The following is a 56,390-nucleotide window of genomic DNA, read 5'->3' as shown; positions in this document are numbered from 1 at the left end:
CACGGCGCCATGATGATCAACGCCGTCTCCAACTCCCGCGTCCCGCACCTGTCCGTCCTGCTGGGCGCCTCCTACGGCGCCGGGCACTACGGCATGTGCGGCCGCGCCTTCGACCCCCGCTTCCTCTTCGCCTGGCCCAGCGCCAAGTCCGCCGTCATGGGCCCGCAGCAGCTCGCCGGCGTGCTGTCCATCGTCGCCCGCCAGTCCGCCGCCGCCAAGGGGCAGCCGTACGACGACGAGGGCGACGCCGCCCTGCGCGCCATGGTGGAGCAGCAGATCGAGTCCGAGTCGCTGCCCATGTTCCTGTCCGGGCGGCTCTACGACGACGGCGTCATCGACCCGCGCGACACCCGCACCGTCCTCGGCCTGTGCCTGTCCGCCCTCCACACCGCTCCCTACGAGGGCGCGCGCGGCGGCTTCGGCGTCTTCCGGATGTGAGGATCCACATGATTGCTTCCGTACTGGTCGCCAACCGGGGCGAGATCGCCTGCCGCGTCTTCCGCACCTGCGGTGAGTGGGGGATCCGGACCGTCGCCGTGCACTCGGACGCCGACGAGCACGCCCTCCACGCGCGCGTGGCCGACGCGGCCGTACGCCTGCCGGGCGCGTCCCCCGCCGACACCTATCTGCGCGGCGACCTGATCGTGAAGGCCGCCGTCGCCGCCGGGGCCGACGCCGTCCACCCCGGCTACGGCTTCCTCTCCGAGAACGCCGACTTCGCGCGCGCCGTGCGGGACGCGGGCCTGGTGTGGATCGGACCGCCGCCCGAGGCCATCGAGGCGATGGCGTCCAAGACCCGCGCCAAGGAACTCATGGGCATCGCGCCCCTCACCGAGGTCACCGAGGCCGACCTGCCGGTCCTGGTGAAGGCGGCGGCGGGCGGCGGCGGACGCGGCATGCGCGTCGTACGCGACCTCGCCGACCTCGACGCCGAACTGGCCGCCGCCCGCGCGGAGGCCACCAGCGCCTTCGGCGACGGCGAGGTCTTCGTCGAGCCGTACCTGGAGCACGGCCGCCACGTCGAGGTGCAGATCCTCGCCGACACCCACGGCACCGTCTGGGCGCTCGGCACCCGCGACTGCTCGCTCCAGCGCCGCCACCAGAAGGTGATCGAGGAGGCCCCGGCACCCGGCCTGACCCCCGCACTCACCGCCGAACTCCACGACCTCGCCGTCCGCGCCGCCCGCGCCGTCGACTACGTCGGAGCGGGCACCGTGGAGTTCCTCGTCGCCGACGGCAGGGCGCACTTCCTGGAGATGAACACCCGCCTCCAGGTCGAACACCCCGTCACCGAGGCGGTCTTCGGCATCGACCTCGTCGCCCTGCAGCTCCGGATCGCCGAAGGCCACGCCCTGGAGAACGATCCCCCGCGCGCGCGGGGACACGCCGTCGAGGCCCGCCTGTACGCCGAGGACCCCGCGAGCGGCTGGGCCCCCCAGACCGGCCGCCTGCACCGCCTCGCCGTCCCGGACGGCATCCGCCTGGACACCGGCTACACCGACGGCGACGACATCGGCGTCCACTACGACCCGATGCTCGCCAAGGCGGTCGCCCACGCACCCACGCGCGCGGAGGCCGTCCGCCGCCTCGCCGGCGCCCTGGAACGGGCGGCGATCCACGGCCCGGCCACCAACCGCGAGCTGCTCGTGCGCTCGCTGCGCCACGAGGAGTTCACCTCCGGCCGCATGGACACCGGCTTCTACGACCGCCACCTGGCCGCCCTCACCGAGCCGGCCCCCGACCCCCTCGCCCCGCTCGCCGCCGCCCTCGCCGACGCGAGCACCCGCATGGGACGCTTCGGCGGCTGGCGCAACCTGCCCTCGCAACCGCAGGTCAAGCGCTACGCCATGGCGGGCGGGGAGCACGAGGTCCGCTACCGCCACACCCGCACCGGCCTCACCGCCGACGGCGTCCGCGTCGTGCGGGCCGACGCCGAACAGGTCGTCCTCGAAACGGACGGTGTCCGACGCCGCTTCGACATCGCCCGCTACGGCGACGACGTCCACGTCAACGCCACGCGCCTCACCGCCCTGCCCCGCTTCCCCGACCCCACCGCCCAGCACGCCCCCGGCTCCCTGCTGGCCCCCATGCCGGGCACTGTCGTCCGCGTCGCGGAGGGCCTGACGGAGGGCAGCGCCGTCCGGGTGGGCCAGCCGTTGCTGTGGCTGGAGGCCATGAAGATGGAGCACAGGATCACGGCCCCGGTCACCGGCGTACTGACCGCCCTGAACGCCCTTCCCGGCCACCAGGTCGCGGTCGGCTCCCTCCTGGCGGTAGTGCGGGAGACCTAGAGGCGCGGGGCCGCACGGAACCCGCGGCTCCGCCGCGTGGGCGCGAGCAACGACAACGAACCCGCACCCGAAGGAGCACAGTGACCACCCTCATCGAGTCCGACGAGCACACGTCCCTCCGCGCAGCGGTATCAGCCTTCGCCCGGACCCACCCCCACACCCTCGACCCCGAGGACGGCAAACGCCTCTGGCAGGACGCGGCCAAGCTCGGCTACATAGGCGTCAACCTGCCGGAGGCATACGGCGGAGGCGGCGCCGGCATCACCGAACTCTCCCTGGTCCTCGAAGAACTCGGCGCCGCCGGCAGCCCGCTCCTCATGATGATCGTCTCCCCGGCGATCTGCGGCACCGTCATCGCCCGCTTCGGCACCGAGGAGCAGAAGCGCGAGTGGCTCCCCCCTCTCGCCGACGGCACCCGCCTCATGGCCTTCGGCATCACCGAACCCGACGCCGGCTCCAACAGCCACCGCATCACCACCACGGCCCGCCGCGACCCGGCCACCGGGGACTGGCTCCTCACCGGACGCAAGGTCTTCGTCTCCGGCGTCGACATCGCCGACGCCACCCTGATCGTCGGCCGCACCGAAGACGCCCGCACCGGCAGGCTCAAGCCCTGCCTGTTCATCGTCCCGCGCGACGCCCCCGGCTTCGAGCGCCGCCCGATCGCCATGGAACTGAACGCCGTGGAGCGGCAGTTCGAGCTGACCCTCGACGACGTGCGCCTCCCCGCCGACGCGCTGGTCGGCGACGAGGACGCGGGGCTCCTCCAGCTCTTCGCGGGTCTGAACCCCGAGCGCGTGATGACGGCCGCCTTCGCGATCGGCATGGGCCGCCACGCCCTCGCGAAAGCCGTCGAGTACGCCCGCGAACGCGCCGTCTGGAACACCCCCATCGGCGCCCACCAGGCCATCGCGCACCCCCTCGCTCAGGCGCACATCGACCTCGAACTCGCCCGCCTGATGATGCAGAAGGCGGCCCACCTCTACGACGCGGGCGACGACGTGGCAGCGGGCGAGGCCGCCAACATGGCCAAGTACGCGGCCGGGGAGGCCTGTGTGAAGACCGTCGACCAGGCCGTGCACACCCTCGGCGGCAACGGCCTCACCCGCGAGTTCGGGCTCGCCCGGCTGATCACGGCGTCGCGCGTCGCCCGTATCGCCCCGGTGAGCCGGGAGATGATCCTCAACTACGTCTCCCACCAGACCCTGGGCCTGCCCAAGTCGTACTAGCCGTACTAGGCCGTGTCCGAGCGGCGTTGGAGGAACCGTGTTCCGCAGCGAGTACGCAGACGTCCCGCCCGTCGACCTGCCCATCCACGACGCGGTCCTCGGCGGTGCCGCCGCGTTCGGGAGCGCCCCGGCGCTGATCGACGGCACCGACGGCACCACCCTCACCTACGAGCAGGTGGACCGGTTCCACCGGCGCGTCGCCGCCGCCCTCGCCGCCACCGGCGTGCGCAAGGGCGACGTCCTCGCCCTGCACAGCCCCAACACCGTCGCCTTCCCCCTGGCCTTCTACGCCGCCACCCGCGCGGGCGCCTCCGTCACCACGGTGCATCCGCTCGCCACCGCCGAGGAGTTCGCCAAACAGCTGGGGGACTGCGCGGCCCGCTGGATCGTCACCGTCTCGCCCCTCCTGGCCACCGCCCGCCGCGCTGCCGAACTCGCGGGCGGCGTCCGGGAGATCCTGGTCTGCGACACCGCGCCCGGCCACCGCTCGCTCGTCGACATGCTGGCCTCGACGGCGCCCGAACCCTCCGTCGCGATCGACCCCGCCGAGGACGTCGCCGCCCTGCCGTACTCCTCGGGCACCACCGGCACCCCCAAGGGCGTCATGCTCACCCACCGGCAGATCGCCACCAACCTCGCCCAGCTCGAACCGGCGATGCCCGCGGCCCCCGGCGACCGCGTCCTCGCCGTGCTCCCGTTCTTCCACATCTACGGCCTGACCGCCCTGATGAACGCCCCGCTCCGCCTCGGCGCCACCGTCGTCGTCCTGCCCCGCTTCGACCTGGAGCAGTTCCTCGCCGCCATCCAGAACCACCGCATCACCAGCCTCTACGTCGCCCCGCCCCTCGTGCTCGCCCTCGCCAAGCACCCCCTGGTCGCCGACTACGACCTCTCCTCGCTGAAGTACGTCGTCAGTGCCGCCGCACCCCTGGACGCCCGCCTCGCCGCCGCCTGCTCGCAGCGGCTCGGCCTGCCCCCCGTCGGCCAGGCCTACGGCATGACGGAACTCTCCCCGGGCACCCACGTCGTCCCCCTGGACGCCATGACCGACGCGCCGCCCGGCACCGTCGGGAAACTCATCGCCGGCACCGAGATGCGCATCGTCTCCCTCACCGACCCCGGCAAGGACCTCCCCGCGGGCGAGTCCGGGGAGATCCTCATCCGCGGCCCCCAGATCATGAAGGGCTACCTCGGCCGCCCCGACGCCACCGCCGCCATGATCGACACCGACGGCTGGCTGCACACCGGCGACGTCGGCCACGCCGACAGCGACGGCTGGCTGTACGTCGTCGACCGCGTCAAGGAGCTCATCAAGTACAAGGGCTTCCAGGTGGCCCCCGCCGAACTGGAGGCCCTCCTGCTCACCCACCCCGGCATCGCCGACACGGCCGTCGTCGGCGCCTACAACGACGACGGCAACGAAGTACCCCACGCCTTCGTCGTACGCCAGCCGGCCGCACCCGACCTCGCGGAGGGCGAGATCATGATGTACGTCGCCGAACGCGTCGCCCCCTACAAACGCGTCCGCAAGGTCACCTTCGTCGACGCCGTCCCCCGCGCCGCCTCCGGCAAGATCCTCCGCCGCGAGCTGAGGGAGCGGCGGTGACCCCGACCGCCCACGTCGGCCGTACGCGCGCGCGGGGCGTCGAGACCCTCACCCTCGACTCCCCGCACAACCGCAACGCCCTGTCCGCCGCCCTCGTCGCCGCCCTGTCCGCCGCCCTCACCGAAGCGGCCGAGGACCCCGGCGTCCGCGCCGTCCTCCTCACCCACACCGGCACCACCTTCAGCGCCGGCGCCGACCTGCGCGACCCGCCCGACCCGGACGCCCTCGTCGGCCTGCTCCGGCAGCTCGCCGAGGTGCCGAAACCGGTGATCGCCCGCGTCGCCGGGCACGTCCGCGCGGGCGGCCTCGGGCTGGTCGCCGCCTGCGACGTCGCGGCCGCCTCCACGGAGTCGACCTTCGCCTTCACCGAGGTCCGCATCGGCGTCGCGCCCGCCGTCATCTCCCTGACCGTGCTGCCCCGCGCCGACCCCCGCGCCCTGGCCCGCTACTACCTCACCGGCGAGCGCTTCGACGCCGCCGAGGCCGCCCGCATCGGCCTGGTCACCGCGGCGGGCGACGACGTGGACGCCGTACTCGCACCCGTCCTCGACGGGGTGCGCCGTGCCTCTCCGCAGGGCCTGGCCGAGACGAAACGGCTGCTCACGGCTAGGGTGCTGGAGGCCTTCGACCGGGACGCGGCCGACCTGACCGCGCTCTCGGCCCGGCTGTTCGCCTCTCCGCAGGCCCGCGAGGGGATGACGGCCTTCCTCGAACGACGGGATCCGCAATGGGTGGTGTGAGCGGCGCCGTGAACCCGGCCGACCGGGCGGAGCGCGTTCCCAAGCAGGACCGCAGCCGGGCCACCCGGCAACGGCTCCTGGAAGCCGCCGTGGCCTGCCTCGCCGACCGCGGCTGGGCCGGATCCACCGTCTCCGTCGTCGCCGAACACGCCGGGGTCTCCCGCGGCGCCGCCCAGCACCACTTCCCCACCCGCGAGGACCTCTTCACGGCCGCCGTGGAGTACGTCGCCGAGGAACGCTCCACGGCCCTGCGCGCCCTGTTCCCCGAGGGCGCCGCCGCCGACGACCGGCGCGCGGTGGTCGCCGCCCTCGTCGACCTCTACACCGGCCCGCTCTTCCGCGCCGCCCTGCACCTGTGGGTGGCCGCCTCCAACGAGGAGCAGCTGCGCGGCCGGGTCACCGAACTGGAGGCCCGCGTCGGCCGCGAGAGCCACCGCATCGCCGTCGACCTCCTGGGCGCCGACGAGACCCGGCCCGGCACCCGCGAAACCGTCCAGGGCCTGTTGGACATGGCCCGCGGCCTGGGTCTGGCCACCCTCCTCACCGACGACCGCGCCCGGCGGGAACGGGTGGTGGAGCAGTGGGCGCGCCTGCTGGACGCGGCGCTGCGCTGAGGGAGCCGGTCAGGCGGTGCGGAGGTTGCTCAGCCCGCAGCGGATGTGCGGAGCTCCGGCGAACTTCGCGTCCACGGTGACGAGTTCGGCGTCCAGCGTTTCGGCGAGGGCCACGCACGAGGCGTCATTGAGCCAGCACTCCGCCGGCGGATCACGGACTCAGCCGCTCCACCCGCCAGCCCCCGCCGCCCTCCGCCACGTACCGCAGCCGGTCGTGCAGCCGGTTCTCCCGGCCCTGCCAGAACTCCACCGCCTCCGGCACCACCCGGAACCCGCCCCAGTGCGGCGGCACCGGCACCTGCTCGCCCTCCGGGTACCGCGCCGCCAGCTCGGCGTACGCCGCGTCCAGCGCACGGCGATCCGCCACCACCGAGGACTGGACGCTCGCCCAGGCACCCAGCTGCGAGCCGTGCGGCCGGGTCCGGAAGTACGCGGCGGTCTCGTCCCGCCCGGTGCGGCGCGCGACGCCCGTGACCACGACCTGCCGGGCCATCGGGTGCCAGGGGAACAGCAACGAGACATACCGGTTCGCGTCCAGCTCGCGCGCCTTGCGGGAGTCGTAGTTGGTGTAGAAGACGAACCCCTGCTCGTCGAAGTGCTTCAGCAGCACCGCGCGGGAGCTCGGCCGTCCCCGCTCGTCCGCCGTGGAGACGACCATGGCGTTCGGCTCGAACAGCCCCCCGTCCGTCGCCGCCTGCTGGAACCAGCGCGCGAACTGCTCGACCGGCGTCGCCGCCAGCTCGGTCTCGGACAGCCCCTCGGCCCGGTACTGCTTGCGCATCGAGGCGAGATCGAAGGGCACTGCGGCGGCGGGAACGCCGGAATCGGCTTCGCGATCGGTCACGCCGCCCATCCTGCCGTATCCGCCCGCCACCCCACCGGGGTGGCACCGAGTGCCGCACCACTCCCCAAACCTGACACCCGGGGATATCGTGCTTGGTCCCGCTCCGGCCGGATGACCGACGGCCGTACGGGGCATCACAGGGGTGACCGCCGGGACCGCGAGTCGCACACGACCGTGGATCCATGGAGGCGCCGCACCGTCTCCGCCCAGGTCGCCGTACACCACTGATCACGAGGAGCCGCCTGATGTCCGACTTCGTACCCGGGCTAGAGGGAGTCGTCGCCTTCGAGACGGAGATCGCCGAACCCGACAAGGAGGGCGGCGCCCTGCGCTACCGCGGCGTCGACATCGAGGACCTGGTCGGGCACGTCTCCTACGGCAACGTCTGGGGCCTGCTCGTCGACGGAGCCTTCAACCCCGGCCTGCCGCCCGCCGAGCCCTTCCCCATCCCCGTGCACTCCGGCGACATCAGGGTCGACGTCCAGTCCGCCCTCGCGATGCTCGCCCCCGCCTGGGGCCTCAAACCCCTCCTGGACATCGACGCCGCGCAGGCCCGCGACGACCTCGCCCGCGCCGCCGTCATGGCCCTGTCCTACGTCGCCCAGTCCGCGCGCGGCCAGAGCCTGCCCATGGTCCCGCAGCGCGAGATCGACAAGGCCCGGTCGGTCGTCGAACGCTTCATGATCCGCTGGCGCGGCGAGCCCGACCCCAAGCACGTCGCCGCCGTCGACGCCTACTGGACCTCCGCCGCCGAGCACGGCATGAACGCCTCCACCTTCACCGCCCGCGTCATCGCCTCCACCGGCGCGGACGTCGCCGCCGCCCTCTCCGGGGCCGTGGGCGCCATGTCGGGACCGCTGCACGGCGGCGCCCCGTCCCGCGTCCTGCACATGATCGAGGAGATCGAGCGCACCGGGGACGCCGAGGCCTACGTCAAGAAGACCCTCGACGCGGGCGAACGCCTCATGGGCTTCGGCCACCGCGTCTACCGCGCCGAGGACCCCCGCGCCCGTGTCCTGCGCCGCACCGCCCGCGAACTGGGCGCCCCGCGCTACGAGGTCGCCGAGGCACTGGAGAAGGCCGCCCTGGCCGAGCTGCACGCCCGCCGCCCCGACCGGGTCCTGGCCACCAACGTCGAGTTCTGGGCCGCCATCATGCTGGACTTCGCCGAGGTCCCGGCCCCCATGTTCACCTCGATGTTCACCTGCGCCCGCACGGCCGGCTGGTCCGCCCACATCCTGGAGCAGAAGCGCACCGGCCGCCTGGTCCGCCCCTCCGCCCGCTACGTGGGCCCGGGCACCCGCGACCCGCGCGAGATCGAGGGCTACGCCGACATCGCGGACTGAGGGTCCCGGCCCTGAACGCAGGCGACCCGCGAGTCTGGTTCCTCCGTGGAGGAGCCGGCCGGACGTACCGGCGACTCGCGGGTCGGGTGACTGCTTGGGATGGGGCCGACTGCGCGCTTCTGTCACGCGCTGGTCCGGCGCCGCACTCCGTGTGGTGCCGGGCCGCTAGCCCGCAGCCACCTCACGCGTCCGGTTGTCATACATCTGCCGAACCACCTCCCTTCTCGTGTACGGCCCACCCTAGGAACCGGTCGGCCGCCGGGCAATCGAATTTACGGACCGATTCGTCGTCGATCTCCCATGGACGCGTCTTCGCTGGTCACCTACGGTTTCGCCCATGACGAGACGCCAGGGGGGCCCGCCGGTCAGGCGGGCGACAGTCAGCGGGTCGACGTTCGAGGAGCGCATCGGGTACGCCCGGGCCGTCGTCGACGGCGACCGGGTACACGTGTCGGGGACGACCGGGTTCGACTACGCGTCGATGACGATCTCCGAGGACGTGGTGGAGCAGGCCGAGCAGTGCCTGCGGAACATCGGGGCCGCGCTGGCCGAGGCGGGATGCGCGTTCGCGGACGTGGTGCGGGTGCGCTACCTGCTGCCCGCGCGGGAGGACTTCGAGCCGTGCTGGCCGGTGCTGCGGCGGGCGTTCGGGCAGGTGCGGCCGGCCGCGACGATGATGGTGTGCGGGCTCGCGGACGAACGGATGCGCATCGAGATCGAGGTGGACGCGCGTCGCGGGACGGTCGCGGCCGGCGCGGGCTCGGCGCTGCGGATCGAGCCGGTGGACGGGGACGCCATGGTGGAGGAGTGGCGGCACGTGCACAACGTGATCGTTCCTCCGGCCGCCATGACCCTCGACGAGGCGCGGGAGCGCGCCGGGCGCAACCGGCTGGCCAACGCCTACCTCGGGGACGTGCTCGTCGGCTGCTCCACCGTGCGGCCGCCCGGGGGCGAGGAGCGGGCGGCGACCGTGATCGCGCGGGTGCTGCCGGCGTACCGGGGGCGCGGGATCGGCACCGCGCTCTACGAGGCGGGGCTGGCCCACGCGCGCGAGCTGGACGCCGGGGCGGTGGAGACCGTGGTGCTGGCGGCCAACGCCGACGGGTTGCGGTTCGCCGGCGCACGTGGGTTCGTGGAGAAGGAGCGGTACGTGCTCGACGGCGAGCGCGAGGAGTGGGTCGACCTGAGACTCGCCGAGGCCCGCCCGGCATGATCCGCGGCGCCCCCGTCATGACGGGGGCTTATGCCGAGTTTCCGCAGTACAACGATTTCCGCCAACTTGCGGGAACCCCGTGTGTGCTGCATCACGTTCGAGTTGAATGAAGGCCAGTGAACGAACCGACGTACGGTACGGCGGACGCAGCCTGCAGGGGGCCCAGGTGAGTGCTTCGCGGCGTAGTGGGACCACCGACGAGCTGGGGCCGGACGAGCCGGAGCAGCCCGAGCGGGACGGCGCGGACCTGTTGGCCGCGCTCCTCGACGGCATGGACGCGGCCCTGTGCGCCTTCGACGCGGACGGCGTCGTGACCCATTGGAACCGCGAGGCGGAGCGCATCCTGGGCTGGAGCGCGGCGGAGGCCGTGGGACGGCGGGGCTTCGCCGGATGGGCCGTGCGCAGCGCGGACGCCGGCGAGGTGGAGGAGCGGCTGCTGTCCGCCATGCGCGCACCGGGCCGTCAGGTGCACGAGTTCGCCCTGCTGACCAAGGACGGCGGCCGGGTGCTGGTGCGCACCCAGTCCGCGGCGGTGCGCGGTCCCGACGGCAGGCCCGCGGGGGTGTACTGCGCCTTCAGCGAGGTGCACGCGCAGATCGACCTGGAGCGGTCCATCGCGCTCAGCGAGGCCCTGCTGGAGGACGCGAGCTGGGGTGTCGTCCTGGTGGACGTGGACCTGCGCCCCGCCGTGGTCAACGCGCACGCCGCGCGGGCGCTCGGGGCCGGGCGCACGTCCGTGCTGGGACGGCCGCTCGGTGATCTGCTCGCCCAGGGCGTCGAGGAGCTGGAGAACGCGCTGACGCACGTCCTGGCCGAGGGCGCGCCGCCCGGGCCCGCCGAGGTGTGGGTGAGCCTGCGCACGCCGGAGGGCGAGCGGCGCCGGTGCTGGCGCAGCGGGTTCGTGCGGCTGGCCTCGCCGCTGGCGGAGGAGCCGGTCCCGCTGGGCGTCGGCTGGCTGTTCCAGGACGTCACGGAGTCGAAGCAGGGCGAGCAGGAGGCGGCGCTGCTGCGCTTCAGGGCCAACCAGCTGCACCGGGCGGCGCGGGCCGCGGCGGAGTGCGAGGACCCGGCGGAGGCCGCGGTCGTCCACCTGGACTTCGCGTTGGCCGGGTTCGCCGACCACGCCCTGATCGACCGCGTGGTGGGCGGGGCGGAGGTGGACACCGACGCGAGCGAGCCGGTGCGGCTGGTGCGGGTCGCGGTCACCCCGTCGGGCGCGCCGGGCCCGAGCGTGCCGTCCGGGACCTCCGGGATGCCGGTGCGCTACGGCGAGGGGCACCCCGCCGTGCAGTGCGTGGAGCGGTCGGGCTCGGTGCGGGCCAGCGCCGGTGTGCGGGCGGTCCCGGCCGAGCAGGTGCGCCGGTGGGCCACGGCCCGCCAGTGGCCGGAGGACACGGTGCACGGCCTGTGCGCCGTCCTGCGCAGCCGCGGCCGGACACTGGGCGTCGTCACGTTCCTGCGCGGCGCGGGACGCAGCGCCTTCGAGCGACCGGACGCGACGTACGCCGAGGACGTGGCGGTGCGGATCGCGACCGCGCTGGACCTGGCCGGCGTGCTGGAGCGGCCGTAGCCGGAGCGGGCGCCGGATGCGCTCAGCGGCGGTAGAAGATGCGGTCCCGGTACTGCTCCAGCACCCGGCCGTTCCATTCGTGGCCGCCGTCCACGTTGCCCGAGCGCAGCAGCGGGGGTTCGACGCCGCGGTCGGCGAGGGTCGCGGCCGCCGTGGCCGTCATGGACTGCACGAGGGCGCTGGTGACCACCGTGGAGGCGGGGGCGAAGGGCGCCGGGACGGTGTCGAGGGTGAGCTCCGCGTCGCCGACGGCGATCTTGGAGTCCAGTACGACGTCGCAGTGGTCCTTGAGGAAGGTGCCGGAGGCGTGCCGCGACGTCGTCTCGGAGGCGTAGGCCACCGAGGTCACGCCGATGACCCGGACGCCGAGGGCGCGCGCGTTCATGGCCATCTCCACGGGCAGGGCGTTGCGCCCGGAGAGGGAGATGATCACCAGGGCGTCGCCCGCGCGCAGCGGGGAGGAGTCCAGTACGGCGCTCGCGAGGCCGTCGACCCGCTCCAGGGCGGAGCCGAGCGTGGCGGGCATCACGTCGACGCCGACGACGCCGGGCACGGCGAGCAGGTTCATCAGGGCGAGTCCGCCGGCGCGGTACACGACGTCCTGGGCGGCGAGGGAGGAGTGACCGGCGCCGAAGGCGAAGAGCCGGCCACCGCTCAGCACGGTGTCGGCGAGCAGCGTGCCGGCCGCCTCGATGCTCTCCGCCTCCTCGTCGCGGACCCGTCGCAGGAGGTCGATCGCCGCGTCGAGGAACTGGCCGGCCGGCTTGTGGTCACTCATGCGGGACCCCTTCGGAGTGGCTGCGTCGCGGATCACGGTGCGGTCTGGACCAGCGCGGTGTCAATACGGCGTCGGAGCGGCGGCGAGGGCCCGGCCCGGGCCCGGCCGGGCCCGGCTTCACGCGGCGAGGCACGGTTGTCGGTGGTATGCGTCAGAATTGGTGGCAGGGCCAGCGCACACGCCGGCGGGCCGCAGCCTCCGGCAATCTCATCGAGGGGCACGTATGTCCGGACTGATCGACACCACGGAGATGTACCTCCGCACCATCCTGGAGCTGGAGGAGGAAGGTGTGGTCCCGATGCGCGCCCGGATCGCCGAGCGGCTCGACCAGAGCGGTCCCACGGTCAGCCAGACGGTGGCGCGGATGGAGCGGGACGGGCTGGTGTCCGTGGCGGCGGACCGGCATCTGGAGCTGACCGACGAGGGCAGGCGGCTGGCCACGCGCGTGATGCGCAAGCACCGGCTCGCCGAGTGCCTGCTCGTCGACGTGATCGGCCTGGAGTGGGAGCAGGTGCACGCGGAGGCGTGCCGCTGGGAGCACGTGATGAGCGAGGCGGTCGAGCGCCGCGTCCTCGAGCTGCTGCGGCACCCGACCGAGTCGCCGTACGGGAACCCGATCCCGGGCCTGGAGGAGCTGGGCGAGACGGACGGGGCCGATCCGTTCCTGGACGAGGGCATGGTGTCCCTCGCCGACCTCGACCCGGGGGCCGAGGGCAAGACGGTCGTGGTGCGCCGGATCGGCGAGCCGATCCAGACGGACGCGCAGCTGATGTACACGCTGCGCCGGGCCGGGGTGCAGCCCGGGTCGGTGGTGAGCGTGACCGAGTCGGCGGGTGGCGTGCTGGTGGGCAGCGGCGGCGAGGCCGCCGAGCTGGAGGCGGACACCGCCTCCCACGTGTTCGTCGCCAAGCGCTGACCGCGCTCCGGAGGGGGCCGTCGGCAGGGGCCCGGCGATTCGGGGTCCCAGTGCACCGAATCGCAGCGGGCGGGCGCTTCGCGTGCGAGGCTGTCGCGTGAGGCATGAGGATGCGAGGGGCTCTTGGCCCGTGGCCGACAGCGATGTCGCCCGGCCGGAGGGGGGATGGGCATGCCGGAGAGACGGAGAGGGCCCCGGCGCCGTGTGGCGCCGGGGCCTGTCCTCCCCTGTGCTGACCTGGAGCCCCGAGCTCTCAAGGTCAATCCCCTCGGACCGATTTCCCCGAGCGGTCCGCCTCCCGTTGAAGATCTCCCCTGGGCGGCGGCGATCAATCCCTGAGCGGTGTCACTCGAATGAGGGGTGTTGCTCGTCGAAACGGCTCTTTCGAATGCGTATTCGATAGATTCGCTACTCTGCACGGCAGGCAGGACACGGTTCACAGGGCGGCCGGCCCGCGAGGGCGGGCGGGTCCGAGCGGAGCTTGGGGGTGCCAGGACCTATGGCGCGGCGCATCGACGTGACCGGCGCGGGCGGCGTACGCCTCGCGGCCTGGGAGTTCGGCGACCCACTCAAGACGGATCGGGAGCACGACCCGTCGGGGCCCGTGTCCGCCCCCGCGTCCGGTGCCGGGGACCTGCCCGCGGTGCTGTTACTGCACGGCCTGATGGGCCGCGCCTCGCACTGGGCCCCCACCGCCCGCTGGCTCTCCGCCCGCCACCGGGCCGTCGCCCTCGACCAGCGCGGCCACGGCCGCAGCGACAAGCCCCCGCGGGCCGCCTACACCCGGGAGGCGTACGTCGAGGACGTCGAGGCCGCCCTGGAGCAGCTCGGCCTCGGCCCGGCCGTCCTCATCGGCCACGCCATGGGCGCGCTGACCGCCTGGCAGCTCGCCGCGAAACGCCCCGACCTGGTCCGCGGCCTGATCATCTGCGACATGCGGGCCTCCGCCCTCGGCGCCGCCTCCCAGCACACCTGGACCGAGTGGTTCCGCGCCTGGCCGGTCCCCTTCGCCACGCTCGCCGACGTGCGCAAGTGGTTCGGCGAGGACGACCCCTGGGTGGAGCGGCCGAATCCGGCCCGCGGCGAGTTCTACGCCGAGGTGATGGCCGAGTCCCCGGACGGCTGGCGCCCCGTCTTCGAACCCGAGCAGATGCTGCGCTCCCGCGAGACGTGGATCTACGACGCCCACTGGGAGGAGCTGGCCCAGGTGCGCTGCCCCACCCTGGTCGTGCGCGGCCTCGACGGCGAGCTGGGCCGCGCCGAGGCCCAGGAGATGGTCCGCGTCCTGCCGAACGGCCAGTACGCGGAGGTCGCCGACGCCGGCCACCTCGTCCACTACGACCAGCCGGAGGCGTGGCGCGCGGCCATCGAGCCGTTCCTGAACACCCTCGGGGACACCTGACCGCCCTTCCGGCCCGTGCACCGCCCGTGCGCACCCGCCGCCCGCTGCGCGCCGCCCGCCGCCCGTGCACTGCCTGTCGCCCGCTTCCGGTCCGTGCGCGGCCTGGCGGCCTGTGCGCTGTCTGCCGTCTGCTGTCCCCCGTCGGCCTGCGGTCCGTCTGCCGCGTACCTTCGGTCCGTGCGCGGCCTGGCGGCCTGTGCGCTGTCTGCCGCTTGCTGTCCATCGTCCGCCTGCGGCTCCCCCTGCCGCCCGCTTCCGTCCGGCGGCCCGTGCGCGCCTGCGGTCCCCTGCCGCCCCTGCGCCCGCCCGCCGCTCGTGGACCGTGGGCGGCCACTCACCGGGTGCCGCCCGCTCACTGCCCCGCCCCGCCCCGCCCCGCCCCGCCCCCGCCCGCTCGCCGTGTGCCCAGCGTGCCCCGGCTCCCCTCACCGTGTGCCGCCCGCGTCAGGGAGCCCGGTCCGTCACCCCTTGCTGACCGCCGCGAGGATCTCCGGCAGTCGGCCCGCCGTCCGCGGCGCGGCCAGTCGCAGGCCCAGCAGGGTCAGCGTGGCGCCGTACACCGCGCCGACCGGCAGCAGTACCCAGCCCATGCCCTCGGGGCCCTCGCTCACGTTCAGCCAGATCGTGAGCGCGATCACGGGCGCGCACAGCAGGGCCGCGCCGATCATGCCGCCGAAGATCGAGACCCAGGCCAGCCCGACCTGACCCGGGGCGACGTTCTTGTACCCCTCCTGCGGGATGGAGTACGGGAAGCGCGCCGAGGTCCACGCACCGGTCGCCAGCATCGCGCCGAGCAGTGCGAAGGACAGGCCGAGCGCCTCGGGCAGGGCCCGCCAGTCGTCGAGCATCGCGGTGGTCAGGACCGTGACGAGGGTGGCGTACGGCAGCGTGATCAGCAGCAGCGCCAGCGCGCGGGCCCGCAGCTCGACGTAGGCGTCCCGGGTCGAGGAGATCGTCGTCGCGACCATCCAGAACGCGGATGTGTCCTGCCCGAACTGGTTGTACATCTGGATGCCGAGCATCCCGGCGGCGAAGCAGGCGAAGTAGACCGAGCCGGTGCCCTGCCAGGCGTTGAACACCGGCACGATCAGGCCGATGGCCAGCGAGGTCACCCACGCCGCCTTGGTCTTCGGGTCGCGCCACACATAGCGCAGGGTGCGCTCCATGGTGGTGCCGGTACGGCCCGCCGGGAGCCACCGGGCGAGTCCGGCCGAGCCGCGTTCGCGCGCCGCGCCGGTGTCGCTCCGGACGGTGGAGCCGTCGGGCAGGTCATCAGCCGCGTCAGGTGCCCCGCCCAAACCCGCAGCAGCAGCACCAGCGCGGCGGCGGTCAGCGCCAGCTGGGCCAGCGCGGTGCCGTACGACCCGTGGCTCGCCGCGTCCATCGCGTCGACCGCCGACGCGGGCGGTACCCAGCGCACCACGTCCGCCACCGGGTCCAGCTCGCCGAGCCCCGAGGAACCCAGCCGCTGCGCGCCGAAGTTGACGAGCTGCGCGCCCACCGCGACGACCAGCCCGCTCAGCACCGCGAGATCGCGCCCCTTGCGGCTGGTCAGCAGCCGTACGTTGGCGGCGGCGACGGCCCGCGCCAGGGTGACGCACACCAGCAGCGCGAGGACCGCGCCGACGACCCCCACGGCGTATGCCGCCCCGCCGTGCGCGACCGCGACCACCGAACCGGCGAACACGCACAGGGTGAACAGCGGTCCGATGCCCACCAGCGAGGAGACGAGCAGGGCCCGCACCAGGGGGCCGGGCCGCAGCGGCAGCATCACCAGCCGGGTGGGGTCGAGCGTCTCGTCGCCGCCGGGGAAGAACAGCGGCATCACCGCCCAGCCCAGCGCGAGCACCGCCGCGAGCAGCACGACCAGCGAGTCCACGTGGGCGTACCCGCGCAGGGCGATCAGACCGATCAGCTGGAGCGCGGTGAAGAGCAGCACGAGGGCGGCGGAGGCGACATAGGCGGCCCGCCGTCCGCCGGACTGCCGCAGTCCGTTGCGCAGGAGCGACAGCTTCAGCCGTACGAAGACGATGTGACGGATGTGACGGACGTGACGGACATGACCGGTGTGGCCGAGGGGACAGGTGTGACCGGCGCCCCCGGCGGGGTGGGCGTGCTCATCGGGCGCCGCCGCCCAGCCAGTCCAGGTCCGATCCGGCGTCCCGGCCCCCCGCACCGACGAGTTCGAGGAACGCCTCCTGCAAGGAGTCCGCCTCGCCGCGCACCTCCGCGAGCGTTCCGGTGGCCCGGATCCGGCCGGCGGCCATGACGGCCACCCAGTCGCACAGCGACTCGACCAGCTCCATGACGTGGGAGGAGAAGACGACGGTGGCGCCGGAGGCGGTGTAGCGCTCCAGAACGCCCCGGATGATCTGCGCGGACACCGGGTCGACGCCCTCGAACGGCTCGTCCAGGAACAGCACTTCCGGATTGTGCAGCAGGGCGGCGGCGAGACCGATCTTCTTCCGCATGCCGGTCGAGTAGTCGACGACCAGCTTGTGCTGGGCCCCCGCGAGGTCCAGCACGTCGAGGAGCTGCGTGGCCCGCCTGTCGACCTCCTCGCCGGGCAGTCCGCGCAACCGGCCGGTGTAGCCGAGCAGTTCCCGCCCCGACAGCCGCTCGAACAGCCGCAGCCCCTCGGGCAGCACCCCGATCCTGGCCTTCACCTCGACGGGATCGCGCCACACGTCGTGTCCCACGACCTCGACCGTCCCCCGGTCCGGCCGCAGCAGCCCGGTCACCATGGAGAGCGTGGTGGTCTTCCCGGCCCCGTTGGGCCCGACGAGCCCGATGAACCTCCCCGCCGGCAACTCCAGATCGATCCCGCCCACGGCGACCTGCTGCCCGAACCGCTTCCAGAGCCCCTCAACCCGCACGGCGCTGCTACTCACCACGTCTCCCTCCGTCGCTTCGCACCCTACGGGGGAGCAGCGCCCCGAAGGGGGTGCGGGGAACCGCGCGAGCGACCGTGCGAGCGACCACGCGACCGGCCGGCCGCCGCCGCCGAAGCCGAGCAACCCGGCGGACGAGCAGGCGTCCCTAACGATCCCGGCCGCACGCATACGCCAACGGCGAGATCAACTCCTCCACATCCGGCAGCCACCGATTCGCCGGCGTGGGCCGGCAGGCCCACTGCACCGCGCCCCACGACCCGAACCGCGTCGGCGGCGCCGCCACGTACGCCCCCTCACCGAGCACGCCCAGATCGAGCACTCGGGGCGCCCACCCCAACCGCCGCACGAGGTCCGGCACTTTGGCCCCGGCACCCGGAAGGACGAAGAACCGCATCCGGCGGTCGGGCGCCAGCGTCACCGGTCCCAGCGTCAGTTCCATCCGCTGCATCCGGGCCAGCGCCAGGAACCCGGCGGTCTCGGGCACGTCGATCGCGTCGAAGGTCCGCCCCGTGGGCAGCAGGATCGAGGCCGACTGCTGCTTCTGCCACATCCGCCGCACGACGGTCGCGCTGCCCGTGGCCTGCGCCGCCCAGTCCTCGCGCGCCGGGTGCGCGCCCGGGGCGGCGCACGCCGGGTCGCCGCAGGAGCAGCGCTGCGCCCCGCCGGCGGGCACCAGCCAGGTGCCGGGAAACACGTCCCAGTGGCGCTCCTCGGTGTAGCGAACGGCGGTCTCCAGCAGCGAGGTGCCGCGCTGCTGCGGGATCTGGGCGGCTTCGGTGCCGGGGATGGTCTCTTCCACGTGGGACTCAACTCCCGTGCCCACCGGGGGTTACGGGCGCCGCGCGCGCGGGGGAGGTGCATCGGCGCCGCTTTCGGGGCGCATGGGTGCACAGGCGGGGGCGCGCAGGAGGATTCACCGCGGGAGCTGGGTAGCCAGCACTGGGGCCGGCACCGGCCGTCACCCCGGCAATCCTCGCAAAGTTCGCAAGTCTCGCATTGTCGGCACATCGACTGGGCATTGATCTTCACGGCCGGATCCGTCGCATCCACCTCACCGATCCGCCGGGACAGCTTCGAGACCGCATGAGACCGCATGGGGGTTACGCCATGGCCGCAAGGCCTCTCGTCGCGCGGCAGCCGAACGAACGACTGCAGGCGCTCATTCAGGAAGCGGGCTGCTCGAACGCGGGCCTCGCCCGCCGGGTCAACGTGTGCGGGGTCGAGCACGGTCTCGACCTGCGGTACGACAAGACCTCCGTGGCCCGCTGGCTGCGCGGACAGCAACCGCGGGGCCGGGCACCGGCGATCATCGCCGAGGCGCTCGGACGCAAGCTCGGCCGCACGGTCACGATCGACGAGATCGGCATGGCCAACGGCAAGAACCTCGCGTCCGGCATCGGCCTCCAGTTCTCGCCGACGGTACTGGGAGCCATCGAGCAGGTCTGCGAGCTGTGGCGCAGCGACGTGGGGCGCCGGGACTTCCTGTCGGGTTCCTCCGTCGCCGCCTCGGCGCTCGTCGAACCCAGCCGGGACTGGCTGATTTCCGCCCCCGATCCGCAGGTGTCGCGTTCGGCGGGGCCGCGGGTGGGCCAGTCCGACGTGGCGGCCGTACGGGCGATGACCCAGGCCCTGGTGGACCTGGACCACCAGTACGGCAGCGGGCACGTGCGCCCGGTCCTCGTGCACTATCTGAACAGCGTCGTCTCGGGGCTGCTGGCCGGCTCCTACCGGGAGGCGGTCGGACGGGACCTGTTCGCCACCGTCGCCCGCCTGACCGAACTGGCCGGATACATGGCCGTGGACACCGGCCAACCCGGCCTCGCCCAGCGGTACTACATCCAGTCGCTGCGGCTCGCCCAGGCCGCCGGGGACCGCGGCTACGGCGGGTACGTCCTCGCCGCCTCCATGAGCCACCTCGCGGCGCAGCTCGGGAACCCGCGCGAGATCGCCCAGTTGGCGCGGGCGGCGCAGGAGGGCGCACGCGGGCGGGTGACGCCGCGCGCGGAGTCGATGTTCCACGCGGCCGAGGCCCGCGGCCACGCGCTCCTGGGCGACGTACGGGCGGCCCACGAGGCGGCCGGGCGGGCGGTCGGCGCGATGGAGTCGGCCGATCCGGCCGCCGGGGACGACCCGGTGTGGATCGCGCACTTCGACGAGGCCTATCTCGCCGACGAGTTGGCCCACTGCCACCGGGACCTGGGCCAGGCGGACGCGGCCGCCCGCTACGCACGGCAGTCCCTGGAGGGGCACCCCGAGTCACGGGCGCGCAGGCGGGCCATCGGCCATGTGCTGTTGGCCACGGCGCAGGTGCAGCAGCGCGAGATCGAACAGGCCTGCAACACGGCGACGAAGGCGGTGGAACTGCTGGAGACGCTGCGCTCGAACCGGGGCGCGGAGTACCTGGACGACTTCCAGGCCCGGCTGGAGCCGTACCGGGAAGAAGCCGTGGTCAGGGAGTTCGGCGCCCGGCTCGACCTGCAGGCCGCCGCGTGAACGGGCGGGGCGCGCAGGGGTGAACAGGGGTGAACGGGGGTGAAACTCCGCCGCGGTGGGCGGAAGGGGACATCAACAGCGCGCCGCGGCCCGGTTTTGTTACTGCTGTCACAGGGAAGGAGTTGACGCCCCGGGCGGCGTGGCAGTGGGCTCGGGGGACCCGGTAGCGTGAGCCGACGATTCCGAAGGTCCCCCATTCGTAGGAGTCCCGGTGACGCAGAGTGGACAGGGCGAGGAGCCCTCGCCGCGGCAAGCGCGCGAAGGCATCGTGCTGCCCTCGGACGGTGGCGAGCCCTTGCTGCCCGGTCTGGCCGGCACTCCCGTCGGCCCGCAGGCCGGTGGCCCGGCGCCCGCCTCCGCACCGCCCGGTGGCCAGGCCTGGGACCGGCCGTGGGGGCCCGGGCAGCAGCAGGACCCGTCCCCCGGCCAGGGCTGGCCCACCCCGGCCGACGCCCAGCCGTGGGGCGCGCCGCAGACACCGCAGCAGTCCGCGCCTCCGCAGGCCTGGCCGCCCGCGCAGGGCGCCCCGGCACAGACCCCCGGGGCCCTGCCGCCGCAGGCCGGACCCGGCCCGCTGCCGCCGGAGGGTGCGCAGCCGCCGTCGTACGGGACACCGGCGGGCGACCCGTCCTACGGCGCACAGCCGCCGTACGGGCAGCAGCACCGGCAGCACGAGCAGCACCAGCCGTACCAGCAGCACGGTGGGGGCCTCGCGCCGCTGCCGCCCGCCGACGAGGGCGCGACGCAGTACCTGCCGCCGGTCGTGCCGTCCGCCGACGAGGGCGCCACCCAGTTCCTGCCGCCGGTCCCGCCCGCGGGGCCGGGGGCGCTGCCCCCGGAGATGCCCGCGCAGCCGCACGCCGGTGACGCGACGCAGTACCTCGGCCAGGCGCCGGGGTACCCCGCGGCGCCCGCGGCCGGGCACCAGCCCGCGCCCCCGGCACCCGCGCCCCATCCCGACGCCGAGGCCACGCAGTTCATCGCGCCCGTGCCCGGCGGCCCCGCCGGCGCCCCGTTCGGCGCCGGGCCGGGCGCCGACGAGGGGCGTCAGCCGCCCGCCGAGTTCGACAACCTCTTCCGCGGCGCCCCCGGTGCCGACGGCCCGGCCTCGGCCACGCAGCAGATGCCCCGCTTCGACGCGCCGCAGGCGCCGTACCCCGGCGGTCAGCCCGGGTACGCCCCGCAGGGCGCGGTCGGCGGTGGCGGCGGCAGGCGGCGCGGGAACGACGACGGCGGCGGCCGGAGCGGCCGCGGTGGGCGCAGCGGTTCGCGGCTGCCGCTCCTGGCCGCCGTCGGTGTGGGCATCGCCGTCGTCGGGATCGGCGCCGGCGCGATGATGGCCGGCGGGGGAGAGGACGAGGACAAGGGCGGCAACCAGACGGTGTCCGCCACCGCCCCCGTCTCCGAGTCCGCGTCCGCCCCGGCCTCGCCCTCCGCCGACCCGGTCCGGCAGCAGGCCGTCGAGCTGGACAAGCTGCTCGCCGACAGCGGCACCGGCCGCACCACGGTGATCAACGCCGTGGCGGACGTGAAGACCTGCGACAACCTCTCCCAGGCGGCCAAGGACCTGCGTGAGGCCGCCAAGCAGCGCAGCGGGCTGGTCGACAGCCTCTCCAAGCTGTCGGTGGACCGGCTGCCCCGGCACACCGAGCTGACCGCCGCGCTCACCAAGGCGTGGCAGGCCTCGGCGTCGGCCGACAACCACTACGCCGCCTGGGCCGACCGGACGGCCGGCAAGAAGGGCTGCAAGAAGGGCAGGGCCGCCACCCAGCCCTCGGAGGCCAACCGGGCGAGCGGCACGGCCAGCAAGGAGAAGGCCAAGGCCGCGGCGCTCTGGAACGCCATCGCCAAGGAGTACGGCCTGACCGAACGCGGCCCGACCCAGCTGTGAACCGGCCGGCTCCCTTGCGGGGGCCGGCCGGCGGGGCGGGCTAGGCCACGTCCGCGTTGCGCAGGGTGCGGGTGGTGTCCACGGCGCCCTGGCGGGCCGAGACCAGGCGGCCGTCCCGGACGAGCTGGAGGGTGACGTCGGCGTTGACCAGGCGGGGGAAGCCGACCGAGGCCAGCTTGTCGGCGAACGTCCACCGGAGGTCGGGAGTGAGCCCGCCCGTGCCGACCTCCAGGCCGTCGTCGAGGGCCCGCCGTACGGTGTCGGCGCTCACCTCGCCGTCGCCGAGCGACTCGACGACCTCCTTGAAGACGGTGTACGCGATCCAGGTGGTCTGCACTCCGGCGTCCGCCGCGTCGACGTTGTTGTCGCCGAACGCCTGCTCCTTGGTCAGCTTCTTCATCGGGTCCCAGGCCGGGTCGCCCACCGCCGGGTACCAGCCGGTGACGTACGCCCCCTCGTAGGGCCCGGACGCCCCGCCGCTCGCGTTGATCGTCGTCTGGTCGACGCTGCCGAGCACGGTCGCCGTCCGCACGTCGGGACGGCCCTCGCGGGCCCGCCGGAAGGAGTCCATGAAGGTGCCGGTGCGGTCCCCGAGGACGGGCACCACGCACCCCGGCTTCCCCTGGCCGGCGCCCTCCCGGGCCAGTGCCCGGCCGGCCTGGTCGTCGTAGGCGGTGGCGTCCTCGGCGGCCCGCTGGTCGTGCGAGCGCTCGTGTCCGCCCGAGACCAGCCCCGAGTCCAGCAGCGCGGGCAGCTGGTCGCCCGCGATCGTGTCGGGGCGGACGAGCGTGACCGGCCCGCAGGAGTGGGCGAGCGCGCCGCCCAGCCCCGCGAGCAGCGCCGGCTGGCCCCCGTTGACCGGGTACGACAGCGGACTGGTGAACTCCGTGTTGGTGAGGCCGTACCCGCCGATGTAGGGGATGCGGGCGCCCTCCAGGACGGGGAAGAAGGAGTCGGCGTACTGGCTGTAGGAGCCCACGACGGCGACCGCGTCCTCCTTGACCGCGCGGCGGGCGCACTTCGCGGCGGCCACGCTGTCGTTGTGGTCGTTGCAGGTCAGGACGTTGAGCTTGCGGCCGCCGAGGCCGCCCTGGCCGTTGACCCAGCGGGCGTAGGCCTGGGCGAGGGCGGGCATGCCGGGCTTGTTGGTCGCGCCGGTGTCCTGCGGGGCCCAGGTCATGACGGTGATCGGGCCGTCCCCGGAGCCCCCCGTGGCACCGGGGACGACCCCGCAGCCGGCGGCGAGTGACGCGCACGCCACCAGCGCGCCCGCGGTCAGGGCGCCGGTGCGGGTGGCCCGGGAGCGGCCGCGGAGGCCGCCGGGACATGTGCTGCGATGGGGTCGCCTGCCGGTCATGTACCGGCACGATTCCGTCACCCGGCCAACCCGGGAGTGACCCGTGGTCAACGCGCGGTGACGCGGAGGTGAATTGCGGGGGCCGGCGGGGCGCGGGGAAGAGGAACGTAGGATCGATGACCGTGCAAGGTTCGGAGAACTCTTCCCGTCGCGGCCGTCGCTCCACCACCATGGGCGGCATGCCACTCAACGACATGCCGTGGTGGCGCTGGCGCAGTCAGGTGCGCTCCGCGCTGCACATGCTCTCCGCCCCCGCCTTCCAACGGGACGTCTGGCTGGCCGGCGTCGACGGCTACGGAGACGTCACCGACGCCGTGTACCGGCTGGTGGAGGACACCTGGCTGGACCACTGGTCGGCCGAGAAGTACGTGGGCACGGTCTTCCGCGACTCGCAGGAGGCGGCGCTGGTCGACACCGCCGTGCTGCGGGTCCTGCGGATCATGCACCAGGTGGGGCCGGACGCGCCGGTCACCGCGTACCTGGAGCACACCGACTGGCCGGAGGCGGTGCGGGCGGCGCGCGACGCGCACGTACGGCTGGCCAGCAGCGACGGGGAGGACCCGGAGGCCGAGCCGCGCACCCTTGAGGTGCTGCGGATCCTGACCCGGTCCGCCTGACGGACGGCACGCGGCCCGGAGGGCCGGATATGGGACCCTGTGCTGCATGAATCCGCAGTCCTCCGCCGCCGTCCCCCCGGCCGACGTCCCGGCCGACCAGTACGTCCTCACGCTGTCCTGCCCGGACAAGCAGGGCATCGTGCACGCCGTGTCGAGCTACCTCTTCATGACCGGCTGCAACATCGAGGACAGTCAGCAGTTCGGGGACCACGACACGGGTCTGTTCTTCATGCGGGTCCACTTCTCGGCCGGCGAACCGGTGACCGTGGACAAGCTGCGCGCCAGCTTCACCGCGATCGGCGACGCCTTCCACATGGACTGGCAGATCAACCGGGCCGACGCGAAGATGCGCATCGTGCTCATGGTGAGCAGGTTCGGGCACTGCCTGAACGACCTGCTCTTCCGCGCCCGGATCGGCGCGCTGCCCGTGGAGATCGCCGCGGTGGTGTCCAACCACACCGACTTCGCGGAGCTGGTGGGGTCCTACGACATCCCCTTCCACCACATCCCCGTGACCAGGGACACCAAGCCGGAGGCCGAGGCCCGGGTCCTGGAGATCGTGCGCGAGGAGAACGTCGAACTCGTCGTGCTGGCCCGCTACATGCAGGTCCTCTCGGACGACCTGTGCAAGGCGCTCAGCGGCCGGATCATCAACATCCACCACTCCTTCCTGCCGAGCTTCAAGGGCGCGAAGCCCTACCACCAGGCGCACGCGCGGGGCGTGAAGCTGATCGGCGCGACCGCGCACTACGTGACGGCCGACCTCGACGAGGGGCCGATCATCGAGCAGGAGGTCGAGCGCGTCGGCCACGACGTCACGCCGGACCAGCTGGTGGCGATCGGGCGGGACGTGGAGTGCCAAGCGCTGGCGCGGGCCGTGAAGTGGCACGCCGAGCGGCGGATTCTGCTCAACGGTCGCCGGACGGTGGTGTTCGCCTAGCGGGACGGGGCCTTCTCTCTCGTCGGCGGCCGCGGGTGGTGGGTGGTTCTCGCGCAGTTCCCCGCGCCCCTCGAGGGGCGTTCACCGCACGCCCTCAAGGGGCGCGGGGAACTGCGCGACCAGCCACGACGCACCCGCGGCCGGACGAAACAGTGACCGCTCCCTACAACCGGCTCAAGCTCGCGGCAGCGAACAGCACGTCCCGGATCGCCTCCCGGTCGCCCACCTGACCCGCCGCGGCCTCCACCGGAGACACATGGCCCGCGGCCAGCCGGCAGAACTCCACGCCGTCCAGGGCGACATGGGCCACCTCGTGGTCGGTGGAGCCCACCGCGCCGGGGGAGTCCAGCGGGATGAGCCACTCGCCGCCGCCCGAGCCCTCGATCTCCAGCCGTAGACTGCGTCCCGGCTCGCCCGCGGCGACCAGGTGCGGACGGTGGGCGGGCGCGGCCAGACCGGCCCGGCGGCGGGCCGCGAGGGCGCCCGGCAGCATCCGGGCGGCGAGGTCGATCATGCCGTTCAGATGCCGTGCGGACGGCGGCTCGTAGGGATAGTCCACCGCCTCCGCGATGTCCTCCGCGTGCACCCAGCACTCGAAAGCCCGGTCCAGCATCGCGTCCCGCAACGGCAGCTCGAAGTCGCCGTACGAGACCGGCAGCCCGCCCGCGTCGCCGGTGAACGCCACCGTCCGGACGATGCTGTGACTCTGCTCACGCCAGGGCGCCCGCACCGCGCGGGTGGGCGGGTAGTGCGAGGCCCGCCAGTACGCCTCCGTGCGCGCGGCCGGTGCGCGGGTGGGCGCGGTGATGTCGCCCAGCGGGTCGTCCAGGCCCAGGGCGACGGCGACCGTCCCGTCGACCGTCAGCAGGTGGGCGATGACCCCGGCGACGGTGGTGCGGCGGCTCGCGGTGTCGTCGCCCTCGAACCAGCGCAGCCGGACCGGGGCGTGCCACTCCGCGTCCCCGAAGTCCTGGAGCAGCGCGTCGAGGCGCGCGGTCTCGGCGTCGTAGGAGGTGGCCCACCCGGGCACCGGGATGCGGGGTGGGCGCCGCTCCAGGCAGCCGTCCAGGACCCGGGTGCGCAGGGCGGGGTCCAGATCGAGGCTCTCCGGCCGCTGGAGCAGCGTGACGGCCTCGCGCAGGCGCAGGGCTTCGTCGGCACAGGCCTCGCACTGCCCGAGGTGCTCGTCGACGGCCGCCGCCTCCTGCGCCGAGCAGGCGGCCAGCGCCCAGGCACCGAGCAGCGACGTCAGCACCTGGTGCTCCAGCGCGACCGGCGCCGGGTCGGGCAGCACCCGCCCGCCGTCCTCGACGGAGGCACGGGGCAGCGGGATACGCGCCCCGGTGCCGGTGCTCTCGGCTGCCCCGTGCTCGCCGTGCTCGCCGTGCTCGTCGTGCTTGCCGTGGTCGTCGTGCTTGCCGTACTCGCCGTACTCGTCGTGCTTGCCGTACTCGCCGTTCCCGTCGTCCTCGTCGTACGCCTTCATGCCGCACCCCCGTATTCGGGCGGAGCCCCGGGCGGGTGCGGGGCGGTGCCGGCGTCGCGGGCGGTGGCCAGCAGCTGGAGGCCGAGGCGGAGGCGGCGGCGGGCCTCGTCCTCCGTGACGCCGAGGTCGGCGGCGGTCTGGCGGTAGTCGCGGCGCTGGAAGTAGGCCAGCTCCAGCGCGGCGCGCAGCGGAGCCGGCATGGACTGGACGATGTAGTCGGCGCGGGCGGCGACCGAGGCGTGCCGCACCTTGGTCTCCAGCTCCTCCGCGGTGCCCGGCCCGCCCCGGACGAGAGCGGCCGTCTCGGTCGCCCGCAGCCGCTGGACGGCGAAACGGTGGGTGAGCGTGGCGATCCAGGTGCGCAGGGGGCCCTGCCGGGGGTCGTAGGCGTCGGGGTGCTCCCAGACGTGCGCGAAGACGTCACGCGTGAGGTGGTCGGCGGCCCGCTCGTCGTCGAGCACCCGGTGCGCCAGGCCGTGCACCAGCGAGGCGAACCGGTCGTACAGCTCGCCCAGGGCGGCGGCCTCGCCGCGTGCGAGCCGCTGCTGCATCTTGCGGTCCCAGCGCAGTGGCACGTCCCTCTTCGCCATGCGGTCCCCCCACCCCCTCCTCGGTCCCAGCCTGCGGCGGCCCTCTCTCCGAATGTAGTCGGCACCTCCGACAGCGCACGCCCCTTTGTTCCAATGCGCGCCCCCGACGGCCCGGTGGTGATATGCACCTCCACTACCCTCTATCGTGCGACCGAATTCGATCGAACAGGATCGAAACCGTCTGAAACAAGCCACTTCCGACCGGTCTCCGTTTTCGTCGCGGCGTTTGCGGGAACGGCCGGTGGGCAGGCGCGCCGCCAAGAAACGTAAGCACGGCTTCCGTTTTCGGGTGTATCCCGAAGTTCCAGACGTTCCGACGAGGGAAGGGCATGGTGGTGACGTTCAACGTGACCGGCGGTGAGCGGGGCCAGTGGGCCGTGCTCCAGGTGTCGGGCGAACTGGACCTGGTGACGTCACCGGTGCTGCGGCAGCGCGTGCACGACGAGGTGGCGGAGGGGCGGCACAGCCTCGTCCTGGACCTCTCCGACGTCCTGTTCTGCGATTCCAGCGGCGTCGGCGTCCTCATCGCGTCCCGGCGGCTCATCCGCTCCTGCCAGGGCAGGCTGCGCCTGATACTGCCCGCCCAGGGCGCCGTCGACGGCTCCCACGTCAACCGCGTCCTCGGCGCGCTGGGAGTGCGCCGGCTCTTCGACTGCCACCCCGACCTCGCCTCGGCGACCGGCGACGAGCCGCGGCCCCTGTCCGCCTAGGCCGCGCGGCGGCGGCGGCGACGACGGCGACGGCAACGGCGAGGGCAGGGCGCGACGGCGCGGCGCTCGGCGCCCCCATCGCGGCAAGTCCCGTCCGTGGCGGCGTCCGGCGACGTACGCTCCCGGCGGGACGTACCCCCCGAACACCGACGTGAGGCGGCCGGAGAGAACCATGGTCAACAGCGAGTACGAGCGCAGGATCGCCGCGCGGTTCACCACCTTCGACCAGGACGGCAACGGCCACATCGACCGTTCCGACTTCAGCGGCGCGGCCAAGGCCCTGCTCGCCGAGTTCGGCGTCGCCGCCCGCTCCGACAAGGGGCAGGCCCTGTACGGCGGTGCCGAGGCGCTCTGGCAGGGCCTGGCCGGCATCGCGGACCGGGACGGCGACCAGCGCATCACCCGCGAGGAGTTCGTCACCGGAGCGGTCAAGCGGCTGCGGGACAAGCCGGACCGGTTCGCCGAGATCGCCCGCCCCTTCCTGCACGCCGCACTCGACGTCGCCGACACCGACGGTGACGGAGCGGCCACCGTCGCGGACACGGTGCGGGCGCTGACCGCGTTCGGGGTGCCGGAGGAGCTCGCGGGGCCGGTCGCCGCCGCGCTCGACACGGACGGCGACGGCAGGATCGGGGAGGCGGAGATCGTCCCGGCCTTCGCCCGCTACTTCACCGTGCCCGAGTAGCGCGTACCGCGGGAGCACACGCGCGGGGCGCCCGGGTGTCGCGGATCGTGGCAGGCGGCGTCACGGAGCGTTGTTGACCGCTCAGGTCGGCCGAGTGGCCCGTTACGGCCCGGAGTCGGTGCCACACTCCGGTACCTTGTGGCAGATGCGAGTGGTCGCGAGCGCCAGCCGTGCCGGAATCGCCCCCGGGGCGGCTGAGGAACCGGCGGTGTGCGCCTTGCCCCGCAGGGGGCAACGGCCGTCGCCCGCCGCCTGTTCGACTCTCCGGAACGAGCGTCGCACAGTATGCCGCACACGTACTCCTTCGCGCTGGAATATGCCCGAAGCGCTTGTTGACGTGACTGTACGTCAACCATGCTGTCCCACAGGGGATTCACGGTCCGTGATCCCTGCCCCGGCCGTTGTTCTGGCCATGCTGGAAATGGCTACGATCGTGGCCCTCATGAGGCGCGAGCCTTTGTGTCCGCCGGTTCGGATGGTGTGAGCGGTGCAGGTGCTTCAAGTGCAGCTGGAGGTCCGTCCAGACCCCTCGGAAGTGGGGCGCGCCCGGCGCTGGGCGCGCTCACGGCTCGCCGGTTCGGGGATACGTGCCGACGAACCCCTCGCCGAGACGCTGGTCCTGCTCGTCTCCGAACTCGTCACCAACGCAGTGGTGCACACCGGGCGTTCGGCGGTGCTGCGGCTGGTGCTGCCGGGTGCGGTGACCGAGGAGGGCGGGAAGGCCACCGTCCGCCTCGAAGTGGAGGACGCCAGCGACCGTGCCCCCGTGCCCCGTTGTGCGGGCGGCGAGGCGACGGGCGGCCGGGGCCTCGCCCTCGTGGACGGCCTCGCCGACCGCTGGGGCTGGAGCCGGGAAGGCACGGGCAAGCGCATCTGGTGCGAACTGGACCGGTGTGCCGTCGGCGAGGAGGCCCCGCCCGCCCGCGGGAGCGGCGGCGGCGCGGTGGCGTACGAGGGATTCGCGTACGAGGTGGTGTAACGGCCGTGCGCCGGGGTGTGCTTCCGTGCGCTTCCCCGGCGAAACGGGACGCACCCGAGGAAACCACCCTTGCCGGTTGACGGATCGTGACCGTTTCCTCACGCTTGTAGACAGCGATTCGCCGCGAGGGGACGACGAGGCCTCGGTGACGGAGCCCTCGACGAGCGTGGGTCGTGTCGGCGGCGGTTCCCTCGGGGGCGACGGGAGCCGGGCGGGAGCGCCGGAGTCGGGTGGCGGCGCGCGATGCCGTGCTCGGGGCGGACAACGCCGCGCCGCCGGCCGACGAGTCCGGGGCGGATCCCCGCTCATCCTCCACAGGCTGTGGACAACTCCGCGCGGAACGTCCGCCGGTACCCGGTCGGTGTGACCCCGAGAGCCGCCTGGAGGTGCTGCCGCATCGACTGGGCCGTGCCGAACCCCGCGTCCCGGGCGACCTGGTCGATCGAGAGCGCGGTGGACTCCAGCAGGTGCCGGGCCCGTTCGACGCGCTGCCGGGTGATCCACTGGCCCGGACTGACGCCGACCTCCTCGCGGAAGCGGCGGGTGAAGGTGCGGACCGACATCGACTCCTGGGCGGCCATGTCCCGCAGCCGGATCGGCTCGTGCAGGCGGCCCAGCGCCCAGGCGCGGGCACCCGTCGTGGACGCCTGCTGCGGATCGGGCACCGGCCGGTCGATGTACTGCGCCTGACCGCCGTCCCGGTGCGGCGGTACGACGGTGCGGCGGGCCACCTCGTTGGCGACGGCGGTGCCGTGGTCCCGGCGCACGATGTGCACGCACAGGTCGATCCCGGCCGCGACCCCGGCCGAGGTGAGCACGTCCCCGTCGTCGACGAACAGGACGTCGGCGTCCACCCGCACCTTCGGGAACAGCCGCTGGAAGTGCTCGGCGGAGGCCCAGTGCGTGGTCGCCGGGCGGCCGTCCAGATACCCGGCGGCGGCCAGTACGAACCCGCCCGTGCAGATCGCGACGAGTCGGGTGCCGGGGCGCACGAGGGCCAGCGCGGCGGCCAGTTCACCCGTCAGCACGCCCTCCTCGTGGACGGGGCCCAGCTCGTAGGAGGCGGGGACCACCACCGTGTCGGCGGTGGCCAGGGCCTCGGGGCCGTTCGCGACCAGGATCTCGCCGTCACCTTCGTGACGATCACCGGGGCCGCCGCCTTCCGCTCGCTGCCCGGCATCCTTATCGACCCGCTCCGACAGGAGTTCACGTGGTGACGCTTTGGGGAATCCAAGAATCGGTCGATCTTGCGCACCCGCCGGCTTGAGCAGTCGGGGCGGACTCGGCGCCAGGCGCCCGCACGGGGCGGCTCCCGCTGTTTCCACGCAAGGGAGCGCCCTGATCCCTCACTGCGGTGTGGTCGCGTACCGCTCGATGCTCGCGCGGCCTGTCGATCGGTCGAGTAGGCGCAGCTCCCACGGGCCCGTGTTCACACCGAAGTCCTTGCCAAACCCGACCCACTTACCTGCCATGCGTCGGCCTGTCGGCTCGATGAGCAACTGAATCGCACCGTGGTACCGGGCGCCCTGGTAGTACCCGTCAGCCGCCGTCTGCTCGGTCCACGTACCGGTGACGACGTTCCGATCAACGGTGAGATCCAGGGACAACGGGCTGTCCGGGTTGGTCGACGCTCCGGGCAGGCTCTGGGCTGTCAGCCGGTTGCCGTGCTGGACGATCACGACGTGATGCCTGCAGTCGAACGTGTCGTCTCGGCTGGACGAGTAGAACTCGTACCGGGACAGCCAGATGCCCGCGTACTCGCTCTGCGGCTCCGGCTCCGGGCTTGCGGCAGCCTCAGCCGTGCCGACTTCCCCAGCCTCCATGTCGTGGCCTCCTGCCCCGTCGGAGTGGACGCGTGCCATCGGGATCGCGAACCCCAGCGACTCAGGGGTACGGCCGGTGAACCGCTTCAGTGCCCGCGCATACAGCGGGCGGCATGTCCTGGTCTCCCCGGACTCCCAGCGTTGCACGAGTCGCTTGGAGGCGTCGTTCGGTTCCCCCAGCTCCTCGCCTGCGCCGCGTAGGCCCCGGGCGAACTCGTCTTGGCTGAGGTTCATCGACTTGCGTACGGAGGTCAGCACGTCGTTGGGGATTCGCTCGCTCTCGCCGGTAGTCGTCATGATCCGAGCGTAGCCACGTCATGCCTCCAATGACACCGGTTTGACGCCCTCGGGGTGACGCCGACATGACGCCCAAGGGACGCCCTGAACGTCGCCGCAATGGTCATGACTGGTCCGGAACATGGACGCCATGTCCATCCGCATCAGCGCTTACACGGTGAGAGCCGACGGCACGCAGGCCGAGCCACGAACCCTGTACGGGGGTGAGGGCGGGGGACCCCCCGTTACTGGCCTGATGCCACCGTGCGTGTGCCCCAGGTGCAGGGGTGGGCGACATGACCGGAGCACCACGGAACCCCACCTACGTGGAGGCAAGCCAGCATGAGCACGGCAGTAGTGATCCGCGACCCGAAGGCGTACGTCACGCCGGACGTGTGGGAGCGGGAAGTAGCCCTCCTCCTCCGCAACCCGGAGAACACGCGCGAACTGGCCGATGCCAAGTTCGGACAGGCCATCGCCTACCTGGTCACGTGCGGCGAGAACCCGGATCTTCTCATGGGCCCGTCTGAGCAGGTGGACGAGGCATGGCACTCGTTCATGCTCGACTCGATCCCGTACCACCACTTCACCAGCCGGCACTTCGGCCGGTACATCCACCACGTTCCGGAACTTCCGGGCACGACGGCCGGGGTCCAGTGCGTCAGCGACGACAAGGCGAAGCAGGACGGCCACGACCGCAAGAGCGGCGGCCCGCTCGTTCTGGAGCAGACGATCAAGGCCATCAAGGCGGCCGGGTTCGAGATCGACGCCGACTCGGTGGAGAGTAAGCCGCGCAGGACCGTGAACGCCAAGGGTGAGACGACCTGGCTGAACTGGACCCAGTACGCCGATCACGGGCCGAACGAGAGCGTTCTGGGCCCTGTGGCCGGACGCCGGGTGCTGGAACTCGGCTCGGGGAGCGGTGGCAACCTCGCGCACCTCGTGACGCTTGGCGCGACCGGTCAAGGAGTGGACATCGCCCCCGCTCGCGAGACGGTCGCGCGGGAGCGGTGGGGCAATTTGCCGGGCCTTGAGTTCCGTACGGCGGAGGCGACGGCGTTCCTGAAAGAGACGGACGAGACATTCGATGTCGTGCTCTCGATCTTCGGTGCCGTGTGGTTCGTCGATCCGGACACCCTGCTCCCGCTGATCCGCTCGCGTATGGCGCCGGGCGGCATCCTGGCCTTCTCGCATTTGCCCCCAGGCAGCCAGGGGCCCAAGCCTGCCAAAGCCGGACTGCGGCACGACCGCACCCCGGATGAGTGGGCGCGCATTCTGACGGGGCACGGCTTCTCTGACGTGTGCGTGTCTCTGATCGACCCGCCCGAGGGCAGGTACGCGGGCACGATGCTTGTCTGCGCCTTGGCGGCCTGACCGCTCGGCTGTGCGCCTGTCTCAGGCGCTCTCTCCGAGGTGGCGGTACAAGGTGGCACGGGAGATCCCGAGAGCCTTGGCGATGGCGCTCACACTCTCGCCCCTCGCCTTCCGGGCACGGGCCACAGTCAGTACGTCGTCATCGACTACGGTCGGCCGTCCGCCGGTACGCCCCTGCGCCTTGGCTGCGTCGAGTCCTGCGCGGGTGCGCTCCTTGGTGAGGCTGCGCTCAAACTCCGCCATGGCTGCGACCACCTGAAGCATGAGACGGCCGTCGGCCGTACCGGGGTCGATGTTGGCCAGCGCACCCGTGAGCACCTTGAACCCGATGCCCCGCTCTCGAAGGCTGTCGACCATGGTCACCAGGTCGATGAGCGACCGGGCGAACCGGTCGAGCTTCCACACGCACAGCGTGTCGCCGGGTCTGGCGTAGTCCAGTGCGGCCGTGAGCTCGGGCCGGTTGATGTTCTTCCCGCTGGCCTTGTCCTCGAAGATGCGGGCGCAGCCCGCGGCCGTCAGTGCGTCGCGCTGGAGCTGTGCTTCCTGGTCATCGGTCGAGACGCGGGCGTAACCGATGAGCTGGCCTGCGATCGTGTTCGTCGTCACGGCCGGGACTGTCTCAGAACTCGTCTCCATACGTCAACCCTGAGGCGGGGGTTTCGAGACGGGTTTTGAACAGCGCTGCGCTCCCTTCGGGGGTGCTTGTCGTCTCGTCTCACAAACCTTGGTTTACGAGACCCATTGCCGTGATCGCTGTTCACTACAGCTGTCGGCCTGCCGACAGCTTGCGAATCCGTCACTTTCGGTCGGCGCCTCTCAACACATCAATCAGGTCCATCGGATGCGTCAGCCTGTGCCTGAAGAACCAGGAGCCGGCCAGCAACAGGGCCAGGCCGACCAGGAGACCGTTGGCTTCCTCCGGCAGGTTGACCAGCGACGCCGCAACCAGGGCCCCGACGCCGAACGCACCGACGCCCAGGAGGCGCAGCCACTCGTAATCGGTGGCGGCCTCCACGGTGTCGACGTCATCCAGGAGTTGTCCGATGCGCCCTTCCGCGTACCGCTCGGCGATGGTGAGTAACATGTCGGCCAGTTCTTGGAGGACCATGCCGATGTCGGGATCGGTGTACTGGCGAGCTTCGACCGTGCGAAGAGCCCCGATCACCTTTGAGGCGTGGGTCTTGAGAGCGTGACGCTGTCGCGCGCGTTCTGACCAGGAGTTGTATGCGCTTCCGGTTCGCCAGGCATTCCGGATGACGTATTCGGCACGGCGAACAGACACTCGCGGCGTGTTCAGCGGGGAGCCTTGGCCCCATGCGCGCCAGGTGCGAGCGCAGTCGGCGGCGGTGAGCAGTAGCACCACAACGGGCCTGTAGCGGGCCTCGTCATCGACGGTGGCGGGATGCCGGGCGCGACGTGGTGGGCGCTGTCGACCTGAGTTCTCCGGCGGGATCTGTCGTGCCCCGTTCGTCACGGCGATTGCGAACGGGTAGAGCGCCTTGAGTGCCAGGAGGATCGTGAGGATCAATACGAGGTAGGTCAGCGGCGTGAAGATCCCCCAGGAGGGGGCAAGGGACCAGAGTTGTTCGATAGCAGACACTCCGTCCGTCACTTTGTGAATGATCCATGCGGTGGCGTCCTTCATGCCTCTGAAGAGTGCGCTCAGAGGGTCTGGCGGCGGAGCGTCTGGCCTGTGGCTGTGCCCGGAGCCGCTGGTGGCATCGCGTGGCAGGTCATCGTCGTACTTCGGCGGGTTGCGGATGAAGTCGACGATCGCTTCAAGGTTCGCCGTGCAGTAGACGAGGATCAGGAGACCGAGCGCCCGGGCTGGGATGGCCCACAGGGCGGCTCGCCACCACTTGAAGGCGGCTTCCGCGATGAGGGGGCGTGACCGCAGGCCGCTGTCCGGGAGAGTTTCGGCGATGACGGGGGCGACCTGGCTGATCATGCGGCCCATGAGCGTGCTGACGAGGTCGTCGTGGCGGGCCCGTATCGCAACCCTCGTGCGGCGTAACCAACGTCGTATCGGAATCCGCACCCAGCGCAACAGCCATCGCTGGAAGGGGACGTAGGAGAACGCGAAGAGCAGGACCGCGCAGCCCAGCAGGAACAGGAGGCTACGCACGAGGGCGAGGGCAGGTGGCATGGCTACAGGCACGTGGACCATCTTGCCGACGGCAACCACAGGGGCCACGCCTTTCCTCCGAGGGGCGTATCGGTCGGCGGAGAATGGGTGGGGTATGACCCCCTGAGCACGTCGTGGCGCACCGCCGGGTCTTACCGGCTCAAATCCTGCCACGGTTTCAGGCCCTTTCAGGGGGGCGGGTACACCAGGCCGACTGCGGCGTAGGGCCTGGTTGAAGGCTTGTGCTGCCTCCTTGGTGACGGCGAAGGAGTGCACAGAACGAAGCCTTACGTCCTTGCCTGTGGGGCGCGGCAGCGCTCCCCTTGGGCTTGCTCCTGTCGGCCCCTGCGGGGCCGCACTGTCGTAGAGGCGTGGCCCGCGACCGCTTCGGCTCCTACGACGTGGTGTGGATCGCCTCCGGCGCCCTGTGCGCGGCGGCGGCGCTGATGGCCCTGGTGATCCGTCGGCGCCCGGCTCCGGTGGCAGCGGTGTCATGAGCTGGTCGTAGGGTGCGGGCATGGGGTGGGAGACAGGGCCCGGGCCCGCCGGGCGCGGGCGCCCGACGTGGTCGTCCGAGGAGTGGAGCCGGGCCGCGGCGCTGTGCGCGGCGCAGTTTCCGGCCGTCGGGCTGTGGGCGTTCATCCTCGCGTCGAGCGCGGACGACTACGGCGCGTACGGCGGCGCGCTGGGGGTCGCGTGCCTCCTGGTGACGGCGCCGGTGGTCGTGCCCTGCCTCGGCCTGGTGCATGCCACGCTGCACATCATGCCGACCGCCGTCCTGGCCCGCCTGCGACCACCGCACTGGCGGGGGCCCGAGTGGATCTGGCACTTGGCGGCGTCCGTGTCGCTCGGCGCGGGCGCGGCGGTGGCGGCCCGGACCTGGTGGGGCGCACCCCTCGTGGAGACCGCCGCCTGGCTCACCGGCATCGGGGTACTGCCCGTCCTCGGGCTGGCGTACCTGCGCGGGCGGCGGTGGGAGCGGGGCATCTGGTGGCGTTCGGCCGGCGCCGGCGTGGTCCTGGCCGTCCTGACCGGCCTGGCCGGCCTCGCCCTGATCGACGACTACACCCCTCCCCGACTCTCCGCCGGGCAGCTCGCCGGCTCCTGGCGCGGTGCGGAGGGGGCCGTGCTCACGCTGCGCCCGGACGGTACGGCGGAGGCGAGCCGGATGCCGGTCTCGTCAGGAGCGATCGGCGGGGGGACGGCGTGCGACGGGCTCGGCACGTGGGCCCTCGTACGGGCGGGAGAGGACGACCGGTATCGCGACGGTCCTCGTCCACCTGGACGGCGACTGCGGGCGGGAGTCGGACTGGACGATCGGCGGCACCGAACAGGACCCCGAACTTTTCGTGCTCCTCGGCGACCCGGACGCCGGTGACCTGCGCATCCTCACCCGGGACTAGCCCGGCAGCCGCGACACCGTCCCCGCCTCCCGCTTCGCCACCGCCCCGGCGATCCGCTCCGCGTCGATCGCCAGCTCGCGCAGCATGCCGCTGATCGGGTTGGTGAACCCGGTGAAGTACAGGCCCGGGGCGCCGGCCGGGGTGCGGCGTCCGTGGGCGACCGGGCGCCCGGTGCCGTCGAGGACCCCGAGGTGCCCGACCAGCCCCTCCAGGCCCCGCCGGTACCCCGTGGCCGCGATCACCGCGTCCGGGGCGATGCGGGTGCCGTCGGCCAGCAGGACCTTGCCGTCCTCGAACCCGTCCATCGCGGCGACGACCTCCACCCGGCCGGAGCGCACCGCGTCGATCAGGCCCACGTCCTGCACGGGGAGGGCACCCTCGGCCACCCGGCTGTAGAGCCCGGTACCGGGGCGCGGCAGACCCTGCGCCGACAGGTCGGGCACGCTGATCCGGGCCAGCGGCCGGGCCAGCCGGTCCACCAGCGCGACCGGCAGCCGCCGGCACAGGACGCCGGTGTACTGGGCGGCCCACCCGGCGGTCGAGCGGCGGACGATGTGCGGCGCCGTGCGGACGGCGAGCCGGACCCGGGCCGCCCCGCCCTCCACCAGGTCCACGGCGATCTCGGCGCCGGTGTTGCCCACCCCGACCACCAGGACGTCCCGGCCGGCGTAGGGGGCCGGGGTGCGGTACTCGGCGGCGTGCCGGAACTCGCCGGTGTACGTGTCCCGGCCGGGCCAGTCGGGCACGCGCGGGGTGTGGTTGTGGCCGGTGGCGACCACCACCGCGGCGCCGGTCAGCTCCCGTCCCCCGGCGGCGTGCAGCAGCCAGCCGGTCCCGTCGGGCGTGCGCTCGACGCGGAAGACCTCGACGCCGGTGACGATCTCCAGCTGGTGGTGCTCGGCGTACTTCTCCAGGTACCGCACCACGTCGTCCCGGGCCACCCACCGGCCGAAGCGGCGCGGCATCGGCAGGCCGGGGAGCGAGGAGAGGCGGCGGGTGGTGTGCAGCCGCAGCCGGTCGTAGTGGCGCCGCCAGGAGGATCCGACGTGGTCGGCCCGTTCCAGGACGACGGCCCGCAGACCGCGGGCGCGCAGCGCGTGGGCGACGGCGAGACCGCCGGGACCGGCGCCTATGACGTACACGGGTCGGCCCGCGGGGTGAGCGGGCCGCTGCGGTTCAGCGGACGCGGTGGAGTCGGCCATGCGGCGAGCGTAATCGCGCCCCCGGTTGATGGGTTGCGGTCAAGACCGGAATCGGTTGCGGATCGGTCACGGCCGGGGCCGGTCGGCTTCAATGGCCGGATGGGCCACACACGCATGTACACCCTCGATCCCTCCCTCGCCCACCACGCGCCCCGCGGGCACGGACTGCGCCTGCTCCCCTGGGACGCCGCCTCCGACGCCGACGCGGAGACCTGGCTGCGCGGCTGCCTGGACCCCGAGTTCCAGCGCTGGAACACGCCGCTCAAGCTGTGGACCGACCTCGCCGGGGCCCGCGAGTCGCTGCGCGGACGGGCGCGGGACGCGGCGGACGGCAGGTCGGCGTCGTTCCGGATCACGGACGACGAGAGCGGTACGACGCTGGGGCACGTCGGCCTGAACGAGATCAGCCGGCGGATGAAGGTGGCCCGGGTCGGCTACTGGGTGCTGCCCGAGGCCCGGGGCCGGGGCGTCGCCACCCGGGCCCTGCTCCTCGCCTCCCGCTGGTCCTACGCCGAACTCGGCCTGCACCGCCTGGAGCTGGGCCACGCCGTGGGGCACGAGGTCTCCTGCCGGGTCGCCGAGCGGAGCGGCTACCGCGCCGAGGGCATCCTGCGCGAGGCGATGTTCGAGGCGGGTCGGCACGACGCGTTCCGGGACGTCCATCTGCACGCCCGGCTGGCGACGGACGAGGAGCCGGCACCGCCCGAGGCGCGGTGAGCGCCGCGGTTCACGGCCACAGCAGCCGCCGGTCCCAACCCCCGTCCTGCGCGCGCCGGTAGGCCAGTCGTACGTGCCGCCGACGGGCCTCACCCTGGAAGAACTCCACCTCGGCGGGGCGCAGCCGGTACAGCGTCCAGGACGCCACCGGGGCGTCCGGTTCCCGCTCGGCCCGTTCCCAGGCGGCCTCCGAGGCGCGGGCCAGCTCGTCCGTCGAGGCCAGCTCCGCGCTCTGCCGGCCGGTGAGCGCGGCGGCCAGCGCGCCGGTCGAGCGCGCGTGCAGATCGGCCCGCGCCTCCTCGGCCGGGGCGAGGGCCACCGGTCCGCGCAGCCGTACCTGGCGGCCCAGCACCGGCCAGTAGAAGGCGAGGGCGGCGTACGGGCGGGCGGCGAGGTGGCGGCCCTTGCGGCTGTCGGCGTGGGTGGCGAAGGCCCAGCCGTCCGCGTCGGCGCCGTGCAGCATCACGACGCGCACGTCCGGCAGGCCCTCGGCGTCCGAGGTCGCCAGCGACACCGTGTGCGGCTCGCGCTCGCCGGCCGCGACCGCCTCGGCGAACCACCGGGTGAACAGCTCCAGCGGGTCGCCGGGGGCGTCGGCCGGGTCGAGGGGCGGCAGTTCGCTGACCGCGGGGTCCCACACCCGCAGCGACCTCAGCAGTTCGGGGAGATCGGTTTCCATGCCCCGATTGTCGTCCGGTCGGCGGTGCCCGCCGCTCACACGGAGCCGAGGTCGGAGGAGACCCAGCGCTCGGGGCGCATCCGGACGACGACCTGCTCGCCGTGGTTCGCCGTGGCGAAGGCGACGTAGCCCTCGACCTTCTCGGCCGGGAGGTAGCGCGCGGTCATCTCCCGCAGGTGCTCCTCCGTCGCGGTGACCGTCTCGACGACCGGCCCCTCCACCGACACGTAGCGGATGGTGGGCTCCAGCCGGTCGACCATCAGCGAGAACCGGCCCGCCTTGCTGATCAGTTCGTTCTCGCGGCTGTCCAGGCCCGTCATGATCCACACCTCGCCGCCGGGCGCGTACTGGTACCAGATCGGCACCGTCAGCGGGGCGCGGCCCGCCCCCGCGTCCACCGCGAGCGCGGCGGTGTGCGGCTCGGCCAGGAACGTCTCACGCTCTTCGCGGGTCAGGGCCACGGCGGTCTCCTCCGGCGGATGCGGATGCGGATGCGGTGCGGGTACGGATGCTGAGCACAACGTCGGCCGGGCGGGCGGCTGTTCCCGGCCGGGGGCCGTGGCGGGGCCGAACTTCGAGGCGCTGGACGTCGTGCCGGAGCGGCCGGAGGGCCGGGACACGGGCGCCGAGTTCGAGCGGGCGGCCGACGGGGCGGCGAAGGGCCGAAGGACCGCTGGAGACCTGGGGGCCCTGCGGAGGTGCGGTGGGCGGCGACGCGGCGGAGCGGAGATGACAGGCTGCCGCGCGGCGTGCTACTTGGTGGGCTTCTTTCCGGTGATGCCGAGATACGTCAACAGGGCGAGATGCGGCTTGAGTTCCGCCTGTTTCACGCCCCAGGAAGAGAATCCCTTCTGGTGCGAAGCGGCGGCCGCGAGCATGACGACCAGTGACCCGGCGATCGCCGCGGGGTTCACGTCCTTGTCGACCTTGCCCTTTGCCTGAAGATCCGCGACGGAATCCGTGAGGGGGGAATTCACCGAGTTAAGGATCTTCATGCGGATTTTGGCGAATCGCTTGTCGCCCTCCGCCGCGCCGAGATCGACCACGCGCAGAATCGCGTCGTTCTTCCGCCAGAACTCCAGGAATCCGTCGACGAGTTCCTGTGCGGTCTGCCAGCCGGCCTTGCCGACCCACGAGCGGCCCGCCGTCAGTTCGGCCAGCGAGGAACTCTCACCGGCCATGCGCTCGGCGATCTCCAGGACGGCGCCCTCGACGTCCGGGAAGTACTGGTAGAAGGTCGCGGGCGACGTGCCCGCCTTGCGGGCGACATCGATGACTTTGACATCGCGATAGGGGGAGGAGCTGAGCATTTCGCTGAGGCAGTCGAGCAGTTTCTGCCGGGTCGCCTGCCCACGTCGACCGGCCACGCGGCCGTCGACGGTACGCACTTGTCCTGTCATGCCGTCAGCTTACCGACGGGTGATCCGAGCGCGATTCGGCCGACTGCAAATGGGGTGTGAGGGCGGAGAGAGGCTGGTGCGCCTGGTCTGCGCGGTGCGGGCGGCGCGGTTATTTTTGAGGGCATGGCCGAAAACGGGGCATTCGAGAAGAGGTCGTCACGGTCGCCGGACCGTCCGTCCGCACGCCGGGAGGGCGTCCCCTGCTGGGTGGACGCACAGCTCTCCGACGTGGAGGCGGGCAGGCGTTTCTACGGCGAGCTGTTCGGCTGGACCTTCCAGGACGCGCGGGAGGCGGAGCGGGCGGCGGGGGAGTCCGTACGGGCGTGCCTGGACGGCGAGCCGGTCGCCGCGCTGGTCCGCAAGACGGACGGCCGGATGCCCACCGTGTGGTCCGTGTACTTCCACACCCCCGACGCCGCCGCCCTGACCGAGCGGATCCGGGCGGGCGGCGGCCAGGTCGTCACCCCGCCGCACCCGGTCGGCGACCTCGGCACCGCCGCCCTCGCCGCCGACCCCGACGGCGCGGTCTTCGGGCTCTGGCAGCCGGGCCGCCGGGCCGGCTTCGGGCGCCGGCACGAGCCGGGCACCTTCGCCTGGGCCGAGCTGTACACCCGGGACACGGAGGCCGCCAACGCCTTCTACGGCGGCCTGTTCCACGACGCGCTCTTCGGCCCGGACGCGTCCCCCGACTTCGGCCGCGCCCGGGTCTCGGACGTCTTCGCCGCCGAGATGCCGCCGCACTTCCTCGTCCACTTCCTGGTCGAGGACGTGGACGAGACCCTCGCCGCGGTGACCCGGCTCGGCGGCCGGGTGCGGGTGCCGTCCTTCGAGACGTCGTACGGGCGGGTGGCGGTGGTCTCGGACGGCCAGGGAGCGTCGTTCGCGCTGCTCCACCGCTGAACGGCGGCTGCGGCGCCGAACGGGGCCGGGAACGGTGGCGCGACGGAACACCGGCGTGCGGGTTCTTTGCCCGTATTCAGGCTGGACACCCCGATTGTCGCCAGGTTCGCCACCAGCGCCTCGGACAGGAAGAATCGGGGTGCGTGGCGCCACGGAGGTGCGGTGGTGAGACGCTGCACTTCGGTCGCGGACATATGTGGGTGGCGCGGCCCGTACGGGGAGGTGGCAGGCAAGTGGTGGATCAGCTGACGCAGCACGATCCGCGGCGGATCGGGCCGTTCGAGGTGCTGGGGCGGCTCGGCGCCGGCGGCATGGGGCTGGTCTATCTCGCGCGCTCGGCGTCCGGGCGGCGCGTGGCGATCAAGACGGTGCGCACGGAACTGGCGGAGGACCAGCTGTTCCGCGTCCGCTTCACCCGCGAGGTGGAGGCGGCCCGCGCGGTCTCGGGCTTCTACACGGCGGCCGTGGTCGACGCCGACCCGCGCGCCGCGGTGCCGTGGCTGGCCACGGCCTACGTACCCGCACCCTCCCTCGAGGAGATAGTGAACGAGTGCGGGCCGCTGCCGGCCCAGGCGGTGCGCTGGCTGGCCGCGGGCGTCGCCGAGGCCCTCCAGTCGATCCACGGCGCGGGCCTGGTCCACCGCGACCTGAAGCCCTCCAACGTTCTCGTCGTCGAGGACGGCCCCCGCGTGATCGACTTCGGTATCGCGTCCGGCGTCTCGAACACCCGTCTGACCATGACGAACGTCGCCGTCGGCACCCCCGCCTACATGTCCCCGGAGCAGGCGAAGGACTCCCGCAGCGTCACCGGCGCCAGCGACGTGTTCTCGCTCGGCTCGATGCTGGTCTTCGCCGCCACCGGACACCCGCCCTTCCACGGCGCCAACCCGGTCGAGACGGTCTTCATGCTGCTGCGCGAGGGGCCCGACCTGGAGGGTCTGCCCGAGGAGCTGCGCCCGCTGATCGAGTCCTGCATGCAGATGGAGGCCACCGGCCGCCCCAACCCCGCCGACCTCCAGGCCCAGCTCGCCCCGCACCTCTTCGGCTCCGGCTCCGACGACAGCGGTACGGCCTCGGCGTGGCTGCCCGAACGGGCCGTGGGCCTGATCGAGGGGCGCCGCAACGGCCGCCCGGCTGCCAAGCCCGCCACCACGGCCGGCGGCCGCGGCCCGGGCCCGTCCGGCGCCCGCGCCCCCGTCCACGCGCCCCCGCTGCCGCCCCCGCCCGCGCACGACCCCGTCGTACCGGCGCCGCCCGCGCACGGCCCGGCGGTACCCGCCCCCGTCGGCGCCCCCGTCGGCGGCCCCGACGGCGGCCCGGTCCGGCTGCCCGGCGCGGCGGTGCCCATCGGCCCGGGCCCGCGCGTCGCCGACATGCGCGCCGCCGCCGTCGCCGCGCCCCCGCCGGAGTCCGCGCTCGCCGCGTCCTGGTCCCGCCCGCGGCCCGGCGTCAACGGCGCCGACCCCGCCGTGCCGGCCCCGTCGTCCCCCGCACCCCCGGAGGCCTCGCCGGCCGGGTGGCGCCCCTGGCGGTTCCGGATGTCCAACGACGTCTGGGGCACGCCGCGGGTCGCCGAGGACCTGGTCTACGTCACCTCCTTCGAGGTGCACGCCCTGGACGTGGGCACCGGCCGCCGCCGCTTCAAGACCCGGGACGTCGCCTGGTCGATGGCGGTCGCGGACGGCCGTATCCACGCCTCCGACGGCCCCACCCTCTTCGCCCTGGACGCCTGTGAGGGCGGCGACCTCTGGCGCGTCCAGACGGACGCCTGGGTGTACTCGCTCCGGGCCGAGCGCGGCACCGTGCTGACGGCCACCCGCGGCGGCGGCGTCCAGGCCTGGGAGGCCTCGACCGGGCAGAAGCTGTGGGAGGTCACCGGCGCCCAGAGCGACTTCGAGTCCCCCGAGGCCGGCGCCGCGCTGCACGACGGCACGGCGTACGTCTGGCAGGACGCCCGCCTGCGGGCCCTGGACGCCCGTACCGGCGAGGAGAGATGGTCGTACCCGATCGGCGACGCGGCCTCCTGTGGCGGCGTCCCGGTCCGCCTCGGCCAGGCCCCCGACGGCTACGTGTACGTCGCGGCCGGCACCCGGGTGCTCGCCCTGGAGGTCGCCTCCGGCCACGTCCGCTGGCACTTCGAGGCCCCGGCGGTCTTCCTGGCCCCGCCCGCCTTCGTGCCGGGCCCGGCGGTGACCGGCGGCGGCGTCTACCTCGCCGACTACCTCGGCACGGTCTACGCCCTCGACGCCACCGACGGCCGCGACCGCTGGCGCATCGCCACCGAGGCCCGCTCCTCGACCGACCCGGTCCTGGTCGCCGCCGGCCACGTCCACGTGGGCAGCGGCAAGGGCCTCTACACGCTGGACGCGGTCACCGGCACCCCCAAGTGGCGCTTCCAGGCGGGCGGCGACATCGTGGGCGCTCCCGCGGTCGCCGAGGGCCGCATCCACTTCGGGTCGTCGGACCACCTGCTCTACACGCTGAAGGCCGACGACGGCCGCCTGCGCTGGAAGCTCGCCACCGGCGGCGAGATCACCGGCTCCCCGGTCGTCCGCGACGGCATCGTGTACGCGTGCAGCAAGGACCGCTGCGTCTACGCCCTGGACGCGGAGAAGGGCACGGGGACGGCCCGCACGACGTGAGGCGGCGCACCGCGGGAGGCGGCGCTCGGCGTGAGGCCGCGTGCGGCGTGAGGGGCCGTGCCCGGTCGGTGACGTGTCCGTGACATCCGCGCACTAGCGTGATCGTCATGACGACACGGGGGCGCGCACTCAGGTTCACGGCGATCTCGGCACTGGTGGTCCTCAGCCTGACCGGCTTCTCCACCGGCCGCCACGGTCACGGGGGCGACGGGGGCGGGGGCGGTTGCAGCAGCTCCGGCCAGGACCACGACGGCTCGTCGTCCACGTCGGGCGGCCAGGACGCCTACAAGGACGACGACGACACCTACGGCACCGGCGGCAGCGGCCACCACGACTACGACGACGACACCTACGACGACACGGGCAGCGGCGGCAGCGGCGGCACCGGCGAGCCCGAGGCCGCCATGCTGACGCTGGTCGACTGCGCCGAGAAGTCCGTGCCGTACGCCACCGTCGAGGTCACCAACCCCAACGCCGTCGAGTACACCTTCCCCGTCAGGGTCCTCTTCAAGGACGCGGACGGCACGACCCTCACCGAGGGCAGCGAGGAGGTCACCGTCCCCGCGGACGGTGTGGCCGCGGTCCGGGTCCCCTTCGACGGCTCCGGCGCCCCGGACCACTGCGAGCTGGACCACACCGTCACGGCACCGCTGTGACCCCGCCGGAGGGCGGCCCGCACATCGACACGGCTCTGGTCGGACGGCTGGTCGACGCGCAGTTCCCGCAGTGGTCGCGGCTCCCGCTCGAACGGGTCGAGCCGGCCGGTTCCGACCACGTGATCCACCGGCTCGGCGACGAGTTGTCCGTCCGGCTGCCCCGTCACGCGGGGGCCCGCGGGCAGGCCGCCAAGGAGTTCCGGTGGCTGCCCCGGCTCGCCCCGCACCTTCCGCTGGCCGTCCCGGTGCCCGTGGCGGTGGGCGAGCCCGGCTGCGGGTACCCGTGGCCGTGGGCGGTGTCCCGCTGGCTTCCGGGCGAGGCGGCGACCGTGGCGGCGCTGGGGGACTCGGCCGACGCCGCCGGGGAACTGGCGGGCTTCCTGACCGCCCTCCAGCGGTCCGAAGCACCCGAGGGCCGCGCCGGGGCCGAGCTCGCCGACCGCCCCCTGTCCGAGCGGGACGGTGCGACACGGGAGGCGATCGCGCGCACCGACGGCGTGTTCGACGCGGGGGCGCTCACCGGCCTGTGGAACGAGGCGATGTCCGCCCCCGCCTGGGACCGGCCCCCGGTCTGGTTCCACGGCGACTTCCACACCGGGAACCTGCTGACCGTCGACGGCCGCCTCAGCGCCGTCATCGACTTCGAGGGGCTGGGCCGCGGCGACCCGGCCCGCGACCTGATGATCGCCTTCACCCTGATGACGCCCGCGACCCGCGGCGTCTTCCGCGACGCGCTCGGCGTGGACGACGCCACCTGGACGCGGGGGCGCGGCTGGGCCCTGGCCACCGGTCTGAACGCCCACGTGGCCCATGCCGCCGCGGATCCCCGGGTCGCCGCGCAGACCACCCGGCAGATCACCCAGGCCCTCCTCGGCTGAGGCCGGACACACGTCGGCCGCGGCGGCTCCCCTCCGCGCCGCCGCGGCCGATCCCCGTGTGGAGGAAGGTCTACTTGCCGTCGCCGTCCAGGTCCAGGGCGGGCGGGGCCGGCATGTGGTTGTCCAGCGTGGTGATCGTGTCCTTCGCCGGCTCGCTCGGCATGTGGTTGTCGAGCGTCGTGACGGACTCTTCCGTCGCCGGCGGAGTGGGCATGTGGTTGTCCTGCGGTGTGGCGTCCGCGTCCTTCATCTTGTCGCTCATGGACTTCGCTCCTCATGGGTCGTGACGAGGTAGCAACGCCCGTCCGGAAGCTCCCCCGTAGGCTGCCGGACGGGCGTGCGGAGCCGCACACTAACGGGTGGGCTCGGTCGTCATCCGTCTGCCCCCCGACGCGACGGTCTGACGGAGATGACAGTGCCAGGCGGAGATAAACGAACGCTGAACGCCGCCCCCCGCGGGCCGGCGGGCGGGTTCAGCGCGCCGCGGTGCGGGCCAGCAACGCGCGTACCTCGCCGGCCTCCTGGGCGTCGTGCTGCTCGTAGAGGCTGAGCGCCTCGCGCCAGCACGCCCGCGCGCGGTCCGCCTGGCCCAGGGCGGACAGGGCGCGTCCCAGGAGGGCCAGGACGTTGCCCCGCATCCGGTCGCCCCCGATGCACCCCAGGGCCAGGGCCTGCTCGGCGTTCTGCGCCGCGGCCGAGGGCCGTCCGGCGTCCAGGTGCACCTCGGCGAGGCGGAAGTTCGTCGCGCCCTCCCACAGGCGCTGGCGGTGGTCACCGAAGAGGTCCAGCGCCTCGGCGAACTCGCCGAGCGCCTCCTCGTGGCGACCCGCCCTGGTCAGGGCGACCCCCAGCGCGAAGTGCCCGTTGGCGAGCCGCATGGTGCGGCCCAGCTCCGCGTACACCGCGAGTCCCTGCCGGGCGATGTCGACGGCCGCCGCGACGTTCCCCATGCCCAGCTGGGCCCGGGAGAGGTTCGACAGCGCGGACGCCTCGCCCGCGCGGTTGTCCGTGGCCCGGAAGCCCGCGATGGCCTGGTGGAAGAAGCCCTTGCCCTCGCCGTACCGGCGCTGGTGCAGGCAGACCAGGCCCCGGTTGTTGGCGACCCAGCTGACCGCGGCCGAGTCGTCCACGGAGCCCGCCAGCCGCATGGCCAGCCGGGCCTCCTCCTCGGCGTGCCGGATGCGGCCGGACACCAGCAGCACGTCGCTGAGCACCGTGCGGGCCCGTCCTTCGGCGCGGGTGTCCGCCGCGGAACCGGTGGCGTCGCACATCGCCCTGGCCGTCGCCTCGTACTGGTGGGAGTTCGCGCCGGACTCGGTGAGGTCCTTGGCCGCCCACAGCAGGTCCACCGCCCGCCGCAGCCTGGGCGTGCCGGCGGACTGCCGCACGCTCGCCAGCAGCGGCGCCGCCTCGGTGTACAGCCAGTCCAGGGCCGCCGAACCCTCGGTGAACGTCAGCCCCGGGTACTCCGTCGGCTCCAGGCCGTCCACCAGCCGGTCCCCGGGGCGCTCGATGGCGTAGACCCCCGCCGCCGTCGCCAGGTAGAAGTCCAGCAGCCGCGACAGGGCCGCCTCCCGCTCGCTCGGCGGGTTCTCGTCCCGTTCCGCGCAGGCGCGCGCGTAGAGGCGGACCAGGTCGTGGAAGCGGTAGCGGCCCGGAGCCGCCGATTCGAGCAGCGAGGTGTCCACCAGGGACTCCAGGAGGTCCTCCGTGTCCTCCGCCGGGAGGTCCAGGACGGCCGCCGCTGCGGCCAGGGAGATGTCCGGGCCGTCGGCCAGGCCCAGCAGGCGGAAGGCGCGGGCCTGGCCCGGTTCCAGCTGGCCGTAGCCCAGTTCGAAGGTGGCCTCGACGGCCTGGTCGCCCGCCTGCAACTCGTCCAGCCGGCGCCGCTCGTCCGCCAGCTTGGCGGCCAGGACCGAGACGGTCCACGTGCGGCGGGCGGCCAGCCGGGACGCGGCGATGCGGATCGCCAGCGGCAGGAAGCCGCACGCGCCGACCACGTCCAGCGCCGCCTCCCGCTCCGAGGCCACCCGTTCCTCGCCCACGATCCTCGTGAAGAGGGCCAGCGCCTCCTCGGGCGACATCACGTCCAGGTCGACCAGGTGCGCCCCGGCGAGGTCCACCATCCGCACCCGTGCCGTCACCAGCGCCGCGCAGCCGTCCGTGCCGGGCAGCAGGGGCCGTACCTGGGCGGCGTCGCGGGCGTTGTCGAGCAGGACGAGGACACGGCGGCCGTCCAGGACGGAGCGGTAGAGGGCGGCGCGCTCCTCCAGGGAGTCGGGGATGGCCGAGTCGGCCGTGCCCAGGGCCCGCAGGAAGGAGCCCAGCACCGTCTCCGGCTCCGCGGACCGCGCGCCCGCGCCCTGGAGGTCGACGTACAGCTGCCCGTCCGGGAAGGCGGCCCGCGCCTGGTGGGCGACGTGCACCGCGAGGGTCGTCTTGCCGACGCCGCCGATGCCGGCCAGCGCCGAGACCGCCATCACGCGGCCCGTCGTCGGCTCCCCGGACGCCGCGGACAGGACCTCGCTCAGCTCGCGGACGAGGGTCGCCCGGCCGGTGAAGTCGGGGACCGTCGCCGGCAGTTGCGCCGGACGGACGGTGGCCGTGACCGTCTCCGAGGCCGGTGCCGGGGGCTCGGCCAGGCCCGGGTCGGCCTGGAGGATGCGCTGCTGGAGCTCCTGGAGGCCGGGGCGCGGGTCGACGCCCAGCTCGTCGGCGAGCAGCCGGCGCGTGTCCGCGTAGACGGCGAGGGCCTCCGCCTGGCGGCCACTGCGGTACAGGGCCAGCATCAGCAGCTCGCGCAGGCGCTCGCGCAGGGGGTGGGCCGCCGTGAGCGCCGTCAGCTCCGAGACCGCCTCGGCGTGGCTGCCCTGTTCGAGGTCCAGGTCGAGGCGGGTCTCCAGGAGCTGGAGCCGCCATTCGCCGAGCCGCACGCGCTGGGTCTCGGCGTAGGGGCCCGGCACTCCGGCCAGTACCTCGCCGTCCCACAGGGCCAGCGCGCGGCGCAGCAGGTCACGGGCGTGGCCGAGGTCCCCGGCGGTCCTGGCCTTCTCGGCCAAGGCGGCCAGGTCCTGGGCCGTGGCCAGGTCCAACGCCCCCTCGGCCAGGCCCCGTACGGCGTACCCGCCGGACTCGCTGACCAGCACGCCGGGGTCGAGGACCTTGCGCAGCCGGGACGCGTAGGTCCGCACCGCCGCCAGCGCCTGCGACGGCGGTTCCTCGCCCCACAGGGCGTCGATCAGCTCGGCCGCGGTGGCCGTACGGCCCTCGCGCAGCAACAGGGCGGCCAGCAGCGCGCGCTGCTGGGGGGAGCCGGTGGCCAGCGGCTCCCCGTCCCGCCAGGCGCGCACCGGACCGAGCACACCGAAGCGCAATGCGCCCGACTCCTCCCCTTCCGCCGGGAATCCGGGGCGTCGCTGCACCGGAACCCGCGGTCCACCGTCCATGCCGTCCCCCTAGACATCCTGAGCAACCACGTCAGTTTGCCTTGTCCACGCGGACGACGTCAGCCGTGGGAGACGCCGATCACAGGTTCTTCATCAGCTTCCCCGCCTCTGCCCCTCCAGCTCCACCCGTACCGTCAGATGCCCCGTCCCCACGCCCATCGCCCGTACCGCCATGCTGTTGAGGCGGGGAAGGCGGCGCAGGCGGGCCAGCGGGTCGTCGTCGGGCAGGAGATGGGCCGTCCCCGGGTACCAGCGGCCCCGGATGCGCACCCGTACGCGCGGGTCGGCCCGGATGTTGCGGACGTACTGCGAGCGCTCGCCGAACTCCGAGACCAGCCAGAAGGAGTCGCCCTCCCGGCGGCCGCCCACCGGTGTGCGCCGGGGGAGGCCGGAGACGCGGCCGGTGGTCTCCAGGAGGGTCTGGCCGGGCAGCCGGCGCACGACGGCGTTCAGCCGGCGCTGGAAGGCCGTGACGGTCCGGTACTTCCGCTCGGGGTTCGGCGGTTTCGGCATCGTGGGTCCGCGCTCCGTCTCGCTCGGGGGCTCCGCGGCGCTGGTCCCGGAGCCCGGTGGCTCCTGGAGACTAACTCCCCAGGAAGATCGGGTTGGTGAACGCCGCCAGCGCCCCCGGCACCGGTCCCGCCGCCGCCTCGTGCCGCACCTCCGCCCGTACGTAGGCCGCGTACGAGGCGGTCGTGCGCCACTCCACCACGCCCGCGCCGGACACCGGCAGCGGGTCGCCGGTGAACAGCACGCCCTGGTCCGTGACGAGGCGCACCGTGCAGCGCGGGGCGCCCGTCACCTCCAGGCGGACGGTGACGGGGGTGTCTGCGTCCACGCGCAGCCGCTCGCCGATCCCGGCGTGTTCGCCCCGGCCGCCGGACGCGGTGAAGGACAGCGACACCCGCGACGACTCGGCCACGTACGACCGGCCCGCCCGGATGCCCTCCTGGATCGCCTCGCGGGTCAGGTCGTCGGCGAGGACGACGGTCTGCGGGCGGCCGATCACGTCGGGGGAGCGGTGGGAGTCGCTGCTGCCCATCGCCGGGATCCAGCCCCGGCCGCCGGGTCCCTCGCGCACGGCGGCGACCAGCATGCCGTCCCAGTCGGCCAGCGCCACCTCGTCGTCGGGCGTGTAGGCGCCGTTCCACACCTCGACCGCGTCCGCCTCGCCGAACCCGAACTTCCAGTTGCAGCCGATGCAGGTGGCGTGCGGGTGGGCCGGCACGACCAGGCCCCCGGCGCGGCGGATCTGCCGGGCGAACCGGCCGAAGCGGTTGTCGCGGGCCCGGTAGCGCCAGTCGACGAAGGTGCCGGGATCGGTGCCGAGGGCGACCACGTGGCCGTTGCGGGTCGTCACCTCCTCGCCGAGCAGGATCAGCAGGTCGTCCCCGGCCAGGCCGGCCCAGTGCGCGTGCGCCGAGGGCGTGTTGTGCTCGGAGGAGTTGATGAAGTCCAGGCCCGCCGCCCGCGCCAGCGCCGCGATCTCGGCGAGGGTGTAGCGGCCGTCGGAGTACTCGGAGTGCAGGTGGCAGTCGCCCCGGTACCAGGCCCGGCCGCGCCCCTTGGCCCGCTCGGGCGGGTAGACCGGCCGCGGGGCCTCGTCCTGCTCGCCGTAGGTCAGCGTGATGGTGATCTCGTAGGGCAGCCCCTGCGGTGCCACCGTGTACGGGCCGAGCGCGATGTGCCAGGTGCCCGGCCGCACCGGCCCGGGGAGGTAGCCCGGGGTGGCGTCGTCCGCGCGGACGAAGAACTCCGTGCGCGCGCCGCCCGACCAGCCGCGGAAGCCCCGGCCGCCGAGCTCCGTGCCGCGCTCGTCGAAGAGGCCGATGTCGAGCGCGTTGCCCTGGGTGCCGGCCGGGACGGTGGGGCGCTCGTAGGTGTAGGCGACGTGGATCTCGCTCACTCCGCGGGGGATGTCGACGGGGACGTACACGAAGTCGGGGGAGCCGGGCGGCAGGGTGCCGCGCACGGTCCTCGTGCGCCGTTCGCGGGGTGCCGCCGAGGCGAAGCTCACGCTTCCCAAGGTAAGCGCGGCGGCGGCTCCCGTCACGAACACCGCGCGTCTGCCGATCCCGGCGGTGTGCCCGTGGTCGTGCCCGTGGTCGTCCTCGCACATGCTGCTGCTCCCAGTGTCGTCGGTGACATGACATCGGTGACATGGCATCGGTGGTGCAGGGGGTGGCGCGTGCAACCCTCGTATTGAGCCGTGAACTCCCGGGCAAGGAAAGGGGTTCGGCGCATGGAGGGCCGGGAACCGTGCGGTGGGCGGCCGGAACGGACGCCCGGCTTGATCACGCCGCTCGTATGCTCGAAGGATGACGACTTCCGCGACCTCCGGAACCGGACCCGCCGATCCCGCCGGCCCCACCGAGAACTCCATGCGTCGCGCCCTCAAACGCGCCCGGGACGGCGTCGCGCTCGACGTGACCGAGGCCGCCGTGCTGCTCCAGGCGCGCGGCGAGCACCTCGACGCCCTCACCGCGTCCGCCGCCCGGGTCCGGGACGCGGGCCTGGAGGCGGCCGGGCGGCCCGGCGTCATCACGTACTCCAAGAGCGTCTTCATCCCGCTGACCCGGCTGTGCCGGGACAAGTGCCACTACTGCACCTTCGTCACCGTCCCCGGCAAGCTGCGCCGGGCGGGGCACGGGATGTTCATGTCCCCCGACGAGGTGCTCGACATCGCGCGCAAGGGCGCCGCCCTCGGCTGCAAGGAAGCCCTCATCACCCTCGGCGACAAGCCCGAGGACCGCTGGCCCGAGGCCAGGGAGTGGCTGGACGCGCACGGGTACGACGACACGATCGCCTACGTCCGCGCGATCTCGATCCGCATCCTGGAGGAGACGGGGCTGCTCCCGCACCTCAACCCGGGCGTCATGACCTGGACGGACTTCCAGCGGCTCAAGCCCGTCGCGCCCTCCATGGGCATGATGCTGGAGACCACCGCGACCCGCCTGTGGTCCGAGCCCGGCGGCCCGCACCACGGCTCGCCCGACAAGGAGCCCGCCGTACGGCTGCGCGTCCTGGAGGACGCCGGGCGCTCCTCGGTCCCCTTCACCTCCGGGATCCTCATCGGCATCGGCGAGACGTACGAGGAGCGGGCCGAGTCCCTCTTCGCGCTGCGCAAGGTCTCCCGCGCCTACCACGGCGTCCAGGAGCTGATCATCCAGAACTTCCGCGCCAAGCCCGACACGGCGATGCGCGGCATGCCGGACGCGGAACTGGACGAGCTGGTCGCCACGGTGGCCGTCGCCCGGCACATCATGGGCCCCTCGGCCTGCCTCCAGGCCCCGCCGAACCTGGTGGACGCGGAGTACGAGCGGCTGATCGGCGCCGGCATCGACGACTGGGGCGGCGTCTCCCCGCTCACCATCGACCACGTCAACCCCGAGCGCCCCTGGCCGCAGATCGACGAACTGGCCGCGAAGTCCCGGACCGCCGGGTTCGAGCTGCGGGAACGTCTCTGCGTGTACCCGGAGTTCGTCAAACGCGGCGAGCCCTGGCTGGACCCCCGGCTGCGCCCGCACGTGGCGGCGCTCGCCGACCCGGAGACCGGACTGGCGCGCGAGGACGCGGTGGTCGAGGGGCACGTGTGGCAGGAGCCGGACGAGGCGTTCACCGCCACCGGCCGCACCGACCTGCACGCCACCATCGACACCGAGGGCCGTACCTCGGACCGCCGCGACGACTTCGACGAGGTGTACGGCGACTGGGGCGCCCTGCGCGAGGCCGCCGCCCCCGGCATGGCACCCGAGCGCATCGACACCGACGTGCGCGCCGCGCTGGCCACGGCGGCGGACGACCCGACGCGGCTGACGGACGACGAGGCACTCGCCCTGCTGCACGCCGACGGCCCGGCGCTGGACGCGCTGTGCTCCGTCGCGGACGACGTGCGCAGGAGCGTCGTCGGCGACGACGTGACGTACATCGTCACCCGCAACATCAACTTCACCAACGTCTGCTACACCGGCTGCCGTTTCTGCGCCTTCGCCCAGCGCCGCACGGACGCCGACGCCTACACGCTCTCCCTCGACCAGGTCGCCGACCGCGCCCAGCAGGCCTGGGAGGTGGGCGCGGTGGAGGTCTGCATGCAGGGCGGCATCCACCCCGACCTGCCCGGCACGGCGTACTTCGACATCGCGCGGGCGGTCAAGGAGCGCGTGCCCGGCATGCACGTGCACGCCTTCTCGCCGATGGAGGTCGTCAACGGCGCGACACGCACCGGGATGTCGGTCCGCGAGTGGCTGACCGCGGCCAAGGAGGCCGGCCTCGACTCCGTACCCGGCACGGCGGCGGAGATCCTCGACGACGAGGTCCGCTGGATCCTGACCAAGGGCAAGCTGCCGGCGGCCACCTGGATCGAGGTGATCGAGACGGCCCACGAACTGGGCATCCGGTCCAGCTCCACGATGATGTACGGCCACGTCGACCAGCCCCGCCACTGGCTGGGCCACCTGCGCACGCTCGCCGGGATCCAGCAGCGCACGGGCGGCTTCACGGAGTTCGTGACGCTCCCCTTCATCCACACCAACGCGCCCGTGTACCTGGCGGGCATCGCACGGCCCGGCCCCACCCTCCGGGACAACCGCGCGGTGACGGCGATGGCCCGCCTCCTCCTGCACCCGCACATCCCCAACATCCAGACGAGCTGGGTGAAACTGGGCACGGAGGGCGCGGCGGAGATGCTCCGCTCCGGCGCCAACGACCTGGGCGGCACCCTCATGGAGGAGACGATCTCCCGCATGGCCGGCTCGTCCTACGGGTCGTACAAGTCGGTCAAGGACCTGATCGCGGTCGCGGACGCGGCGGGCCGCCCGGCGAAGCCGCGCACCACGCTCTACGGCCCCGTGCCCGAGGAGCGGCAGCGGGCGGCACGGGACTCGGACGGGCACCTGCCGCAGCTGCTGCCGGTGCTGGACTGAGGAGCCGCGGGCACCGGGGGCGCGGACGCCGGAGGACGCGGGCGCGCGCTTCGGGAGTACGGCGGGCGCGCAGTACGATGATCGGGCCCCCGGTGTGTCGGGGTTCTCGTAGCTGAGGAGATGCGTGCCCGTGCCAGCCCGACTTCCCTCATGGGCGTGGGTCTCCGGTCTGACCGTGGGGGCGATCGCGGCGGTGACCGTCCTGGCCATGCAGGCGGACCAGGGGCCCCATCCCACCGCCGTGGCGACGAAGCCGAAGCCGTCGGCGTCCGCGGACGCGCACCCCAAGCCCAGGGAGACCGCGCCGGCCCCGGTGCCGGAGGGCTCCGGCACCGGGCGGCGCGTCGTCTACTCGGTGGGCCAGGACCGGGTGTGGCTGGTCGACGCCAGCGACGCCACCCGCAGGTCCTTCAAGGTGTGGCCGGGCACGGTCGACCCGGATCCGGGCAAGTACAGCGTCGGCACCCGCCGCCAGGACCCGACGACGGGCTCCGACGGGGTGCGGATCGAGCAGATCGTGTACTTCGCCCAGGAGGACGGCGTCTGGCTCGCCTTCTCCAACGCCGTGGACGGCTCCTCCCCGCCGCCGCCCGCCGCCGGTGCCAAGACGGGCGGCATACGGCTGCCCAAGGCGGACGGCGACGCGCTCTGGGAGTTCGGCACGTCCGGCACGACGGTCAGCGTGGTGGCGTAGGTCACGGTTGTCCCGCGGTCTCCGTCCCGCCGGACGGCAGGTGCGCCACGATCAGCACGACACCGCTGAACAGGAGCACCCGGGTCGCCGCGTCCAGCCCGTTCCAGTCCTGCGACTGCCACATCGCGAACCACTCCCCGCCGATCGCGAGGAACCCGGCGCCGAAGAGCAGCATCAGCATGAGCGTGCCGTAGGTGGTGAAGCGCCGCGCGGGAGCGTGCTGCCGGCGTATCCAGAGCCAGGTGGCCCGGATCAGGACGAGCGCGGCCACGGTCTCCCACACGATGATCGCCACGTAGGCGGTGTCCTGGAGCCCCTTGCTCGTGATCGCCCGCCACATCAGGTCGTCGTCCTTGAACGTCGTGTCCATCGCGAGGACATGGTGCACGTACTGCTGGTTGCTGTCGAAGTCGGTGATGTTCCCGAGGGCCACGAGGGCGATGTAGAGGGCGAGGACCGCGGTGAGCACGGTGGAGGCGAGTAACAGGGTGCTGCGGGGGTTGTTGGTCATGGCAGCACTATCCCCAAGTCCCCGACCCCGCGCGCGGGTAGGGTCCGCGAACGTGCTCTGCGCGCAGCGTTCGCCGCCCTGCCGCTCAGCCCACCAGGAGGTCCTTCTTGAGCCGTCGCAGCTCCCGCGCGTCCAGGCCCAGCGCCTTCTTCTCGTACCCGGCGAAGGAGCCGTACGCGTGCTCGACCTCGTCGAAGCCGGAGTTCAGGTATGAGGCGCGTACGTCGAGCAGCGGCTTGTAGACCGCGGCCTGCCCGGCGGGCAGGGCGGCCAGAGCGGCGGCGTTGGCCTCGGCGCGGTACGCGTTGGAGGCCAGGTAGTCCGCCGTCACCGTCTCACGCGGCACGCCGAGCGCGGTGAGCAGGGCGGCACTGGCCCAGCCGGTGCGGTCCTTGCCCGCGGTGCAGTGGTAGAGGACGCCGTCGGGGTCGCGGACCAGGCCGGAGAACACGGCGGAGTAGGCGGCCTTCGCGGGCTCACCGCTGACCATGCTCTTCTCGCCCTCGATCATCATCTGCTCGGCCTCGGCGGCGGACGCCGGCATGGTGAAGACGGGCGAGTCGTCACCGGCGACGTTCGCCACGACGTACCGCACCCCCTCGGGCAGGCGGTCCGGGGCGGCGGAACGCTCCGACGCCGTGCGCAGGTCGTAGTCGACGGCGATGCCGAGCCGCTTCAGCTTCGCCAGGTCGGCGTCGGTGAGCTTGTCCAGGGAGTCGGTGCGGTACACCGCTCCCATCCGCACCCACTGCCCGTCCCTGGTGCGGTAGCCGCCCGCGTCACGGAAGTTGACCGCGCCGTCCAGCTCGATCAGCCGGTCGGCGAGCCGCAGCCGCTGCCCCCGGTCCGGTACCAGGTCGAACCACTGCCGGTCGGCGGCGGGCAGCCCCCGCACGGGGACCCGGCCGGTGGAACCGCCCACGGCGACGGTACGGCCGTTCGCCCGCACCGCGACCTGGCGGACCCCCGGCGCCCGCCAGGTGATCTCGTACCCGCCGTCGCCCCGCGCGGTCACCTCGGCGGCCGTGAACGGTATCTGCCGGGCCGGGTGTCCGGCATCCGCGTGGGGCGCGGCGGGGGCGGCCGTGGCCGCCGGGGCGGCGACACCGGCGAGGAGCGCGGTGGCCGACAGGACGCAGGCCAGGCTGACACGTGTCGTGTTGTTCGTCATGGCCGGGATCGTCCGGCCCACGGACGAGGATGCCGCTAACGGATCACGAACTAGGCCCGTCGGGCGGCTGTCGTGACGGTGAGCACGAACGCGGTCCAGGAGACGCCGGTGAAGGTGAGCCGGGCGGCGTCGGGAGCCTTGGAGTCGCGGACGTGGATGGTGGAGGTGGTGGGGGGTATCGCGATCTCGACGCAATCAGGGCCGTCGTTGCTGCTGTGGCTGCTCTTGAACCACTCCAGGTCGGAGGTCATGTCTCTTCTCCCATGACTTTTTCGATGAAGGTCAGTGAGCCTCTTTCATCCTGTGCTGGTGGGTGAAATGGGCTGGTCAGCGGGTGTGGTGACGAGACAGGGCCCCTTGTCGTTGGCGTGGTGATCTCA

Annotated in this window: 50 protein-coding genes and 1 pseudogene (1 of these 51 running past the window's edge); 28 read left to right on the top strand and 23 right to left on the bottom strand. The window is 73.3% G+C overall.

The features are described 5' to 3' along the window. The 6 genes from IE94_RS0119930 to IE94_RS0119905 all read left to right on the top strand — a co-directional run. Positions 1-438, top strand: partial view of an acyl-CoA carboxylase subunit beta gene (locus tag IE94_RS0119930; RefSeq protein ID WP_030186182.1) — the end only. It extends 1,170 nt beyond the left edge of the window; 438 of the gene's 1,608 nt are visible here — the last part of the coding sequence; its start codon lies beyond the left edge, outside the window; its stop codon occupies positions 436-438. A gap of 8 nt (positions 439-446) precedes the next feature. After that, positions 447-2,291: an acetyl/propionyl/methylcrotonyl-CoA carboxylase subunit alpha gene (locus tag IE94_RS0119925; protein ID WP_030186180.1), complete on the top strand. Its 1,845-nt coding sequence runs from the start codon at positions 447-449 to the stop codon at positions 2,289-2,291. 80 nt (positions 2,292-2,371) lie between these two features. Continuing rightward, positions 2,372-3,520, top strand: a complete 1,149-nt coding sequence (locus IE94_RS0119920; RefSeq protein ID WP_030186177.1) for an acyl-CoA dehydrogenase family protein — start codon at positions 2,372-2,374, stop codon at positions 3,518-3,520. 37 nt (positions 3,521-3,557) lie between these two features. Next, positions 3,558-5,126, top strand: coding sequence for a 4-coumarate--CoA ligase family protein (locus tag IE94_RS0119915; protein ID WP_030186176.1), 1,569 nt, complete (start codon positions 3,558-3,560; stop codon positions 5,124-5,126). Beyond that, on the top strand, positions 5,123-5,866 hold the full coding sequence (locus IE94_RS0119910) for an enoyl-CoA hydratase family protein (protein ID WP_030186174.1): 744 nt from the start codon (positions 5,123-5,125) through the stop codon (positions 5,864-5,866). Before IE94_RS0119915 ends, IE94_RS0119910 begins: the two co-directional genes overlap by 4 nt. Next, positions 5,854-6,480: a TetR/AcrR family transcriptional regulator gene (locus tag IE94_RS0119905; RefSeq protein WP_030186171.1), complete on the top strand. Its 627-nt coding sequence runs from the start codon at positions 5,854-5,856 to the stop codon at positions 6,478-6,480. Before IE94_RS0119910 ends, IE94_RS0119905 begins: the two co-directional genes overlap by 13 nt. A gap of 151 nt (positions 6,481-6,631) precedes the next feature. On the opposite strand, the gene pdxH is transcribed toward IE94_RS0119905, so the two are convergent. Beyond that, a complete protein-coding gene (gene pdxH, locus IE94_RS0119895) occupies positions 6,632-7,333 on the bottom strand; it encodes a pyridoxamine 5'-phosphate oxidase (protein ID WP_030186169.1) in 702 nt (233 codons plus the stop codon). A gap of 236 nt (positions 7,334-7,569) precedes the next feature. On the opposite strand from pdxH, the gene IE94_RS0119890 reads away from it, so the two are divergent. The 3 genes from IE94_RS0119890 to IE94_RS0119880 all read left to right on the top strand — a co-directional run bounded on the left by IE94_RS0119890 (position 7,570) and on the right by IE94_RS0119880 (position 11,453). After that, a complete protein-coding gene (locus tag IE94_RS0119890) occupies positions 7,570-8,670 on the top strand; it encodes a citrate synthase 2 (RefSeq protein WP_030186167.1) in 1,101 nt (366 codons plus the stop codon). A 337-nt stretch (positions 8,671-9,007) separates the two neighbouring features. Continuing rightward, positions 9,008-9,883 (top strand): GNAT family N-acetyltransferase, encoded by an 876-nt coding sequence (locus IE94_RS0119885; RefSeq protein ID WP_030186165.1) that lies wholly within the window; start codon positions 9,008-9,010, stop codon positions 9,881-9,883. A gap of 106 nt (positions 9,884-9,989) precedes the next feature. Next, positions 9,990-11,453: a PAS domain-containing protein gene (locus IE94_RS0119880; RefSeq protein WP_051777560.1), complete on the top strand. Its 1,464-nt coding sequence runs from the start codon at positions 9,990-9,992 to the stop codon at positions 11,451-11,453. 22 nt (positions 11,454-11,475) lie between these two features. On the opposite strand, the gene IE94_RS0119875 is transcribed toward IE94_RS0119880, so the two are convergent. Beyond that, positions 11,476-12,231, bottom strand: a complete 756-nt coding sequence (locus IE94_RS0119875) for an SIS domain-containing protein (RefSeq protein ID WP_030186159.1) — start codon at positions 12,229-12,231, stop codon at positions 11,476-11,478. Positions 12,232-12,454: 223 nt separating this feature from the next. Between IE94_RS0119875 and IE94_RS0119870 the strand changes: the two genes are divergently transcribed. After that, complete coding sequence (locus IE94_RS0119870; protein ID WP_007450686.1) at positions 12,455-13,147, top strand: iron-dependent transcriptional repressor DtxR; 693 nt, start codon at positions 12,455-12,457, stop codon at positions 13,145-13,147. Positions 13,148-13,646: 499 nt separating this feature from the next. Next, a complete protein-coding gene (locus IE94_RS0119865) occupies positions 13,647-14,549 on the top strand; it encodes an alpha/beta fold hydrolase (protein WP_030186158.1) in 903 nt (300 codons plus the stop codon). A gap of 461 nt (positions 14,550-15,010) precedes the next feature. On the opposite strand, the pseudogene IE94_RS35835 reads toward IE94_RS0119865, so the two are convergent. The 3 genes and pseudogenes from IE94_RS35835 to IE94_RS0119850 all read right to left on the bottom strand — a co-directional run bounded on the left by IE94_RS35835 (position 15,011) and on the right by IE94_RS0119850 (position 18,242). Continuing rightward, a pseudogene (locus IE94_RS35835) lies at positions 15,011-16,610 on the bottom strand (transporter). Between the two features lie 56 nt (positions 16,611-16,666). Further along, positions 16,667-17,443 (bottom strand): ABC transporter ATP-binding protein, encoded by a 777-nt coding sequence (locus tag IE94_RS0119855; RefSeq protein WP_030186155.1) that lies wholly within the window; start codon positions 17,441-17,443, stop codon positions 16,667-16,669. 145 nt (positions 17,444-17,588) lie between these two features. Continuing rightward, entirely contained in the window at positions 17,589-18,242 is a 654-nt protein-coding gene (locus IE94_RS0119850) for a bifunctional DNA primase/polymerase (RefSeq protein WP_030186152.1), read from the bottom strand. A gap of 308 nt (positions 18,243-18,550) precedes the next feature. Here IE94_RS0119850 and IE94_RS0119845 point away from each other — a divergent pair, with 308 nt between their 5' ends. Both IE94_RS0119845 and IE94_RS0119840 read left to right on the top strand, forming a co-directional pair. After that, positions 18,551-19,936, top strand: a complete 1,386-nt coding sequence (locus IE94_RS0119845) for an NsdA family TPR-like regulatory protein (RefSeq protein WP_030186150.1) — start codon at positions 18,551-18,553, stop codon at positions 19,934-19,936. Positions 19,937-20,147: 211 nt separating this feature from the next. Then, on the top strand, positions 20,148-21,827 hold the full coding sequence (locus tag IE94_RS0119840) for a hypothetical protein (protein ID WP_030186149.1): 1,680 nt from the start codon (positions 20,148-20,150) through the stop codon (positions 21,825-21,827). 40 nt (positions 21,828-21,867) lie between these two features. Here the strand turns inward: IE94_RS0119840 and IE94_RS0119835 are convergent, their stop codons facing one another. Then, positions 21,868-23,184 (bottom strand): ABC transporter substrate-binding protein, encoded by a 1,317-nt coding sequence (locus tag IE94_RS0119835; RefSeq protein ID WP_030186148.1) that lies wholly within the window; start codon positions 23,182-23,184, stop codon positions 21,868-21,870. 116 nt (positions 23,185-23,300) lie between these two features. Between IE94_RS0119835 and IE94_RS0119830 the strand changes: the two genes are divergently transcribed. Together IE94_RS0119830 and purU are read left to right on the top strand one after the other, a co-directional pair. Beyond that, positions 23,301-23,801, top strand: a complete 501-nt coding sequence (locus IE94_RS0119830) for an SCO4402 family protein (protein ID WP_030186146.1) — start codon at positions 23,301-23,303, stop codon at positions 23,799-23,801. A gap of 46 nt (positions 23,802-23,847) precedes the next feature. Continuing rightward, complete coding sequence (gene purU, locus IE94_RS0119825) at positions 23,848-24,741, top strand: formyltetrahydrofolate deformylase (protein ID WP_030186143.1); 894 nt, start codon at positions 23,848-23,850, stop codon at positions 24,739-24,741. A 163-nt stretch (positions 24,742-24,904) separates the two neighbouring features. On the opposite strand, the gene IE94_RS0119820 is transcribed toward purU, so the two are convergent. Both IE94_RS0119820 and IE94_RS0119815 read right to left on the bottom strand, forming a co-directional pair. Continuing rightward, positions 24,905-26,227 carry a zf-HC2 domain-containing protein gene (locus tag IE94_RS0119820; RefSeq protein ID WP_030186141.1) on the bottom strand — a complete coding sequence of 441 codons (1,323 nt, stop codon included), beginning with the start codon at positions 26,225-26,227 and terminating at the stop codon, positions 24,905-24,907. Beyond that, positions 26,224-26,817, bottom strand: coding sequence for a sigma-70 family RNA polymerase sigma factor (locus IE94_RS0119815; RefSeq protein ID WP_030186140.1), 594 nt, complete (start codon positions 26,815-26,817; stop codon positions 26,224-26,226). The genes IE94_RS0119820 and IE94_RS0119815 overlap by 4 nt, the downstream gene beginning before the upstream one ends. A gap of 329 nt (positions 26,818-27,146) precedes the next feature. On the opposite strand from IE94_RS0119815, the gene IE94_RS0119810 reads away from it, so the two are divergent. From IE94_RS0119810 to IE94_RS0119800, 3 genes are all read left to right on the top strand, one after another. Continuing rightward, a complete protein-coding gene (locus IE94_RS0119810) occupies positions 27,147-27,527 on the top strand; it encodes an STAS domain-containing protein (RefSeq protein ID WP_003974572.1) in 381 nt (126 codons plus the stop codon). Positions 27,528-27,699: 172 nt separating this feature from the next. Further along, positions 27,700-28,212 (top strand): EF-hand domain-containing protein, encoded by a 513-nt coding sequence (locus IE94_RS0119805; RefSeq protein WP_030186137.1) that lies wholly within the window; start codon positions 27,700-27,702, stop codon positions 28,210-28,212. Positions 28,213-28,714: 502 nt separating this feature from the next. Further along, positions 28,715-29,191, top strand: a complete 477-nt coding sequence (locus tag IE94_RS0119800; protein ID WP_030186135.1) for an ATP-binding protein — start codon at positions 28,715-28,717, stop codon at positions 29,189-29,191. A gap of 305 nt (positions 29,192-29,496) precedes the next feature. On the opposite strand, the gene IE94_RS35830 is transcribed toward IE94_RS0119800, so the two are convergent. Beyond that, positions 29,497-30,483, bottom strand: a complete 987-nt coding sequence (locus IE94_RS35830; RefSeq protein ID WP_425337975.1) for a GlxA family transcriptional regulator — start codon at positions 30,481-30,483, stop codon at positions 29,497-29,499. 54 nt (positions 30,484-30,537) lie between these two features. Beyond that, positions 30,538-31,311 carry a helix-turn-helix domain-containing protein gene (locus tag IE94_RS0119790; RefSeq protein WP_030186129.1) on the bottom strand — a complete coding sequence of 258 codons (774 nt, stop codon included), beginning with the start codon at positions 31,309-31,311 and terminating at the stop codon, positions 30,538-30,540. A gap of 321 nt (positions 31,312-31,632) precedes the next feature. Here IE94_RS0119790 and IE94_RS41125 point away from each other — a divergent pair, with 321 nt between their 5' ends. After that, on the top strand, positions 31,633-32,664 hold the full coding sequence (locus tag IE94_RS41125) for a methyltransferase domain-containing protein (RefSeq protein WP_245235286.1): 1,032 nt from the start codon (positions 31,633-31,635) through the stop codon (positions 32,662-32,664). A 21-nt stretch (positions 32,665-32,685) separates the two neighbouring features. Here the strand turns inward: IE94_RS41125 and IE94_RS0119775 are convergent, their stop codons facing one another. Together IE94_RS0119775 and IE94_RS38200 are read right to left on the bottom strand one after the other, a co-directional pair. Beyond that, entirely contained in the window at positions 32,686-33,270 is a 585-nt protein-coding gene (locus IE94_RS0119775) for a recombinase family protein (RefSeq protein ID WP_030186123.1), read from the bottom strand. A 190-nt stretch (positions 33,271-33,460) separates the two neighbouring features. Further along, entirely contained in the window at positions 33,461-34,789 is a 1,329-nt protein-coding gene (locus IE94_RS38200; protein ID WP_157849364.1) for a hypothetical protein, read from the bottom strand. A 371-nt stretch (positions 34,790-35,160) separates the two neighbouring features. On the opposite strand from IE94_RS38200, the gene IE94_RS41550 reads away from it, so the two are divergent. Next, positions 35,161-35,286, top strand: a complete 126-nt coding sequence (locus tag IE94_RS41550) for a hypothetical protein (RefSeq protein WP_280922703.1) — start codon at positions 35,161-35,163, stop codon at positions 35,284-35,286. A 20-nt stretch (positions 35,287-35,306) separates the two neighbouring features. Continuing rightward, positions 35,307-36,167: a hypothetical protein gene (locus IE94_RS35825; protein ID WP_245235285.1), complete on the top strand. Its 861-nt coding sequence runs from the start codon at positions 35,307-35,309 to the stop codon at positions 36,165-36,167. A 21-nt stretch (positions 36,168-36,188) separates the two neighbouring features. On the opposite strand, the gene IE94_RS0119755 is transcribed toward IE94_RS35825, so the two are convergent. Continuing rightward, entirely contained in the window at positions 36,189-37,394 is a 1,206-nt protein-coding gene (locus IE94_RS0119755) for a flavin-containing monooxygenase (protein WP_030186121.1), read from the bottom strand. Between the two features lie 99 nt (positions 37,395-37,493). Here IE94_RS0119755 and IE94_RS0119750 point away from each other — a divergent pair, with 99 nt between their 5' ends. Then, positions 37,494-38,111 carry a GNAT family N-acetyltransferase gene (locus IE94_RS0119750; protein WP_030186120.1) on the top strand — a complete coding sequence of 206 codons (618 nt, stop codon included), beginning with the start codon at positions 37,494-37,496 and terminating at the stop codon, positions 38,109-38,111. Between the two features lie 10 nt (positions 38,112-38,121). Here IE94_RS0119750 and IE94_RS0119745 read toward each other — a convergent pair whose 3' ends face one another. From IE94_RS0119745 to IE94_RS0119735, 3 genes are all read right to left on the bottom strand, one after another. After that, on the bottom strand, positions 38,122-38,790 hold the full coding sequence (locus tag IE94_RS0119745) for a pyridoxine/pyridoxamine 5'-phosphate oxidase (RefSeq protein WP_030186115.1): 669 nt from the start codon (positions 38,788-38,790) through the stop codon (positions 38,122-38,124). Between the two features lie 35 nt (positions 38,791-38,825). After that, positions 38,826-39,251, bottom strand: a complete 426-nt coding sequence (locus tag IE94_RS0119740; protein ID WP_030186111.1) for a pyridoxamine 5'-phosphate oxidase family protein — start codon at positions 39,249-39,251, stop codon at positions 38,826-38,828. A gap of 291 nt (positions 39,252-39,542) precedes the next feature. After that, the gene (locus IE94_RS0119735; protein WP_063829720.1) at positions 39,543-40,190 is read right to left on the bottom strand and encodes a TetR family transcriptional regulator; all 648 of its coding nucleotides are present in this window, start codon (positions 40,188-40,190) and stop codon (positions 39,543-39,545) included. 123 nt (positions 40,191-40,313) lie between these two features. Here IE94_RS0119735 and kbpA point away from each other — a divergent pair, with 123 nt between their 5' ends. The 4 genes from kbpA to IE94_RS0119715 all read left to right on the top strand — a co-directional run bounded on the left by kbpA (position 40,314) and on the right by IE94_RS0119715 (position 45,266). Further along, positions 40,314-41,090 carry an AfsK-binding protein KbpA gene (gene kbpA, locus IE94_RS0119730; protein ID WP_063829719.1) on the top strand — a complete coding sequence of 259 codons (777 nt, stop codon included), beginning with the start codon at positions 40,314-40,316 and terminating at the stop codon, positions 41,088-41,090. A 233-nt stretch (positions 41,091-41,323) separates the two neighbouring features. Beyond that, positions 41,324-43,732 carry a protein serine/threonine kinase AfsK gene (gene afsK, locus IE94_RS0119725; RefSeq protein WP_030186100.1) on the top strand — a complete coding sequence of 803 codons (2,409 nt, stop codon included), beginning with the start codon at positions 41,324-41,326 and terminating at the stop codon, positions 43,730-43,732. Between the two features lie 107 nt (positions 43,733-43,839). Continuing rightward, entirely contained in the window at positions 43,840-44,388 is a 549-nt protein-coding gene (locus IE94_RS0119720; protein WP_030186095.1) for a hypothetical protein, read from the top strand. Next, positions 44,385-45,266 carry an aminoglycoside phosphotransferase family protein gene (locus IE94_RS0119715; RefSeq protein ID WP_030186090.1) on the top strand — a complete coding sequence of 294 codons (882 nt, stop codon included), beginning with the start codon at positions 44,385-44,387 and terminating at the stop codon, positions 45,264-45,266. The genes IE94_RS0119720 and IE94_RS0119715 overlap by 4 nt, the downstream gene beginning before the upstream one ends. A 70-nt stretch (positions 45,267-45,336) precedes the next feature. Here IE94_RS0119715 and afsS read toward each other — a convergent pair whose 3' ends face one another. The 4 genes from afsS to IE94_RS0119695 all read right to left on the bottom strand — a co-directional run bounded on the left by afsS (position 45,337) and on the right by IE94_RS0119695 (position 50,831). Continuing rightward, positions 45,337-45,528, bottom strand: coding sequence for a regulatory protein AfsS (gene afsS, locus IE94_RS0119710; protein ID WP_030186088.1), 192 nt, complete (start codon positions 45,526-45,528; stop codon positions 45,337-45,339). 211 nt (positions 45,529-45,739) lie between these two features. Continuing rightward, the gene (gene afsR, locus IE94_RS0119705; protein WP_030186085.1) at positions 45,740-48,712 is read right to left on the bottom strand and encodes an SARP-family global regulator AfsR; all 2,973 of its coding nucleotides are present in this window, start codon (positions 48,710-48,712) and stop codon (positions 45,740-45,742) included. Positions 48,713-48,805: 93 nt separating this feature from the next. Further along, a complete protein-coding gene (locus IE94_RS0119700) occupies positions 48,806-49,225 on the bottom strand; it encodes a nitroreductase/quinone reductase family protein (RefSeq protein WP_030186083.1) in 420 nt (139 codons plus the stop codon). A gap of 70 nt (positions 49,226-49,295) precedes the next feature. After that, positions 49,296-50,831, bottom strand: a complete 1,536-nt coding sequence (locus tag IE94_RS0119695) for a CehA/McbA family metallohydrolase (RefSeq protein ID WP_030186080.1) — start codon at positions 50,829-50,831, stop codon at positions 49,296-49,298. Between the two features lie 199 nt (positions 50,832-51,030). Here IE94_RS0119695 and IE94_RS0119690 point away from each other — a divergent pair, with 199 nt between their 5' ends. Then, positions 51,031-53,634 carry a bifunctional FO biosynthesis protein CofGH gene (locus IE94_RS0119690; RefSeq protein WP_030186077.1) on the top strand — a complete coding sequence of 868 codons (2,604 nt, stop codon included), beginning with the start codon at positions 51,031-51,033 and terminating at the stop codon, positions 53,632-53,634. A gap of 130 nt (positions 53,635-53,764) precedes the next feature. Beyond that, positions 53,765-54,328: a hypothetical protein gene (locus IE94_RS0119685; RefSeq protein WP_030186075.1), complete on the top strand. Its 564-nt coding sequence runs from the start codon at positions 53,765-53,767 to the stop codon at positions 54,326-54,328. Between the two features lies 1 nt (position 54,329). On the opposite strand, the gene IE94_RS0119680 is transcribed toward IE94_RS0119685, so the two are convergent. The 3 genes from IE94_RS0119680 to IE94_RS0119670 all read right to left on the bottom strand — a co-directional run bounded on the left by IE94_RS0119680 (position 54,330) and on the right by IE94_RS0119670 (position 56,261). After that, the gene (locus IE94_RS0119680) at positions 54,330-54,839 is read right to left on the bottom strand and encodes a DUF2165 domain-containing protein (protein WP_030186073.1); all 510 of its coding nucleotides are present in this window, start codon (positions 54,837-54,839) and stop codon (positions 54,330-54,332) included. A gap of 85 nt (positions 54,840-54,924) precedes the next feature. Next, positions 54,925-56,010 (bottom strand): tyrosine-protein phosphatase, encoded by a 1,086-nt coding sequence (locus IE94_RS0119675; RefSeq protein ID WP_030186071.1) that lies wholly within the window; start codon positions 56,008-56,010, stop codon positions 54,925-54,927. Positions 56,011-56,060: 50 nt separating this feature from the next. Continuing rightward, the gene (locus IE94_RS0119670) at positions 56,061-56,261 is read right to left on the bottom strand and encodes a DUF397 domain-containing protein (protein ID WP_030186069.1); all 201 of its coding nucleotides are present in this window, start codon (positions 56,259-56,261) and stop codon (positions 56,061-56,063) included. Between the last annotated feature and the right edge of the window lie 129 nt (positions 56,262-56,390).

Origin of the sequence: Streptomyces violaceorubidus (assembly GCF_000717995.1) — a bacterium.
Classification (GTDB): domain Bacteria; phylum Actinomycetota; class Actinomycetes; order Streptomycetales; family Streptomycetaceae; genus Streptomyces; species Streptomyces violaceorubidus.
Note: the sequence above shows the minus strand (reverse complement) of the source record. Positions and strands in the feature narration are given on the sequence as shown.

Excerpts from the sequence above, each read along its gene's own strand:
- IE94_RS0119925 (WP_030186180.1), top strand. The coding sequence starts at position 447 with ATGATTGCTTCCGTACTGGTCGCCAACCGGGGCGAGATCGCCTGCCGC.
- IE94_RS0119905 (WP_030186171.1), top strand. The coding sequence starts at position 5,854 with ATGGGTGGTGTGAGCGGCGCCGTGAACCCGGCCGACCGGGCGGAGCGC.
- pdxH (WP_030186169.1), bottom strand. The coding sequence starts at position 7,333 with ATGGGCGGCGTGACCGATCGCGAAGCCGATTCCGGCGTTCCCGCCGCC.
- IE94_RS0119890 (WP_030186167.1), top strand. The coding sequence starts at position 7,570 with ATGTCCGACTTCGTACCCGGGCTAGAGGGAGTCGTCGCCTTCGAGACG.
- IE94_RS0119885 (WP_030186165.1), top strand. The coding sequence starts at position 9,008 with ATGACGAGACGCCAGGGGGGCCCGCCGGTCAGGCGGGCGACAGTCAGC.
- IE94_RS0119880 (WP_051777560.1), top strand. The coding sequence starts at position 9,990 with ATGAAGGCCAGTGAACGAACCGACGTACGGTACGGCGGACGCAGCCTG.
- IE94_RS0119875 (WP_030186159.1), bottom strand. The coding sequence starts at position 12,231 with ATGAGTGACCACAAGCCGGCCGGCCAGTTCCTCGACGCGGCGATCGAC.
- IE94_RS0119870 (WP_007450686.1), top strand. The coding sequence starts at position 12,455 with ATGTCCGGACTGATCGACACCACGGAGATGTACCTCCGCACCATCCTG.
- IE94_RS0119865 (WP_030186158.1), top strand. The coding sequence starts at position 13,647 with ATGGCGCGGCGCATCGACGTGACCGGCGCGGGCGGCGTACGCCTCGCG.
- IE94_RS0119845 (WP_030186150.1), top strand. The coding sequence starts at position 18,551 with ATGGCCGCAAGGCCTCTCGTCGCGCGGCAGCCGAACGAACGACTGCAG.
- IE94_RS0119835 (WP_030186148.1), bottom strand. The coding sequence starts at position 23,184 with ATGACCGGCAGGCGACCCCATCGCAGCACATGTCCCGGCGGCCTCCGC.
- IE94_RS0119830 (WP_030186146.1), top strand. The coding sequence starts at position 23,301 with ATGACCGTGCAAGGTTCGGAGAACTCTTCCCGTCGCGGCCGTCGCTCC.
- purU (WP_030186143.1), top strand. The coding sequence starts at position 23,848 with ATGAATCCGCAGTCCTCCGCCGCCGTCCCCCCGGCCGACGTCCCGGCC.
- IE94_RS0119820 (WP_030186141.1), bottom strand. The coding sequence starts at position 26,227 with ATGAAGGCGTACGACGAGGACGACGGGAACGGCGAGTACGGCAAGCAC.
- IE94_RS0119815 (WP_030186140.1), bottom strand. The coding sequence starts at position 26,817 with ATGGCGAAGAGGGACGTGCCACTGCGCTGGGACCGCAAGATGCAGCAG.
- IE94_RS0119810 (WP_003974572.1), top strand. The coding sequence starts at position 27,147 with ATGGTGGTGACGTTCAACGTGACCGGCGGTGAGCGGGGCCAGTGGGCC.
- IE94_RS0119805 (WP_030186137.1), top strand. The coding sequence starts at position 27,700 with ATGGTCAACAGCGAGTACGAGCGCAGGATCGCCGCGCGGTTCACCACC.
- IE94_RS0119790 (WP_030186129.1), bottom strand. The coding sequence starts at position 31,311 with ATGACGACTACCGGCGAGAGCGAGCGAATCCCCAACGACGTGCTGACC.
- IE94_RS41125 (WP_245235286.1), top strand. The coding sequence starts at position 31,633 with ATGAGCACGGCAGTAGTGATCCGCGACCCGAAGGCGTACGTCACGCCG.
- IE94_RS35825 (WP_245235285.1), top strand. The coding sequence starts at position 35,307 with ATGGGGTGGGAGACAGGGCCCGGGCCCGCCGGGCGCGGGCGCCCGACG.
- IE94_RS0119755 (WP_030186121.1), bottom strand. The coding sequence starts at position 37,394 with ATGGCCGACTCCACCGCGTCCGCTGAACCGCAGCGGCCCGCTCACCCC.
- IE94_RS0119750 (WP_030186120.1), top strand. The coding sequence starts at position 37,494 with ATGGGCCACACACGCATGTACACCCTCGATCCCTCCCTCGCCCACCAC.
- IE94_RS0119745 (WP_030186115.1), bottom strand. The coding sequence starts at position 38,790 with ATGGAAACCGATCTCCCCGAACTGCTGAGGTCGCTGCGGGTGTGGGAC.
- IE94_RS0119735 (WP_063829720.1), bottom strand. The coding sequence starts at position 40,190 with ATGACAGGACAAGTGCGTACCGTCGACGGCCGCGTGGCCGGTCGACGT.
- kbpA (WP_063829719.1), top strand. The coding sequence starts at position 40,314 with ATGGCCGAAAACGGGGCATTCGAGAAGAGGTCGTCACGGTCGCCGGAC.
- IE94_RS0119720 (WP_030186095.1), top strand. The coding sequence starts at position 43,840 with ATGACGACACGGGGGCGCGCACTCAGGTTCACGGCGATCTCGGCACTG.
- afsS (WP_030186088.1), bottom strand. The coding sequence starts at position 45,528 with ATGAGCGACAAGATGAAGGACGCGGACGCCACACCGCAGGACAACCAC.
- afsR (WP_030186085.1), bottom strand. The coding sequence starts at position 48,712 with ATGGACGGTGGACCGCGGGTTCCGGTGCAGCGACGCCCCGGATTCCCG.
- IE94_RS0119700 (WP_030186083.1), bottom strand. The coding sequence starts at position 49,225 with ATGCCGAAACCGCCGAACCCCGAGCGGAAGTACCGGACCGTCACGGCC.
- IE94_RS0119695 (WP_030186080.1), bottom strand. The coding sequence starts at position 50,831 with ATGTGCGAGGACGACCACGGGCACGACCACGGGCACACCGCCGGGATC.
- IE94_RS0119690 (WP_030186077.1), top strand. The coding sequence starts at position 51,031 with ATGACGACTTCCGCGACCTCCGGAACCGGACCCGCCGATCCCGCCGGC.
- IE94_RS0119680 (WP_030186073.1), bottom strand. The coding sequence starts at position 54,839 with ATGACCAACAACCCCCGCAGCACCCTGTTACTCGCCTCCACCGTGCTC.
- IE94_RS0119675 (WP_030186071.1), bottom strand. The coding sequence starts at position 56,010 with ATGACGAACAACACGACACGTGTCAGCCTGGCCTGCGTCCTGTCGGCC.
- IE94_RS0119670 (WP_030186069.1), bottom strand. The coding sequence starts at position 56,261 with ATGACCTCCGACCTGGAGTGGTTCAAGAGCAGCCACAGCAGCAACGAC.